The 48,166-nt window shown below is 48.6% G+C and carries 37 protein-coding genes (1 of these 37 running past the window's edge); 23 read left to right on the forward strand and 14 right to left on the reverse strand.

What is annotated here, in order from left to right; genetic code table 11:
• On the reverse strand, positions 1 to 147 hold the beginning of the coding sequence (locus V5J35_RS23535) for an MOSC domain-containing protein (RefSeq protein WP_354009459.1). 690 nt of this gene lie to the left of the window's left edge; the window shows 147 of its 837 coding nt (coding positions 1-147); it begins with the start codon at positions 145 to 147; its stop codon lies off the left edge, out of view.
• A 144-nt stretch (positions 148 to 291) separates the two neighbouring features.
• Here V5J35_RS23535 and V5J35_RS23540 point away from each other — a divergent pair, with 144 nt between their 5' ends.
• Positions 292 to 1,083, forward strand: coding sequence for a TatD family hydrolase (locus V5J35_RS23540; RefSeq protein WP_354011342.1), 792 nt, complete (start codon positions 292 to 294; stop codon positions 1,081 to 1,083).
• Here V5J35_RS23540 and V5J35_RS23545 read toward each other — a convergent pair.
• Positions 1,061 to 1,930: a cation diffusion facilitator family transporter gene (locus V5J35_RS23545; RefSeq protein ID WP_354009460.1), complete on the reverse strand. Its 870-nt coding sequence runs from the start codon at positions 1,928 to 1,930 to the stop codon at positions 1,061 to 1,063. The two genes, V5J35_RS23540 and V5J35_RS23545, sit on opposite strands and share 23 nt — an antisense overlap.
• Positions 1,931 to 2,017: 87 nt before the next feature.
• Positions 2,018 to 2,272 (reverse strand): glutaredoxin family protein, encoded by a 255-nt coding sequence (locus V5J35_RS23550; protein ID WP_354009461.1) that lies wholly within the window; start codon positions 2,270 to 2,272, stop codon positions 2,018 to 2,020.
• Positions 2,273 to 2,420: 148 nt separating this feature from the next.
• On the opposite strand from V5J35_RS23550, the gene V5J35_RS23555 reads away from it, so the two are divergent.
• From V5J35_RS23555 to V5J35_RS23600, 10 genes are all read left to right on the forward strand, one after another.
• Positions 2,421 to 4,382, forward strand: coding sequence for a cation:proton antiporter domain-containing protein (locus V5J35_RS23555; RefSeq protein WP_354009462.1), 1,962 nt, complete (start codon positions 2,421 to 2,423; stop codon positions 4,380 to 4,382).
• A 207-nt stretch (positions 4,383 to 4,589) separates the two neighbouring features.
• Entirely contained in the window at positions 4,590 to 6,314 is a 1,725-nt protein-coding gene (locus V5J35_RS23560) for a hypothetical protein (protein ID WP_354009463.1), read from the forward strand.
• Between the two features lie 182 nt (positions 6,315 to 6,496).
• Positions 6,497 to 7,588: a S10 family serine carboxypeptidase-like protein gene (locus V5J35_RS23565; RefSeq protein WP_354016522.1), complete on the forward strand. Its 1,092-nt coding sequence runs from the start codon at positions 6,497 to 6,499 to the stop codon at positions 7,586 to 7,588.
• Complete coding sequence (locus V5J35_RS23570; RefSeq protein ID WP_354016523.1) at positions 7,563 to 7,946, forward strand: S10 family serine carboxypeptidase-like protein; 384 nt, start codon at positions 7,563 to 7,565, stop codon at positions 7,944 to 7,946. Before V5J35_RS23565 ends, V5J35_RS23570 begins: the two co-directional genes overlap by 26 nt.
• Positions 7,947 to 8,058: 112 nt before the next feature.
• Positions 8,059 to 8,418 (forward strand): hypothetical protein, encoded by a 360-nt coding sequence (locus V5J35_RS23575; RefSeq protein WP_354009465.1) that lies wholly within the window; start codon positions 8,059 to 8,061, stop codon positions 8,416 to 8,418.
• Positions 8,419 to 8,509: 91 nt separating this feature from the next.
• Complete coding sequence (locus V5J35_RS23580) at positions 8,510 to 8,743, forward strand: DUF2970 domain-containing protein (RefSeq protein WP_354009466.1); 234 nt, start codon at positions 8,510 to 8,512, stop codon at positions 8,741 to 8,743.
• 412 nt (positions 8,744 to 9,155) lie between these two features.
• On the forward strand, positions 9,156 to 10,814 hold the full coding sequence (locus tag V5J35_RS23585; RefSeq protein ID WP_354009467.1) for a nitrite/sulfite reductase: 1,659 nt from the start codon (positions 9,156 to 9,158) through the stop codon (positions 10,812 to 10,814).
• Positions 10,795 to 11,295 (forward strand): DUF934 domain-containing protein, encoded by a 501-nt coding sequence (locus V5J35_RS23590; protein ID WP_354009468.1) that lies wholly within the window; start codon positions 10,795 to 10,797, stop codon positions 11,293 to 11,295. Before V5J35_RS23585 ends, V5J35_RS23590 begins: the two co-directional genes overlap by 20 nt.
• A gap of 177 nt (positions 11,296 to 11,472) precedes the next feature.
• On the forward strand, positions 11,473 to 11,991 hold the full coding sequence (locus tag V5J35_RS23595) for a PLC family EF-hand domain-containing protein (protein ID WP_354009469.1): 519 nt from the start codon (positions 11,473 to 11,475) through the stop codon (positions 11,989 to 11,991).
• Between the two features lie 246 nt (positions 11,992 to 12,237).
• Positions 12,238 to 13,410 (forward strand): cation:proton antiporter, encoded by a 1,173-nt coding sequence (locus tag V5J35_RS23600; RefSeq protein ID WP_354009470.1) that lies wholly within the window; start codon positions 12,238 to 12,240, stop codon positions 13,408 to 13,410.
• A gap of 79 nt (positions 13,411 to 13,489) precedes the next feature.
• Here V5J35_RS23600 and V5J35_RS23605 read toward each other — a convergent pair whose 3' ends face one another.
• From V5J35_RS23605 to nudC, 3 genes are all read right to left on the reverse strand, one after another.
• Positions 13,490 to 14,803 (reverse strand): hypothetical protein, encoded by a 1,314-nt coding sequence (locus V5J35_RS23605; protein ID WP_354009471.1) that lies wholly within the window; start codon positions 14,801 to 14,803, stop codon positions 13,490 to 13,492.
• A 340-nt stretch (positions 14,804 to 15,143) separates the two neighbouring features.
• Positions 15,144 to 16,202, reverse strand: a complete 1,059-nt coding sequence (gene sohB / locus V5J35_RS23610) for a protease SohB (protein WP_354009472.1) — start codon at positions 16,200 to 16,202, stop codon at positions 15,144 to 15,146.
• A 197-nt stretch (positions 16,203 to 16,399) separates the two neighbouring features.
• A complete protein-coding gene (nudC, locus tag V5J35_RS23615; protein ID WP_354009473.1) occupies positions 16,400 to 17,179 on the reverse strand; it encodes an NAD(+) diphosphatase in 780 nt (259 codons plus the stop codon).
• A 153-nt stretch (positions 17,180 to 17,332) separates the two neighbouring features.
• Here nudC and nhaB point away from each other — a divergent pair, with 153 nt between their 5' ends.
• A complete protein-coding gene (gene nhaB / locus V5J35_RS23620; protein WP_354009474.1) occupies positions 17,333 to 18,856 on the forward strand; it encodes a sodium/proton antiporter NhaB in 1,524 nt (507 codons plus the stop codon).
• A 90-nt stretch (positions 18,857 to 18,946) separates the two neighbouring features.
• Here the strand turns inward: nhaB and dnaQ are convergent, their stop codons facing one another.
• The 5 genes from dnaQ to V5J35_RS23645 form a co-directional block, all read right to left on the reverse strand.
• Entirely contained in the window at positions 18,947 to 19,639 is a 693-nt protein-coding gene (dnaQ, locus tag V5J35_RS23625) for a DNA polymerase III subunit epsilon (RefSeq protein WP_354009475.1), read from the reverse strand.
• Positions 19,640 to 19,798: 159 nt separating this feature from the next.
• On the reverse strand, positions 19,799 to 20,509 hold the full coding sequence (locus V5J35_RS23630; RefSeq protein ID WP_354016524.1) for a hypothetical protein: 711 nt from the start codon (positions 20,507 to 20,509) through the stop codon (positions 19,799 to 19,801).
• A gap of 55 nt (positions 20,510 to 20,564) precedes the next feature.
• Positions 20,565 to 22,343 (reverse strand): hypothetical protein, encoded by a 1,779-nt coding sequence (locus V5J35_RS23635; protein ID WP_354016525.1) that lies wholly within the window; start codon positions 22,341 to 22,343, stop codon positions 20,565 to 20,567.
• Positions 22,344 to 22,452: 109 nt separating this feature from the next.
• Positions 22,453 to 22,905: a ribonuclease HI gene (gene rnhA / locus V5J35_RS23640; protein ID WP_354009477.1), complete on the reverse strand. Its 453-nt coding sequence runs from the start codon at positions 22,903 to 22,905 to the stop codon at positions 22,453 to 22,455.
• 45 nt (positions 22,906 to 22,950) lie between these two features.
• Entirely contained in the window at positions 22,951 to 23,784 is an 834-nt protein-coding gene (locus tag V5J35_RS23645) for a class I SAM-dependent methyltransferase (RefSeq protein WP_354009478.1), read from the reverse strand.
• Between the two features lie 180 nt (positions 23,785 to 23,964).
• On the opposite strand from V5J35_RS23645, the gene gloB reads away from it, so the two are divergent.
• The 5 genes from gloB (at position 23,965) to V5J35_RS23670 (ending at position 32,068) form a co-directional block, all read left to right on the forward strand.
• Positions 23,965 to 24,762 (forward strand): hydroxyacylglutathione hydrolase, encoded by a 798-nt coding sequence (gene gloB / locus V5J35_RS23650; protein ID WP_354009479.1) that lies wholly within the window; start codon positions 23,965 to 23,967, stop codon positions 24,760 to 24,762.
• Positions 24,763 to 24,904: 142 nt separating this feature from the next.
• Positions 24,905 to 26,440: a lytic transglycosylase gene (locus tag V5J35_RS23655; RefSeq protein ID WP_354009480.1), complete on the forward strand. Its 1,536-nt coding sequence runs from the start codon at positions 24,905 to 24,907 to the stop codon at positions 26,438 to 26,440.
• Positions 26,441 to 26,521: 81 nt separating this feature from the next.
• Positions 26,522 to 28,426: an extracellular solute-binding protein gene (locus V5J35_RS23660; RefSeq protein WP_354009481.1), complete on the forward strand. Its 1,905-nt coding sequence runs from the start codon at positions 26,522 to 26,524 to the stop codon at positions 28,424 to 28,426.
• Positions 28,423 to 30,264: an extracellular solute-binding protein gene (locus V5J35_RS23665; RefSeq protein ID WP_354009482.1), complete on the forward strand. Its 1,842-nt coding sequence runs from the start codon at positions 28,423 to 28,425 to the stop codon at positions 30,262 to 30,264. The genes V5J35_RS23660 and V5J35_RS23665 overlap by 4 nt, the downstream gene beginning before the upstream one ends.
• Positions 30,254 to 32,068, forward strand: coding sequence for an extracellular solute-binding protein (locus V5J35_RS23670; protein WP_354009483.1), 1,815 nt, complete (start codon positions 30,254 to 30,256; stop codon positions 32,066 to 32,068). Before V5J35_RS23665 ends, V5J35_RS23670 begins: the two co-directional genes overlap by 11 nt.
• Before the next feature lie 12 nt (positions 32,069 to 32,080).
• On the opposite strand, the gene V5J35_RS23675 is transcribed toward V5J35_RS23670, so the two are convergent.
• Together V5J35_RS23675 and V5J35_RS23680 are read right to left on the reverse strand one after the other, a co-directional pair.
• Complete coding sequence (locus tag V5J35_RS23675; RefSeq protein WP_354009484.1) at positions 32,081 to 33,670, reverse strand: hypothetical protein; 1,590 nt, start codon at positions 33,668 to 33,670, stop codon at positions 32,081 to 32,083.
• A 187-nt stretch (positions 33,671 to 33,857) separates the two neighbouring features.
• Positions 33,858 to 35,030, reverse strand: coding sequence for a porin (locus tag V5J35_RS23680; protein ID WP_354016526.1), 1,173 nt, complete (start codon positions 35,028 to 35,030; stop codon positions 33,858 to 33,860).
• A 364-nt stretch (positions 35,031 to 35,394) separates the two neighbouring features.
• On the opposite strand from V5J35_RS23680, the gene V5J35_RS23685 reads away from it, so the two are divergent.
• The 5 genes from V5J35_RS23685 (at position 35,395) to V5J35_RS23705 (ending at position 43,207) form a co-directional block, all read left to right on the forward strand.
• Positions 35,395 to 37,197 carry an extracellular solute-binding protein gene (locus tag V5J35_RS23685; RefSeq protein WP_354009487.1) on the forward strand — a complete coding sequence of 601 codons (1,803 nt, stop codon included), beginning with the start codon at positions 35,395 to 35,397 and terminating at the stop codon, positions 37,195 to 37,197.
• A 194-nt stretch (positions 37,198 to 37,391) separates the two neighbouring features.
• Positions 37,392 to 39,416: an extracellular solute-binding protein gene (locus V5J35_RS23690; RefSeq protein ID WP_354009488.1), complete on the forward strand. Its 2,025-nt coding sequence runs from the start codon at positions 37,392 to 37,394 to the stop codon at positions 39,414 to 39,416.
• A gap of 14 nt (positions 39,417 to 39,430) precedes the next feature.
• A complete protein-coding gene (locus tag V5J35_RS23695) occupies positions 39,431 to 40,519 on the forward strand; it encodes a microcin C ABC transporter permease YejB (RefSeq protein WP_354009489.1) in 1,089 nt (362 codons plus the stop codon).
• A gap of 18 nt (positions 40,520 to 40,537) precedes the next feature.
• Entirely contained in the window at positions 40,538 to 41,557 is a 1,020-nt protein-coding gene (locus V5J35_RS23700; protein WP_472924766.1) for an ABC transporter permease, read from the forward strand.
• Positions 41,558 to 41,560: 3 nt separating this feature from the next.
• Positions 41,561 to 43,207 carry an ABC transporter ATP-binding protein gene (locus V5J35_RS23705; RefSeq protein ID WP_354009490.1) on the forward strand — a complete coding sequence of 549 codons (1,647 nt, stop codon included), beginning with the start codon at positions 41,561 to 41,563 and terminating at the stop codon, positions 43,205 to 43,207.
• Between the two features lie 65 nt (positions 43,208 to 43,272).
• Here the strand turns inward: V5J35_RS23705 and V5J35_RS23710 are convergent, their stop codons facing one another.
• Complete coding sequence (locus V5J35_RS23710) at positions 43,273 to 44,604, reverse strand: helix-loop-helix domain-containing protein (protein WP_354016527.1); 1,332 nt, start codon at positions 44,602 to 44,604, stop codon at positions 43,273 to 43,275.
• A gap of 1,383 nt (positions 44,605 to 45,987) precedes the next feature.
• On the opposite strand from V5J35_RS23710, the gene V5J35_RS23715 reads away from it, so the two are divergent.
• Positions 45,988 to 48,166, forward strand: a 2,179-nt coding sequence (locus V5J35_RS23715) for a hypothetical protein (RefSeq protein WP_354016528.1), incomplete at its 3' end; no start/stop codon positions are given.

The following is a 48,166-nucleotide window of genomic DNA, read 5'->3' on the forward strand; positions in this document are numbered from 1 at the left end:
CCCTTCCGGGTCAACCAGCATCCAGCGGCGGTCATGAGCAAAACCGGTAGTGACTACGTTTGCCTGTTGCACCGTGAGCCTGCGAGTCGATTTGACCGGGTAGATAGCCAGCTCTGTGACAAAAAGAGAGTGTTGATCAGAGGTCACGCTTGTTCCTTACAGAAATGTTCCTGGTAAAGGTTTCTTAGTGCCGCTTGCCTGAAGGTCGCTTGCACCATTTGGTTAGCCATCGCAGAATACCATAATATTCTTACCTTACAGAAACTTATAAACCTTTGGTAAACCAGTTTGATGATTGATATTGGTGTTAACCTGACCGATAAACAGTTTAACCGTGACCGTGAAGCGGTTGTTGAACGAGCCATTGAAGCGGGGGTCAACACACTGATTCTCACCGGCACCGACATTGAAGAATCGGTAGCAGCAGTGCAGATGGCACAGGAATTTGCCCCCCACTGCTATTCAACAGCAGGGATTCACCCGCACAGTGCGAAGGATGCCACAGAGGCCAGTTTTAAAGAGCTTTCCGATCTGTTTCAGGAAGATAAAGTCGTGGCTGCCGGAGAGATGGGGCTGGACTTTAACCGTGATTTTTCTCCCCGTCCTATCCAGGAAAGTGTCTTTGAACAGCAGCTGGAACTGGCTATACAGCATAATATGCCTGCCTTCTGCCATGAACGGGACGCATCTCAGCGATTTTACGACATTGTCCGGGAAGTTCGGGATGATCTCAGCGGGCTGCTGGTTCACTGCTTTACTGCCGACAAAGAGGCACTGTACCGTTATCTGGACCTGGATTTGCACATTGGCATCACTGGCTGGGTCTGCGATGAACGACGGGGAACACATTTACATCCGTTGCTGAAAGATATTCCTCAAAACCGGCTGATGATCGAAACCGACTCGCCCTGGCTGTTGCCAAGAACCATGGATAAAAAACCTAAAAATCGCCGTAATGAACCTGCCTTCCTGCCCTGGATCGCCAGAACAATTGCAGAGCATACCGGTAAAACCCCTGAGCAGGTGGTCAAAGAAACCAGCAACACAGCCAGAGCCTTCTTTAATCTGGATCAAGGTGAATAATAATGTCGGCGTCTGGCAGCCATTCCAGCACAGACTGTTTTGCCTGATAACCGATTTCATGGGCTTCCCTGAGTGTCAGATCACCGCTCAGATCCAGATGCATCTGAATAAAGGGAATCTGTCCGGATACACGGGTGCGGATTTCATGGACACTGATCACCCCCTCCACGGACAGACATCGACGTTCAATTTCCTGTAACTGCTCCACCGGCAGGGAATGGTCCATCAGGTGTTGTATCGCTTCCCACACCAGCCGTACAACACCGGTCAGCATATAAACAGCAATGGCAATGGTCAGGAAGCTGTCCATGGAAGAGTAACCATAAGCCGATGTCACCAAAGCAACAATAACCGCAGTGTTGGTCAGAAGGTCAACCTTATAGTGCATGGCATCGGCTGCAATGGCAGTCGAACCGGTACATCGGACGACATAACGCTGAAATATCAATAATGCGGTAGTGGCTGAAATAGAGATCACCATCACGGCTATGCCAATGTTTTCATTTACCAGCGGTGTATTGTCTGATACCAGTCGTTTAATGGCCTGTAAAAACAGCACAATCGCTGAGCCGGAAATAAAGGCCGCCTGCATCAACACCGACAGGTATTCTGCTTTGCCGTGACCAAAGCGATGTTCATCGTCGGCAGGTGTCAGGGAAATTCGAACCGCAACGAGGGTGATGAGTGACGCAAAGGCATCCATCACCGAGTCGACCAGTGTGGCGAGGAGACTGAGTGAACCCGTCATAGTCCAGGCAATGATCTTGACAACAATCAGCAAAACAGCCGTCGCTACAGAAGCAATGCTTGCATAAGTCATCAATCGACTACGTAGCGCCAGATCCATGGCAATAGCGTCCCTGACTAATCATTTTTATTCGTTCATGGCTGTTAATGAAGCTTTTATGAACGGTTATACAGCCTGTTTACAACGCTAACTAATAATAAAACCCTTTCTTACCCAGCAACGCAACTCCTCAAGGGTAAATGGCCAGCCGATTTCCCGGTCACTGCCCTGCTCTTTCACAACGGGAATACGAATGCCATAACGGTCAATCAGTTCATCGCTGTCACTGATTTCAACCGGCTGCCACTGAGTCCGTTCAGACTCTTGCAGCGTATTCAGCAATTTTTCTGCTTCTTCACACAAATGGCAACCGGAAGTGGTGTATAAATAGAGTATATTCACGTAACAAACCTGGCACATCTATCAAACTAAGGTGCAATTGTACCGATAAAACAGCCATGGGCGAAAAAATGTGGTCTTTACCATCATCGGTGGCGGAAATTGCATTTTCATAGTAAAAAATTAATAGATATTTCGGGATGCCTCCTGCATGGACTTTACGTTTTTTAACCAGTTAATGATGATACTGGGACTGTCTGTCTGCGCCATATCACTGTTTCATCGCTTTAACCTTCCGGAAAGCCTTGGTTATCTGAGTGTCGGCATTGTTCTGGGGCCTACCGCAACCGGATTGATCCATACAGATTTCGATATCAGCCTGCTGGCAGAAATCGGTGTCGTCTTCCTGCTGTTTACCCTCGGGCTGGAATTTTCCATCAGCCGCATGAAAACCATGAAACAGGAAGTATTCGGGCTGGGAGGCTTGCAGGTGCTGCTGTGTGCCTCTGGTATTTTTGGCATCCTTAATATGCTGGGAGTACCCGTCAGGGAGAGCCTGATCATAGCTGCGGCGCTGGCACTCTCTTCAACGGCCATCGTTTCCAAAGAGCTGACCCAGAGTAATGAAATTCGCGCCCGTCAGGGACAGTTAAGCATTGGCGTATTACTGTTTCAGGATATTGCTGCCGTTCTGTTCCTGATTCTGGTACCAGCCATTGCCGGAGCGGGCGGTCAGGCGGTTCTGCCAGCCATCAGCATCGCCCTGCTAAAAGGCGCCCTGTTCGTAGCCGTTATGCTGGCTGCCGGAAAATGGGTATTACCGGTTATCTTTAATGAAATTGCCAGGGCTCGTTCAGATGAGCTGTTTGTTCTGGTCGCGTTGATGACGGCCCTGATGGCGGCCTGGTTGACACACATGCTGGGTCTGTCCATGGCACTCGGTGGTTTTATCGCTGGCATGATGCTGGGTGATTCAAATTATAAGCATCAGGTGGAAGCTGATATCCGACCTTTCAGGGATATTCTGCTCGGACTGTTTTTTGTCTCAGTCGGCCTGATGCTGGACCTGAATATTCTCAGGGATCACTGGCCCGTTATATTAGCGGCTACCGCTGCCCTGCTGGTTTTCAAGCTGTCCGTCATTTCAGTGCTTGCCAGAACCTTTGGAGAAGACCGGCGCATAGCCCTGAAAACCGGTCTGGTTTTGTGCCAGGGGGGAGAATTCTGTTTTGCTCTGATCGCCCTGGCCACCCAGTATGGTGAGACCGGCGGTGAAAAAGCCTCGCTGGTATTGTCTGCCACCATTCTCTCCATGCTGGTGGCACCACTGCTGATTCGTAACAGTTCAAAAATAGTGGAACTTTTTTTCAGGGAAGCCGAGACCAGTGTCGACTCTCAACACAGTGTTGATATCAAGCAACAGACAGCTCATATATCAGGCCATACGCTAATTTGTGGTTATGGTCGTGTTGGTCAGACCATCAGTCGTTTCCTGTCCCGGGAAAATCTGCTCTATGTGGCGCTTGATGATGATGCCCTGCATGTCCATGAAGCCGGTCTGGCTGGGGAACCCGTGTTTTATGGAGACTGCCGCAGGCTTGAGCTCCTTGAGGCCGCAGGCCTGGACCGTGCCAGACAAATCATTATCTGCATTGACAATACCGATAATGCCCTGTCTGTGGTTAAAACCATCCGCTCGGAGTACCGCCATCTGCCTATTCTGGTTCGAACCCGTGACCTGTCGCAATGTGATGAGCTGAAGCAGGCGGGGGCAACTGCGGTTGTGCCCGAGGTGCTGGAATCCAGCCTGCTGATTGTGAAGCAGGTATTCCTGATGCTGGGCATGGACAGAGACGTTGTCAGGCATAAAATTCATCAAGCCCGTGAGCAGCAGTACGATATTCTCAGTGGTTACTACCCCGGAGTAACCGATATACAGGCCGAAACGGATGATGTGCCAGTTCGTCATGCAGTCACCCTTTGCAAAGGGTCGCCCTGCGAAGGGTTGCGTCCTGCCGATCTGCCTGTTGAGGACGATGTATCAGTTATGGGGGTCAAACGCGGCGGAATTACTTATGAGCCTGGTCAGGTTACCCGAATGGCAGCGGATGATATTGTTATTCTGGCAGGTCCCATGGCAAGCCTGAAACAGAGCGAAAAGAATCTTATTTAGCACTTTATCGAGTTAGCAGGAAATTTTTATTTTCTGCTAACTGTTTGTTTTTCATGTATTTTTATCTAACCGATCGAATTCGAGAATTAATTTCTACATCAGAGTTTTAAAACCCTTTCTATACTACATCTCTACGTGTCGGAAGAACAAAAGAGTCAGGACGCTTGCACACAACAAACAATTAACCTGTTCGGCGGTATAGAAATAATGATTACTCGATCGGTTCCGTATAGTTTACGATATATCAGTTATGGTTTTTTGTTCCTGTTTATTCTGCTAATTGCCGTACTGCTCTTTTGTGCTCAACCTGTCTATGCACAGACATGCCAGTTACAAACTCATGCTGATCCGTCAAAATCCACACAGAGCTTTTTTGATTGCGTCGATAAAAGTGAATTTGTTGATTCAGGAATTCTGAGTTTTAAATACACTTATGATGGCAGGCATAAATATCAGGATAACTATAAAACCCCAGCTATTCCCACCCCACCGGAACAGCCAGAACTCAATTACTATCTTGACAAATACAATGCTAACTACGATTACTACAACAATCAGGTCTGGTTTCATTATCTCAAGAAAGTAGTTCCTTTTGGATTCAGCTTCCACTTGTATGGCCTGTTTCAGACAGTAAGCCTGTTAAGCCTGAATCAACTTGAGATGCTTGCAGTATCTTCCACAATTGGCGCTGCATTCAACCTTGGTGAAGATGCAAGCCTTGAATTTTCCCGTTTATACGGAACAAGCCCATCAACTGCCATTGGTACTTCTACCTCCCCTGTTACCCAACCCAACGCACGGGGCAGGCTGGCTGGTGGCCTGACCATGATGGCCGTTGATATGGGCCTGGAAACCTTTTTAAATCATAAAATTCCGGATATTGAAGCCCTCACTTTCAGCGAAACTCTATCAAAATTTACAAAGTCAGTCGCGATTACCGGACAATTAACAAAATCCCTGATAAATCTGACTGAAAAAAAATGTCTCGATGTTGGTTATGAGCAAGATAGCTGTGAAGCCTTTGCTCAGGGTTCAGCGGCAGCAACCCTGGGTGCATTAATCAGCCTGGGCGCGCTGACAGGCTTGACGAGCAAGAAGGTAACAGATGGCATTAAAGCTGCCCAGCTAAAATCCGTAACTGACAAAGTAGCCACGACTTATCTTGAAGAGCTTAAAAAGGCAGACTATAAGTACCCCGAAATGACAGCCAGCCAAAAGGCTTCACGATATGCGCGCGAGCAAATTCCCCACGCAGCGACGGTCACAACAGCTTATACTACCAAAGGTCTGTTAGTTAGCACCTGTAAGAAGCTGGTAAAAGAGCTTGATCTGGGCGAAAACGCTATGAAATATCGAGACCCTTTGTGTCTGGCTGTCGTATCCAGTATCAGTCTCACGGCTGCGTGGCTTGGCCTGAATAGTGACAAGTGGGTGACTGGAGACTTTTCCGGTGTCTTTATCGATAATATTCACGAATCAGACGGCATGCACCTGACGGATGCTGCCAAGATTGCCGCAGAATCATATGTTGAGAGCCCAATGGCCAAAGACCTTTTAAAAATGGGAGCTGGCACCCTGTCATTCTCGGTTTTTTATGCCATCAACCGTGCTTTACCAAATAACCCTGTTGCGATGAACGCCAGAAATGGGGCTCACCTTTCACTGATACTGGATGGTACACAGATCGTCATGTCTCACTCGATTCCGTTTGCAATCATTGCCCCTGAGTTAGCCTATGATATTGCTTACCAGACACTGTATAGCCTGAGCTACCCGTCCCACGTGTTGTCAGACAAAGACAACAAACAACTGAATCTGCAATCTGACCTGGACAATGGCAACTACAAAATACCCATACTCAATAGATGCATAATGACGAATGCTGTTGGTCAAACAACAGAGTCCTATCAGATGAACCACAACTGCTATTAATAGTTCCTTTATTAATAGTTCTTTAAAAATAGCCTGAAGCTTTATCGTGTTTTTCCGGAAGCTGCTAAGCACAGCAGCTTCCGGAAAATTAAGGCCGTCTGCCACCAGTAAAAAAAAATCCTTCCCGTCAGACACAACTATACTCTGTGCTCGGTTAAAGCTATCTCTGAGTACTGTTTCTTATGAAAACACTGTGTCACTGCCTTCTGTCGTTTTGTTTCTGGGCTGCCAGCGTCGTCTGGATAACACCGTTAAGAGCTGCACCATTACCAACCCCTCCTCCCATTAAAATCCCAACCCCCGGAGAAGTGATCGGTTTGCCGGGTCTGAGCCAGATAATGTCAAAGCAATACGCTGGTCAGGTAAAAGTCAGTGACTGCGGCAACTATATATTCTTCTGGTTTTTTGAATCACAATCCTTACCCACTGATCCGGTCGTCGTCTGGCTGAATGGTGGTCCGGGCGCATCCAGCATGATCGGGCTGTTCACGGAAAACGGGCCAATCATGCTGGAAAACAGCGACACGGGAGGGCTGGCCGTAAAAGCCCGTGAGGCCAGCTGGAATAAGAATGCTCATTATCTGGTCATTGACCAGCCCGCAGGCACAGGGCTTTCATTCTCAGCTAAACCAGATAGCTGCCAGCCCACCAATGAAACCGAATCCACCAAACAGCTCTATACGGCATTGCAGCAAATCTTCACTGTGCTGCCCCAGTTCCAGAAAAATCCGCTCTATATCTTTGGTGAATCATTTGCTGGTCACTATATTCCCCACCTGGGCAAATACATCATTGATGCCAATGCCCACATCAGCCTCGACAAGAAACGTCGCACTGTCAATAACGCTATTCATTTGAATTTAAAAGGACTGGGAATTGGTGACGGATGGATTGACCCGGAGTTCCAGACAAAAGGTATGGCAGACTTTGCTTATTTTCAGGGACTCGTAACAGAACCCGGTCGGGATCAATTAAAACAGGTTGAAGATCGATGCACCACTCAGCTCGCCAAATATAATACGCCCGCTTATATGAATGGCACTCAGTCCGTTCCCGCCTCTGTCGCTGACCTGTGTGATGCCGTCATCAACCAGCTGGTTGCCATGACCGGTAAAAATGAATACAACCTTAACCTTGTCCATAAGTACCGGTACGACGACATTTACAAATATCTGAATACGGAATCGGTGCGAGAAGCATTGCATGTATCCACGTCAACCCCTCCCTGGACGATAGTAAACAATAAAATTGGCAGCAGCTTTAAAAACAGGTGAAATGAACTCCACGATTAAGTTCATCGCTGACATCTTAAAAAGTGATTCAGTCAGAATTCTGATTTATGAAGGTGAGAGAGATGGCTGCTGCGGCCCTGCCGGAACCAACCAATGGCTGAATAAAATGCATAAAATGTACTGGCCCGCAGGCAAGTCATTCTTTTATGACTATGAGCCATGGATGATCAATTCAGTCCATCAGGGTGAGTTCCGGACTTTTCCTAAGGGCTCGTCGCTTGGCAAAGCCACATTATCAGAAGTTGTGGTCTATGGCGCAGGGCACTTACTACCCATGGATGAACCCGAAGCAGCTCTTAAGATGCTGAATGACTTTATAGGGGTAGAGCCAAGCATTTAACAGTGCTCCCAATGACTGGCCTGTAGCCAGCTGATACGGTACCAGTGTTGCCCTACTTCTTGGTCTTACCCGAACAATAGAGATTGTGCATAACTTTGGTGCCTATCCATATATGAAGGACAGCTTAAGAAGAGGGCTGATTGTACGAACGGCTCAGGCAGTCATTGAGTTAAAGTTGCTGGCTTGTGCCAGTCTGTTCAAATTTATCGTCAGCAAGACGATTGAACCACTTATTGATATGAACTACCTGAGTCATAGCCATCACCAGTACAGCTATCCCTCTCCTTATGTCCAGACATTTGCTCTCAGCGAAGAATGTAGCATGGTTCCTGTTCCAGGCACTGGAACCGAACTGCACAGAATGGAGTGCTCACCTCAGCAAGAAAGCGAGAATCCTAATGAGTTGTCTGGCAGCACGATTGCCGTGATCGTCATCTACATGCTGCAAAAACTGCGTAGCAGCAATGATTGAATCTGACATTGAAATATCCGACGATAGTGGGCAGGGGAGTAAGCTGAAGAGTGACCTGAAGAGTATCCTGATCAGACCAGGTGTTTAACTCATGTCTAAAAAAACTGTGTCGAAAAATACACTACCGGAAGGAACTGGCTTCAGAGCCATCCTGCAAAGTGCCCTTGCATCAGCCTTCGGAGTGCAGAGCAAAAAAAACCGGGACAGGGATTTTCAAAAAGGAAGACCGGCTGACTTCATTATTGCCGGTATTGTAGGAACTCTGTTGTTTATCACAGCGCTGGTGGTTGTCGTAAACCTTGTGCTGGGTGTATCAGGTTACTGATGGCTGACCCAGAAAATCGCTGTGACCACTACGACCATAATAATGGCAACCGCCGCGATGGCGTCAACGGTACTGTCTTTCATTGTTTTATGACTCGCCATAATTTCTGCTCCCGATTATGTTTTATCCATTCAAGCTAGCCTATCTCAACAAACGAAGCAACAGCAGATGCAATCGTTCAGAGTGATAGCTCAGGTCAATAGTTCAGGTCAATAGCTCAGGGCGCTAGTTCAGAGCGAAGGTTGCGCACCACTACACAGTTATAGCCGTTTAAATATAGTTATATAAATAAATGTTTTTATTACTTCTTCAGGAAAACTGATAAGGTAGCCTCTCCCGCAGCATACTCTCTGGCTACTGAACTCTGGCTACTGAACTCTGAGTACTGCATCAGAATTAAAAAAATAACATCATGTATATATACGACGACTACGACCAGCGTATAGTGGATGAGCGAGTCGATCAGTTCCGGGATCAGACCCGTCGCTATCTCGCCGGTGAAATCACTGAAGATGAATTCCTGCCACTGAGATTACAGAACGGCCTGTATATTCAGCGCTTTGCTCCCATGATGCGGATTGCTATCCCCTATGGGTTGCTCAGTACCCGGCAGGTACGAAAACTGTCTGACATTTCCCGTCGCTATGACAAAGGTTATGTGCATTTCACGACCCGGCAGAATGTCCAGCTGAACTGGCCCAGGCTTGAGGAAGTGCCTGATATTCTTGCTGAGCTGGCTACTGTTCAAATGCATGCAATCCAGACCAGTGGTGCCTGCATACGCAATACCACAACGGACCATTTTGCCGGAATCGCAGCCGATGAAGTGGTTGATCCTCGTCCATGGTGTGAACTTATCCGACAGTGGTCAACTTTCCATCCGGAGTTCGCATTCTTGCCCAGAAAGTTCAAAATTGCCGTTTGTGGTGCTGACGAAGATCGTGCAGCTACGCTGGTACATGACATAGGCGTGCATCTGAGAAAAGACCATCAGGGTAAAGTTAGAATTAATATTCTCGCTGGTGGCGGGCTGGGACGTACGCCGGTCATTGGTGCTTTGATTAAGGAAGACCTTGAACCAGAACAGCTGCTCAATTATCTGGATGCGGCTCTGCGAATCTATAACCGCTATGGCAGGCGTGATAATAAATACAAGGCTCGAATCAAGATTCTTGTTAAAGCGATGACGCCAGAAGTGTTTGCCCGTGAAGTTGAACAAGAGTGGGACCGGATCAAAAAGATAAGTCAGCCACTGAGTCTGAGTGAGATTGAACGAATTGCCAGACACTTTACCAGACCTGACTATGAAGCACTGGCTGATCTCGATTTTAATGACCTTGCCCTGCAGGGTTCACCCGGATTCCAGCGCTGGCTGAAACAAAATGTCTCGGCACACCAGCAGACGGGTTACAGCGCTGTAACGTTAACACTCAAAGCCACTGCTGACGCCCCTGGCGATGTTTCTGCCGAACAGCTGGATGACATTGCCGACCTTGCCGACCGGTTTAGTTTTGGTGAACTGCGTGTCAGCCATGAGCAGAACCTGATTTTTGCTGATGTTCCTCAAACGAAGCTCCCTGAACTCTGGCAGGCACTGGACCGTATTGGGCTGGCAACCCCCAATCGAGGTTTGCTGACAGACGTTATCTGTTGTCCGGGTGGCGATTACTGTGCTTTAGCCAATGCCCGCTCTATTCCTCTGGCGGAAGAAATTCAGCGATATTTTGAAGACCTGGATTACCTGCATGATATCGGTGAACTCGATTTGAATATATCTGGCTGTATGAATGCCTGCGCCCATCACCATGTCGGACACATTGGTATTCTGGGGGTTGATCGCAAAGGTGAAGAGTACTACCAGATCCAGATAGGAGGTTCCGCTACCAGAACAGCCACCCTGGGTAAAATCATAGGCCCTTCATTCAAACGGGAAAAAGTACCTGATGTCATCAGGCAGCTTATGTCCGTTTATCTTGAACAGAGATATGACGGTGAACGTTTTATTGATACCAGCCTGAGGCTGGGGCTGGAACCCTTTAAGGAGAAGGTGTATGGACAGAAAGCTGCTTAAAGATGGCGAGTTTTACCCTGATAACAGCATTGTGTGGCAGCCAGATCTGGTGATAGCTGACGATGTTCAGGACATTCTGGTACCACAAGCTCTCTGGCAGTCACACAAAGAAGACATCCGTCCTCTACGTCCACGAAAGCTGCTGCATATATTACCGGATGACGAGTTAGCAGAAATAGAAGCGGATTTAAGTGAGCTCGACGGGATAGCCATCGAATTTCCCAGCTTTCTAGATGGTCGGGGGTATTCCCATGCCAGAACCCTGCGAGACCATTTGAATTACCGTAAAGAAATCAGGGCTGTCGGTGATGTGCTGGTGGATCAGCTGTTTTTTATGAAGCGCTGTGGTTTCAGCAGCTTTGTATTGAAACCCGGGCAGAATCCGGATGCCGCTGTGAAAGCGCTTAACACCTTCCGGTTCAGCTACCAGCAAGGCAGTGATTCACAGAAGCCGTTGCATCGTATCCGGAAGGGTCTTTAAAGGTTTCTGAAACTCACTACTGGCTACTATGCTCAATACTCAAGCAACGAAAATTAACTCCCTCTAAACTCTCTCTATCTGGTAATGGCGTTTACTGAGCCATTGCCAGAGTCGATATTGGTCCCCACCTCCGGGCTTGTCTCAAGTTGCGCTACTGTTGTATGAGGCGGAAATATCATGGGGAAACTGTACAACTATCGAACAGAAGATCAGGTAGTTCTTGAACTGGATGCAAGCCCCTCAAGGGGGGCCTGCGCAGGAGCGGTATGCCTGTGGCTGCAACAACGTGTACAGGGACAACCGTTGATGACCCCGCCCGATCTGGCAGAAGCTACAGCATTACAGCAAACACTGACGAATCTGGCTCCTGCACTATACGACCAGAGAAATGCTTCGGTGTATATCGCCTACAAATTACATGCCGTAGGTTTGCAAACTGGTGAAGAGATTGGCACCAAAGACTTTATTGACTTGTTTTCCTATGTCTGCCACCGACCCGGACTGTATTACCTGTCTCTGTCTGTTTCCAGCGGAGGGCTTCATGCTGTTGGCTTGCAGGTTCTTGAAAATGACCGGTATTATTTATTTGATCCTGATGACGGACTCAGTGAGTTGTCTTTTGCGGAACTCGTGGAGCACTTCCTTCTTGAGTGTGAAGATGAAGATCAGTTTGCAGCCGTAAAGGTGCTAGCCTGACTCATCACAACCGTCATAGAGTGCAAGGTTGGATGCGGACATAACTAGCCAAGCCTTCTGCAACCCATATCTTCTGCAACAAGTATCCATTAATTGCCGATAAAGATGTTACAAAGATGATTTTTATCTCACGTATGTCCACCTACGTGTATACTGCAAATTATTTCGGCTTACTCGTAGCGGTCATTTATCCGACACTGCTTGTTTAAGTAACCGTTTGATCAAAATTTTTGTGGGCAAGTATAGATGGAAAGTGGTTCTCTGCTCTTTTCCTTTTTTCTGATTTTCAGTGGGGCTGCTGTCCTTGCCTCGGCTGCGTTGTTCACACGGCAGCCACTGATTGTTGCTTACATCGTGCTCGGTGCAGTTTTTGGCCCATATGGTGCCAAACTGGTTACCGATACAGGCCTGCTGAATGATATCGCTCATGTTGGCATTATCTTTCTGCTGTTCCTGCTGGGACTGGATATGCAACCGAGCCATCTCGGACACTTATTGAAAAAGACCGCCACCGTTGGCTTGATCAGTTCGGTGCTTTTTGCTGCCGCCGGGTATTTTATGGGATGTCTGTTTGGCTTTAATCAGACAGAAGCGATTATCTGTGGTGCCACCATGATGTTTTCCAGCACCATTATTGGTATCAAACTGTTACCCACCACTGTGCTACACCATAAACATACCGGTGAGCTGCTGGTCAGCCTGTTACTGTTGCAGGACTTAATGGCGATTCTGGTGTTACTGCTGCTTTATAACTTTGATGGTGGATTCAGTAACAGCCGACTCGATATTTTAATGGCACTGGCAGCCCTGCCCCTTCTGATTGTTTCAGCATTTCTTGCAGTGAAGCTGCTGCTGTTACCTTTGATGGCAAAGTTTGACCGCTTTCACGAATACCTGTTTTTGTTGGCGATTGGCTGGTGTCTTGGTTTTGCAGAACTGGCTCATGCCCTTAATCTCTCTTATGAAATTGGAGCATTTATTGCGGGAATCAGTATTGCAACCAGCCCTATTGCTCAATACATTGCCATTAACCTGAAACCGCTGCGGGACTTCTTTCTGGTCCTGTTCTTTTTCTCCATCGGTGCGAGCTTCAATCTGAGCCTTCTGCCTGATGTGTTTATCCCCGCACTGGCGATGAGTGTTGTCTGCATGCTGATGAAACCGGGGGTCTTCGGCCTGCTTCTCAAGCGGGTCAGTGAAAAGAAATCCACGGCCTGGGAAGTGGGCTTCCGACTGGGTCAAACCAGTGAATTTTCGATCCTGATTGCTGTGCTGGCTACAGGACAACTGCTACTGGGGGAAATAGCTTCTCATGTTATCCAGGCTACTGCCATCATGACGTTGATCTTATCTTCTTATGTCGTTGTGTTCCGGTTTGAGTCGCCCATAGCGATCAATGAAAAGTTGAGAAGAGACTGAAGAAGGGCTGGACTGATATGGATGGGAGAACCGCTTGTCCATCAGCAATACTGAAGCCAGTATTGCTGATGGCTGTTAATCACCAGCTGAAATTTTTGCAAGCTTCATCTACTGTCTTGCCAGACCAGTCTTTAAACAGCCTGTGAGCCACGGAAGCTTCTTTAGTCAGAATCATTGGGCGATTATTGGCCTCCTCGTTAGTACCAAGAGCAATGTCTCCATTACCGTGAGCCAGATTGATCACCAGGTCATTATCGCCTTCCGGGAAGTCAATAGTCAGAATGCCGTCGTTGATGGCCCACGGAAGAGTCATCGTTTCACCGCACTCTTCTATTTCAACATTATGCTCAATACTGTCAAATGTCAGGGTGGCAAACATTGGTACAGGGATAGAGCTGGTGCTGTCGTCGTCAATGACGTGCCAGGTTTTACCGAGCAGCTTATCTTCACTCCAACCCTGCTTTTCAGTGCCAAAATCAGTGATAGACCAGACTGACATATCGCCATTGGAAGGCACGGTAAACATAAATTCAGGGGAGGTATAGATGACCTGATCCCAGTTTTTCAAATTACCATCTGCATCAAATTCGTAAGGTCTTTCGCCGTCTTTTTCGTTGAAGTAGGTACGAGTCGCCGGATCAAACTCAAACAGCTCAATGCCTTCATCTTTAAAGAAAGAACCATTCAGGCTAGCCAGATAACGGCTTTTCTTTTCGTCGTCATAACCTTCGATAAAGTCACGAGGCGTAGCGATTCGTGGATAATCCAGAACATCGCCATCTTTAACTTCGAGATGTATCTGATCCAAATCCAGTTCGGAATCAATATGATCAATTTGCTCATTAATCAGTGTCGCCAGCTCTAACAGCTCGTTGTTACCCTCAAAGTCAGAAGACAGCTGGTTAGCCATGGTTCTGGCTACCAGATGTACACGACTACTCTGTTCATTGACGGAAGCAACATAGTCGCCGCGTACCAGCTCCTGATCCAGATTAATGGCACTGGCAACATCTTCCAGAGAGAGTTCCTCACTGGCTGCCATTGTTGTGAACGGTGTAATAACACTGGCACCTTCCGCTGAACGCATTTCATAACTGCGGCCAACAAAACCAACGGTATCACTATCAAAAGTTTCACCAGCAATTACCCTGGCAATAATCGTATTCTCGCTGAACTTATCTGGAATAGAGATAAAACCATTTTTGTCAGTTTGGCCAATGACAACACATTCATCATCAGTTTGAGCGCACACTTCTGCATTGTGGAGATAACCATCAATAACACGAATTCTGTTTGCCGTATTCCCACTATCACTGCTGGAACTACTACCACTATTACAACCTGCAATAGCTCCGGCAATCATTGTTGCTAGAGCAATTTTTTTCAGTTCCATATATTTTCACAAATTCTGAGAGGGGCAAAAACAAAATCTACGGAGTAAGTAAAATCAGTCTGCGACTGCTTTATCTTACACAGTAATCACAGCTGGCATAGCTTACAAAATACAAACAACCAGCCACTTGATACAGATCAATTCCTGAATAGAAATCTGGGAATCTTACTGATAATTCAGACAGTTACACTACCCTAAGCTGCCGTGTAGATGCGATTGTTAGATATTTTGATTTCTGCAATATAAACAGTAAGTTTTCAAATCGTCCTGGTGATCGTTAAAATTTTCTGAAAAGGAAAACGAGCCATTGCTGAAATGGCTCGAAATGAACGACACGGGATCAGTGGAACCGTTCAGAAGAGAGGCGTTCCCACCATTTCAACAGGGTATTGTCCAGCGCATGATGAGCAGCGAGTCCAAGCTTTTCCGGTAAGCCTTTCTTCATGCTGTATGCAACATGGATGATATCTGCGCTATCGACCTGATCATAGATATACTGGTCACTGGTTTTGATTTCATCGACCAGATTTTTATCAATGGCTTTCTGGCCATACCAGATTTCACCGGTTGCCACGTCTTCAATAGTGACCTCATCCCGGGAAGATTTAACAAAATCCTTAAACAGTTCATGGGTATCTTCCATATCCTGTTTGAACTTCTCCCTGCCTTTTTCTGTGTTTTCACCCAGAACGGTTAGTGTGCGTTTGTACTCGCCGGCAGTATGGAGTTCAATATCGACATCGTGCTTTTTGAGAAGCCGGTGGACATTGGGCAGTTGAGCCATTACACCGATGGAGCCAATAACAGCGAACGGGGCAGCCAGAATTTTATCGGCAGTGCATGCCATCATATAGCCACCACTGGCGGCAACTTTATCGACAGCAATGGTCAGCCTGATCCCTTTATCGCGAATACGCTGAAGCTGAGAAGCAGCCAGGCCATAGGAATGGACAAGCCCTCCTCCGCTTTCAAGACGGATCAATACTTCATCTTCGGCTCTGGCAATGCCAAGCACAGCGGTGATTTCTTCACGCAGTGAAGAGGTTGCGCTAGCCTTGATATCCCCATGGAAATCCAGAACAAACAGTCGTGGTTTAGCCACTTCTTCTTTCTGACTGGATTTCTTTTTAGCGGCTTTTTCAGCTTTGGCTTTCTTCTTTTTATCTTTTGCCTGCTGTTTCAGCTGCTCGGCAGTTAGCAGAGAGTGTTCAAGCCCCTCTCTGAGTTCCTTGTAGTGATCGTTCAGCTTATCAATTTCAAGATGTCCCTTTCTGGCCTTTTTGGCCTTTGAGCCAACAGCCGTGACAACCACAATCATAATCACCAGTGCCGCAATCACCGTTAATGCTTTGGCCAGAAACAAACCGTACTCTGCCAGATACTCCAAGTGAGCCTCCATTCAATAAAATCTGTTACAGGGGGATAGCATAACTGATTTAAACGCAGCCTTCCTGATAAATACCGACGATGTAAGGAATGATGCATGCAACCCTCAATTGCCTGAAAAGCTGAAAGCGGCTGCGCTAGCAGCCAACAATATTTCAGGACTGTCGATTCACTCAAAAGTGGGTTTGTGGGATTTCCTAAATCTAACAATTATGATTGTATAAATTTATTGATCAGTTTTCGGGCAATGGTAAAGCCTGGCGGGACAGGAGGCAGATTGTCGAGCTCAAACCAGTCACCCTCGCACAACTCTTTACTATCCAGCTGAAGCTCACCCGACTCATACTCGGCATGGAATCCCAGCATCAGGGAGTGTGGAAATGGCCAGTTCTGGCTGAAACAGTATTCGGGATTCTTAACCTTGATTCCCGTTTCTTCCAGAACCTCTCTGATCACCCCTTCTTCTGCACTCTCTCCGGGCTCAATAAAACCAGCAACGGTGGTAAATACAGGGTTATCACGAACATGGCGATTATGCATGACCAGCAGGACTTCTGGCCCACGATGGACAAGCACAATAATGCAGGGGGAGATTCTGGGATAGTAATGGGCTCTGCAACGACTGCAAACCATCGCCCACTCCCCTGTCTTGCCTTCGCAATCGCTTCCACAGCGACCACAATAACGATGATCCCTTTCGGCGGTAAGAATCTGCAGGCCATGACTGAGCAAAAGTGTCAGCCCCTCATTCTGCAGAGCAAGTACCGACCTGACCGGTGTCTGGTCGGCTTCGGGAACATCTTTCTGGAATGTTACTGCCACCGGCTTACCGTCAAAATGCCCGATCACGACATCATTACATTCACTGAACAGCTGGTTATCGCGCCAGAGCCACTGGTCAGGTTCGGGATGAAACACGCAGCCTTTGCCCACCACCAGCCACAGTTCAGGTTGCAGGTCAGGGTTGCGGCCCATAAGAGGTTTATACATTTGCGTCATAACTAGCCATGATTCATCAAACTGGTTTGTCTGGTTCGATGATAAACCAGTTTTTACTGAAAGCAGGAATCTTCGTCTCCTCATTTCAAAGGTTCGCCTTCCCAGCCGATGACTTCTGTTAGTTATCCACCATGGATCAGAAACATGGATAAAGGCACTCCTCTGTCATTCAGCCATCGCTATTTTTCCGCCACCAGTCGGGTGTTTCTTGGTAATACCGCACTCTGGTATAAACAGGCCATTCTTTTCTTTCTTCTGATCAACCCGATACTGATCTTTACGGTCGGCCCTGCCATTACCGCCTGGATACTGGTGCTCGAATTTATCTTTACGCTGGCCATGGCACTGAAATGCTACCCTTTGCAGCCGGGCGGGCTTCTGGTGCTGGAAGCATTACTGCTTGGTTTAACCGATGTAGAAACGGTCAGGGCTGAAGTTTTTAACAACTTCTCAGTGATCATGTTGCTGATGTTTATGGTGGCAGGCATTTACTACATGAAACATCTGTTGATGTTCGTGTTCACCCGCATTCTGTTATCGGTTCAGTCGAAAACCCTTTTGTCCCTGCTTTTCACTGTGGTCGCTGCCCTGCTTTCTGCTTTTCTGGACGCTTTAACGGTGACCGCAGTACTGATCAGTGTCGGTGTGGGCTTTTATACGGTCTACCACCGGGTCGCTTCCGGCAAAAAGCTTCATGGAAAACACGATCACCATACTGATGAACAGATTAAAGCGCATCATCTGGAAGACCTGATTCAGTTTCGTGCCTTCCTGCGTAGCCTGCTGATGCACAGTGCCGTAGGCACAGCACTTGGCGGAGCCTGCACAATGGTTGGGGAGCCCCAGAATTTATTGATTGCCGAACAGGCTGGCTGGTCGTTTAACGAATTTGTCATGATGATGGCGCCGGTCACCTTCCCGGTGTTTATCGCCGGTCTGTTCACCTGCGTTTTTGTTGAGAAAACCCGTATCTGTGGTTACGGTGCAACCCTTCCGGACAATGTCCGTCTGGTTCTCAACGATTTCCATGACCATGAAAACAAAAAACGTACCGATAAAGACCGGGTCAAGCTGTGGATACAGGCTCTTGTTGCCCTGATACTGGTCATTTCCCTGTCGCTGCATCTTGCCGAAGTGGGCCTGATCGGTTTAATGGTGATTATCCTGGTCACCAGCGGCACCGGCATTATTGAAGAACACCAACTGGGCAAAGCCTTTGAAGAAGCCATGCCATTTACCGCCCTGCTGGTCGTTTTCTTCGGCATTGTCGCCGTTATTGAGAGCCAGCACCTGTTTACACCGCTTATTCACCGGGTGCTGCAGATGGAGGAAAGCGCCCAGACGGGGATGTTCTTCATTGCCAATGGCCTGTTGTCGGTGATCAGCGACAACGTCTTTGTGGCAACGATTTACATTAACGAAGTGAAAGAGGCGTTTGATAACGGACTGATGAGCCGGGCTCATTTTGAAAAGCTGGCCATCGCCATCAATACAGGCACCAACCTTCCCAGTGTGGCAACCCCTAATGGTCAGGCCGCCTTTCTGTTCCTGCTCACCTCTACCCTTGCCCCGCTGTTAAGGCTGTCTTATGGAAAAATGGTCGTGATGGCCCTGCCCTATACCATTGTGCTGAGCATTGTCGGTTATTTCACTGTTATCCGGGTTTAAAAATAGTCATTTGTCGTTCCCGCGTGCGAACAGTGTATCCCCGCCTGCGCGGGGATGACGATAAGGGCGGGGATGACGGTAAGCTGGAAATTAAAGAAGAGAGGTGTCCTGACCAATCTTTTCCTGCTTCTCTCGATGCAACTGCATCTCTTCAGCCGTTGGTTGGATCACCCGGGTCAGAGGGCGCCCTTCAGGCAGGCGGCGAATGGTTGACCCGTCCACATCGTCACCACCAATTCCTCCGAGTAACAGCGATGTCTGTCCACCGGTCATGGCAAGATAGACTTCCGCCAGAATCTCGGAGTCAAGCAATGCCCCGTGAAACACCCGGGAAGAGTTATCAATAAAATACCGTTTGCACAGGGCATCCAGGTTATTTTTCTGTCCCGGATGCTTTTTACGCGCCAGTTCCAGGCTGTCGGTGATGGCGCAGTAGTCTTCAACCTTACCCAGACCCCGCCTGAGCAGTTTGAGTTCATGGTTGAGGAAGTTTACGTCAAAGGTGGCGTTATGGGCGATCATCTCTGAGTCTTTGATGAAGGTCAGAAAATCATCCGCTACTTCATTAAACAGTGGTTTGTCTTTTACAAACTCATTGGTGATACCGTGTACGGCAATAACCTCCGCATCCATCTCTCTTTCAGGGTTGATGTAAACATGGAACGTATTGCCCGTCAGTTTACGGTCGATCATTTCGACACAACCGATTTCAACGATCCGGTGACCACTTTTGGGATCAATACCCGTGGTTTCCGTATCCATAACAATCTGTCTTGCTGCCACTATATTGTCCTGTGAGAAAGTAGTCCTGTGAGAAAGCCCTGTGAGCTATAGCTCCCTTAATATAAGCTTCCTGATTATATCAACCAACGTCAGAGAATTCGCCAGTGTTTGTCTCAGGTTTGCTGCGGGTGGTGGCAAGACCCTTTATGAGTTCTGCATCTATGCAGGATTCCCTCTGGACCGAATCGAAATTTTCTGCCCATAGGAAGCCCGGGTTAATGCCTGAACGGCAGAACGCCCTCCCCGACTGACAAACTCTTCTCTCTGATAACGAACATGACCGAGTGACTGCATAATGCAGCTGAACCCGGTCAGATAACTGGTTCGGTTTTTCTCATTTTCAAAAAGAGCGGCGCGCTGATCAGCCAGTGTCGTACAGGCTGCAGGGTCTTTCGGAAGTTCTGATAAACCGACGCCCAGCTTCCTGCACAACGCCTGGTTTAAAAACATCTCAGCTTCATCCAGTATATTCAGGGATGCCCGGGCATAGTTATCATGCCCCGTGTAGTCCCGGGCCAGATCGGGTTGTTTCTGTACCCGAATCAATGTCCATGCACACTCTTCATAAATTCGCTCAATCCCGGGCTTTTTATCGTACTTAGTTTGGAGTTTTTCCAATATCTCCAGCTCTTCAAAAGGATCATAGAGAGACATTGCAATATTTTTCATCTCTCTGTGAATTTCTTCAGGCCAGTATTGAGGCAGCAATGCAGTCTCACGATTTGATGCCCTGCCAGTGGTTTCTTCTGCCTGTTTCCGGGATTCAGACGACGGTCGTCCGGATGATGATGACGACGGAGTTGTTGCAGCCGCTTCCGCAAAGGAAGGAGTGGATGGTTCTGCAATACTTGAAGGCTCTTTAGTTGTCACAGCAGGAGTAGTTGCAGCAGGAGCCTGTTTACTTCGATGACTTCTCTGAGACTTTTTACTGGTTTTCTTTTTTTGTTTTTGCCGGTTTTAACTGCCTTTCCGGCAGCCAGTCAGGGTCAATCCCCTGTGCATTCAGTCTGGCTGCAACCTCTGGGGGAAGTAAAGACAGGTTCTGTAAATTCTTTATATCTTCACTTTTGGCCTGATAGGCGCGCTGGGATGCTTCTACGATGTCCAGAGCAGGGTTCGGCAGAAAAGTACGGAAAAAATCAACCGCATGGGAAATTGCATCAGCGGCTGCAGCATAGTTACCCCTTGAACAATAAATGTCAGCAGCAACTTTAAAGAGCGAATAAAAATCGCCTGTTGACCGGTTGGCAGCTTCCAGATAGCAATCGGTTGCCTTATCCCTTGGGAAAATATCAGAAAAGGGCTGCATCTGGTGCATAAGTCCTTTGTAGTACCACAGCAACCCCTGATAATAAGGCGAGAAGGATGTTTCAGAAGCGAACCGCTCAGACAACAACTTGTTTAACGCTCTAACTTGTTTTATCCGCTCATTATCATAAACAGTTTCACTTTCATTAATGCGTTTTCTTATAGCCGCTATTTTCCCTTTGGTTCGTAGCTCATGAACTCTTACGGAGACATTGTTTGGCTTAACTCTGGCATCTTTCTCAATAGCCGTTGTAGCGTGTTCGATTGAACTGCGCCTAACAATGGATGACATGATCTCCAGCACGAGTACTTCATAGACTCCCCATAACGGTTTAATCAGGTCAGTGGCAGTACAATCTCCTCCCAGCCGACTGACAAAGAAAGGGAAAGAAGTATCATGACCGGGAAAGTCGGATAACGCACTGCTGCACTTTGTAAGAAACCAGGGCAGCAGGAGGTACCGAAACTGGTCATCACTGTCGCTGTTTATATTTCTGGCTATCCGGATAAGTTCAGGTGTTGGCTCTTTCAGTTTCGGAAGCAGATCCAGCAACCCGAAAGAAAGCGGATCACACATCATCAGCAATATAGTGTCTACAGGCTTTCTATCAATTTTTGTTTTCTCTTCATTCAGATAAGCTCCCCGGTACACTCTGTTGATAAGAGTATACTGGCTGTCACTATCCTGCAGCTCGCCCGGGTACACCGAACACTGGAACCCTTTTACGAAACCCTGTTTTATAAGATGCAATAACCAGACACCCATATAATCATCCAGACTTGCAAGTTTCATACAGCCTCCAAAAATGCGAAGCATATCGACATCTTCATCGCTCCCGGCATTAACCACCCCCTGTATGGTCTGCCAGCGGAATAATAATTCGCTGATCGCTTCAGGAGCAGACTGAGCCACTCTTGTCACCAGCCGGAAGGCTTTTTCCTCATCATCAGGCAACATCGTAGTCGCCAGAAAGAGCAGAGCCCTGGCGTGCTCCGGGCTCTGCTGAATAAAACTGTCAAGCGCCGAATCGGCAAGATCGTCATGAATGGTAAGCTCAGGCTTAAACCACTTAAACAGGCGGTTCATCAGTGCATCTACATCGGATCTTAAACAGTGCCTTCCCTTTTCACGAATAAAATCCATGAACTGTGTGACAGGCTCTTGCTCTGTCGCGGAAGCAGATGGATAAGTTGCAACCAGACGCGCCTCAATGACAGGGGAGTCTGGGCGGACGGAGTCCGATGGGGGAAGGCTCGTTGAAGCCGTTGTTTCCGATGTCTTTTCAAGCTGACGGTTCAGGCCAGTAGCCGTTTCTTTAGTCGTCGATGAAGGTTTGGAAGTGTCGGAACGTGGTGGCTGAAGAGGGGTCGGCTGATCTTTAGGGTCGATATCCATAAGGAGTTTCCATTATTTAATGAACTATCGTGTAATGAGCGAGTCTCAACAGCCTTAAATATCTATATCGCTCATCATGACAATTCTGAAACTCCTCAGGCATCTTTGCTCAGGAACCTGACTGGTTCTTTATTTCCTCAGCACCTCGACACGCCAGCTCATCAGCCATTTCGTTTTCACGGTGACCGGCGTGTCCTTTGACCCACTGCCAGTCCACATCGTGACGCTGGTTCTGGATATCAAGCCGCTGCCACAGATCCTGGTTTTTTACCGGCTTACCCGCAGCGGTTTTCCAGTTCTTGCGTTTCCAGCCCTCTATCCATTTGGTAATACCGTCCCGGACATAAATCGAGTCGGTGGTAATACGCACTTTACAGGGACGGGTCAGGGTTTCCAGACCTACAATGGCGGCCATTAACTCCATACGGTTATTGGTGGTATTGTCTTCACCACCGTATAAACCTTTTTCTGCACTGCCATAACGCAAAACCACTCCCCAGCCACCCGGGCCGGGATTACCTTTACAGGCACCATCGGTAAACAGCTCAACGAGCTTACTCAAACTATCTCTCCAGATTATTTAACAGATTATGACCAGCGCAAAAGCTCAGGATTCTCTACCTGCACTCCCGCCAACACAGGAACTGGTACCGGCAATCGGGTTACTGGCAAAACGACGCCTTACTTCTGACCAGGCCGGACGAATCGGCGTCATGCCAGGCGTTTCACGGGTCGCCACCATCATGTAAAACCCACCCATAGGCAGGTTCCACTGTCGGCAGCGCTGTTCCACCAGCTCCCGGGTCAACCCTTTGGAATGCCGGTCCAGTGGGTGCATATAAGCACCGTAGTTGATTTTCTCAACATTGAAACCCAGCAGGGTCAACCAGTCCCGCATGCGTCCGGGGCTGATAAGGTGTACCCCCTGAAACAGCTGACGATGCTTTGGTGAAACCCAGCGCCAGTAGTTAAGCAGGCTTTTGGGGTTGAAACCGATAACCAGCAGTTTTCCACCGGGAATAATGGTGCGTGCCGCTTCACTGAGCAACCGGTGCGGCCGTTCAGAAAACTCCACAACATGATGCAATAACACCAGATCCAGAGTTCCGGGACTGACAGGCCAGTGAATCGGATCAGCAAGCACAAGGCTGTCACAGTCCGGACAGCTGGCATCGTCCAGAACCCGGGCTAATTCCATGGAAGAGGCCATGGAAGGGTTCAACAGGCTGATATGATTAATCTGACTGGTAGTCAGCAGGCCTGCGCCGGGAGCGATGGTCATCTGGCAGGCATGATACCCGAAGATATAGTGGAGTTCCTGTTCAAGTTGTCGTCTTTCTGCCTTAAGCAGATAGTCTCCTTCGCCACTTTGCAGCCAACGATGCAGTGCCAGTAACCGTTCATTAAAGCTTGTTTTTTCTGCACGTTTAAACCTAAGCATCAGGCATTATCCACTATCCATTATCCATACAGAGAAGTGTTCCATTATCGCTTATGCGCCCGGAGACCATCATATCGATCAGAGCACAGAAATTACATTATTACAGCAAAAAAGAAATGCTCCCTGTCATGGTCAAGGGTAAACTTGAAATCTACCAACACACATAAAGCATGGTTGTAAATGACAGATTCTTCACTTCAGATAGAAGCCATAAAAGCATTTTCAGACAATTATATCTGGTTAATTACCGCCGCCGGGACTCAGGACTGTTTTGTCGTTGACCCCGGTGACGCCAGGCCTGTACTGGAAACCCTTGAAGCCAGAAACCTGAACCTTACCGGCATTCTTGTCACGCATCACCACGCCGACCATACTGGCGGTATTCCTGAACTGCTCCAGCACTTCGAAGCCAGAATCTATGGACCTGCCAACGCTTCAATCCGTTCTCTTACGGACATTCTGAATGACGGTGACACTGCCGACGTACTCGGTCATCCGTTCCAGGTATTTCGTGTTCCCGGCCACACTCTGGATCACATTGCCTACTACAGTTCGCAGCAGCTTACCCTGTTTTGTGGTGACACACTGTTTTCGGGCGGGTGCGGCCGACTGTTTGAAGGTACACCTCAGCAGATGTACGAGTCACTGAACAAGTTCAGGCAGTTACCTGATTCTACCCGGGTGTTCTGTGCTCATGAATACACGGCCAGTAACCTCAGGTTTGCTATTGCAGTAGAACCCGGGAATCAGGATATTGCCGATTATATCGTCCGTGTTGAACAACTCAGGCATCAGGACATCCCAACGATCCCGACTTCCATTGGACTGGAAAAACGCATTAACCCTTTCCTGAGAACCAGCGATAATACAGTTATCCTCAGTGCTGGAAACCGACTTAACGTTAATGCAGTTGACCAGAAAATACCCGAACCCGAAGTACTAAGGGTAATCCGTGAATGGAAGGATAATTTCCAGTAATGGTACAATAGTAAGCTACCCGGATTTCAGAACCTGATTTATGTCTCTATCGCAACCGAGCTGCAACAAAAATACGTCTGTTAACCCGACAGATTTCAAGTCAGAAAAAAAATCGATCGCCAGGCTGGCGGGCACTGCAGCTATGATGCTCGTATTAACCGGCTGTCAGACCGTTAATGATTTGGATACGGGCAGCACTGAGGCTGTACAGAAAAAAACGGTTCATCAGCCCGTTGCCAGGGCAAAAAAGACCAAAGCCCCCACCGCTAAACCCGTGGTAGAAAAGCGTCCGCAGGATCTGTGGGAACGCATCCGCCGTGGGCTGGGCATGAATCTGGACAATAATCACCCCTGGGTGATGACAGAGTTGCGCTGGTATGCCAAAAATCAGGGTTACTTCAACCGGGTAGCTGACCGCTCAGCACCTTACCTCTATTTCATTATCAAGGAAGCGGAAGAGCGTGGCGTACCGCTGGAGCTGGCTTTGATGCCAGTGGTTGAAAGTGCGTATGACCCTTTTGCCTATTCCCATGCAGGGGCATCCGGTTTGTGGCAGTTCATGCCCGCTACCGGGACTGACTACGGCCTTGAGCAAAACTGGTGGTACGACGGTCGTCGTGATGTTGTTGCCGCTACCCGTGCCGCACTGGATTACATGGTTCGCCTGCACAATGCGTTCGGCGACTGGGAGCTGGCACTGGCTGCCTTTAACTCCGGCCCGGGCCGGGTACAGAGAGCGATAAACAGAAACCGCAGTAAAGGCAAGCCTACAACCTTCTGGGATCTGGGACTCCCACGGGAAACCACTGCCTATGTTCCCAAGCTGATCGCACTGGGCAAGATCGTCCGTGATCCTGAAAAATACGGTATCAGCCTGAAACCCGTTCCCAACAAACCCTATTTCGCCAAGGTAAAGACCGGTGGTCAGCTGGATATGGCAAAAGCCGCAGAACTGTCCGGGATTTCCCTGAACGAACTCTATCGTCTGAATCCCGGGCTTAACCGCTGGTCCACCCCACCGGAAGGTCCGGATCATTTGCTGGTACCGGTTGATAAAGCCAAATCGTTCCAGAAAGAGCTGGCCGGTCTGCCCGCAGAAGACCGGTTGCGCTGGAAACGCTATACCGTCAAGTCCGGCGACAGCCTCAGTACCATTGCCAGACGCTACGAAACCCGCAGCCAGCTGATCCGGGAAGTCAACAAAATGGACGGCGATATGATTCGCGTTGGCCAGAGCCTGCTGATTCCGGTACCTGCCAATGGCAAGGAAAACTACACCCTGACGGCAAGCCAGCGCCGCAAGGCTCAGCAGAACAGCAACGTGTCAGGCCGCTATAAGGTCGATTACACCGTTAAGTCCGGCGACAGTTTCTGGACCATCTCCCGCCAGTTCAGCGTCGGCATCAATGAACTGGCCCGCTGGAACAATATGGCACCACGGGACACTTTGCGAGTCGGCCAGAAACTGGCCATATGGAGCAAAGGCTCCGGCAGCAGCGACAGCATCATTCGCAGGGTGAACTATACCGTTCGTTCCGGTGACTCCCTGTCCCGAATTGCTGACCGCTTTAATGTACAGGTGCAGCAGATTGAAAACTGGAACAGCTTTGACAGCAAATACATCCATCCCGGTCAACTGCTGACTCTCTATGTGGATGTTACCCGTGCTTATGATTAAGGCATAATTGTCCTCGCTCTTTTCCCACTCTTCGCAGAATCAGTGCTATAACTATTTTCACTGGTTCTGCGGATTCCTCCCTTGTTTTATAAACAGAACATTTATAAAAAGAACAATAACGGCTGTTCGTTTACCCTTGCTCTGCTACTGACCTTTGCGACTCAGTTCATTCAGGCGCAGAATTCTGTTACTTCTCAGGAGCCGGACTGGCAACATGCCCTCAGCCTTGGCGACAAACCGGTCTATTCAAAAGACTTTCCCTGGTTTAAATCCATCAATCCTGATGCCCCGAAAGGCGGTCATGTAAACTTTCCGGTCCATGGTAGCTTTGACAGCCTGAACCCTTACATCATCAAAGGTTCTACACCCTCTGCTGCGCCGAATGTCTATCGATATGGTGCGCTGGAGCTGAATGAGCCACTGATGGTTGGAATGAATGTCTATGCCCCTGCCCAGGACGAGCTGGGGACTCTCTACGGCCTGATCGCCCACTCCGTTGCCCTGTCAAAAGACAGGCAAACCCTTGAATTCAAACTGCGCCCTGAAGCCCGTTTCCATGACCGGCAACCAATCACCAGCGACGATGTCCTGTATACCTTCAAACTGTTAAAAGAACACGGCGCACCTCAATACCAGATGTTGCTGGAACAGGTAGACAATCTGGAAGCCCCAGGTCCACACCATGTACGTTATACACTGAAACCCCCTGTATCCAGAACCCTGCCCCTGCATATCGCTGAACTGCCCGTATTGCCCAAACACTACTGGGAGAAACATGATTTCTCACAGACAACGCTGGAGCCACCCCTGCTCAGTGGCCCCTACCGAATCACAAAAGTTAATCCCGGCACCTCAGTCACTTTTGAACGGGTAAACGATTACTGGGGTAAAGACCTGCCCGTCAACCGTGGCTTTTATAACTTCGACAGAATCACCCTGAACTTTTTTCGGGACCGCCGGGTTGCTTTTGAGTCTTTCCGCTCAAAAGACGCCGATGTCTTTATTGAGACAGAAGCCAAGAACTGGGCAAAGGGTTACGACCTGCCAGCCTTCCATTCCGGCGAGATGATTAAACGTGAAGTGCCTTACACTCTGCCGGGGCGCAGGCTGTTCTATGCCTTTAACCAGCGCAACCCTTTGTTTAAGGACCGGAAAACACGACAGGCGATCAGCATGCTGTTCGACTGGAAGTGGACCAACCGGATTATCTTCCACAGCGCCTACGCCAGAAACCGGAGTTTCTTTCCGGCTGCGGGTTCTGAATCAGGTAGAATCATTACATCCGCCGAGAAAAAACTTCTCGAACCTTTCTCAAAAAACCTTCCCAGTGACTTGTTTTATAAGCCATTTACGCATAGCGAACCGGAAGGTAGTGGTTCCGTTGAGAGAGAACGGCGGATGGCACTGCCCCTGCTGAAACAGGCTGGCTGGAAATACCATAAAGGCCAGCTGGTAAACGACAAAGGTGAGCCCTTCCGGTTTGAGTTCCTGCATTATTCCAGGGTCATCGAACGCTTTATTATGCCCTTTGCCAAAAACCTGTCGACGGTGGGTATTCAAATGGACTTCAAGGCCATTGATATGAGCCAGTACCAGCGCCGTATCAAGCAACACCAGTTCGATATGATTCTGACATCCGTTCCCCTGATGGCGTTTCCTGATGACCGGCTGTACAACTATTTCCACTCCGAAAGCGCAAACCGCGAAGGCAGTCATAATCTGGCTGGTATTCAGGACCCGGCTGTCGATAAACTGATAGAAACCATTGCCACCAGCGACGATCCTGATCAGATCCGCACCCATATCAGCGCACTTGACCGGGTTCTGCTCTGGCAGCATTACACCATTCCCACCTGGCACAGCAGCGTTACCCGCGTGGCACACTGGAAACATCTGGTACCACCGGCTACCCCGAGTTACGGATTTCGGCTGAGCAGCTGGTGGTATGACCCGGACTCATTGATAAAAAGGAAAAAGGACCTGTGAGTCGCCCCTTCAATCGTATTGCCCACTGGCTGTTAGCCTGGGGCTTGTTACTGACGGCTTTTCAGTCTCATGCTGTTGACTCGCCAGCCCCTGACGGGAAGATAACCAGAAGCCATGCCCGCGCACTTTATGGTCAGCCCTTCTACCCGGCTGACTTCCGATACTTTAACTACATCAACCCAAACGCGCCCGCCAGTGGTACGCTTCGACTGGGAGCGCAGGGAACTTTCGATACATTCAATGCCTTTACCACGAAAGGCGTACCAGCCAGTATCAGCGGTCATCTTTACGACAGCCTGATGGTACGGAGCAGGGATGAACCTTACACTCTGTATGGGCTGATTGCTGAAGCCGTTGAGTACCCCGCCAGCAACCGCTGGGTCCGGTTTTACCTCAACCCCAAAGCACAGTTCGCTGATGGTAAGCCCATTACAGCGGCAGATGTCAAATTCACATTCGATCAGTTCAACAGCAAGGATGCCCCCATCTACCGCTCAGCGCTGGCCAATGTTGAATCGGTTAAAGTGGAATCTGTACAGCAGATTATCTTTTACCTGAATGACAGCGATGAAGATAATCGCCTGCTGCCGTTCCAGATTGCCCAGCTGCCCATTCTGCCAGCCCATGACCGGGAACGGTACGACTTCACCCGGGCTGATTTTACCCTGCCATTAAGCTCGGGGGCTTACACCATCAAAAGCTATGAACCGGGCAAACAGATCATTCTCAGGGAAGTGGAAAATTACTGGGCAAAAAATCATCCGGTCAGACTGGGGCATAATAATTTTCGCCAGATCCAGTACGACTATTTTCGTAACGCCACGGTTTCCCTGCAGGCATTCCTTGCCGGCCGTTACGATATACGGCTGGAAACCATCGCTAAAAACTGGAGCCACGGTTACACCGGCAAAGCCGTTGAATCCGGTCAAATCATCCAGACCCTTTTGCCAAGAAAAACCAATCAGATTCAGGCATTTGTATTCAATACTTCAAGTACAGTCTTCAAAGACAGGCGGGTTCGTCAGGCCGTCAGTCAGGGCTATGATTTCCAGTGGACGAACCGGACACTGATGTATAACAACTACCAGCAACCCCACAGTCTGTTTGCGAATTCAGAGTTCGGACAACGTTCAGCCCCGGACTCCGGGGAACTCAAACTGCTGCAACCTTTTCGTCAGAAGCTTCCTGTTGAACTGTTCACGCAGCAGTGGCAACCGGTTAAAACGTCAGGCGACGGAAATATCCGGGCAAAACTGCAACTGGCACATTCACTCCTGCAGCAGTCTGGCTGGGTCGTGAAAAAGCAGCAGCGCGTCAACAGAGAAAATGGTCAGGTGCTGAGCTTCGAACTGCTGCTCACCACACCCGAGCAGGAACGTATCGTACTGCCTTTCCAGCAAAACCTGGAACAGCTGGGGATACAGATGCGGGTAAAAACGGTCGATCTTGCCCAGTATATCCAGCGGGTCAGAAACAAGGATTACGATATGCTGCTGCGCACCATCAGTCATGGAACAACCCCCGGTAATGAGCTGCAACAGTACTGGCACAGTCAGTATGCCAATGAACAGGGGTCACAGAATATTGCCAATGTCAGCAACCCGGTCGTTGATGCCATGCTGACGCACGTCCGCACCGCCAAAACACTCGAAGAGCTGACAACCGCCACACGAGCCCTTGATCGTATTCTGTTATGGGAATACTACCTTATTCCACAGCTGCAGGCCGGACAATGGCGCGTTGCACACAGAAGTCGACTAGGCTATCCCTCCGGAACCGCATTAAACGGTTATCTGGATTTCACCACATGGTGGGAGAAGGCAAAGAATGATGAGTAACCCTACAACACCGACACTGCTGCTTCTGTTCATTCTGACTGCTTTCTCCGCTATCACTTCTGCAGCCCCTCTTGAACACGCCGTCAGTCTGTTTGGCAAACCCGCCTACCCGGAAGGTTTCAGCCATTTTAACTACGTTAATCCCAACGCCCCCAAAGGCGGAACACTCAGGCAATCAGCACTCGGACAGTTTGACAGTCTCAACCCTTATGTGGACCGGGGCGTGGCGGCTGCAGGAGCCGATTTGCAATACGACACGCTGCTGGCCCGTTCATGGGATGAACCACTCACCAAATACGGGCTCATCGCAGAGAAAATTGAACGTGACCCGGATAACAACTGGGTCGCCTTCTACGTCAACCCCAAAGCACGATTCAATGATGGTAAACCGGTAACAGCCGAAGATATCAAGTTTTCATTTGACCTGCTGAGGGAAAAAGGCTCCACCTTCTATCGTAACTTTTATCTGGATGTTGACCAGGTGACAGTGACCTCACCGGAGAGAGCGTTATTCAAATTCAAACACAATAAAAACCGCGAGCTGGTGACCAATCTCGGGCAGATGCCAATATTTCCGAAACACTACTGGAAAGACCGTGATTTCAGTTCTCCCGGGTTGACGATCCCGGTCACCAGCGGCCCTTATAAAGTCAAAGAAATGCAACCGGGTCGCAGCATTACCTACCAGCGTGATCCGAATTACTGGGCAAAAGACCTGCCCGTCTGCCGGGGACGGTTCAATTTCGACCAGCTTCACTATATCTACTTTCTGGATACCGGCGTTGCCCTTCAGGCTCTGCTGGTCGGTGAATACGACTGGCTAATGGTATCCGACCCAAAACACTGGCAAAAACTGTTTTCCAGTAAAAATCAGGCGCTTTTGAAAAAAACAGGACTGGTGACTGAAACCCTGCCTAACAGTAACCCACAGACTGTCATGCTCACTTACAACACCCGTAAGTCATTTCTGAAAGACCGCCGGGTCAGGGAGGCCCTGGGCTCAGCATTGGACTTTGACAGACTCAATCAAAACTATTTTCATGACTTGCTTCGCCGGGCAAACAGCTATTTCTCCGGTACCGACCTGGGCGCAAAAGGCCTGCCCACTCCAGAGGAACTCAAGTGGCTCGAACCCTGGCGCAACCAGCTGCCCAAACCATTATTTACCCGGACTTATATCCCGCCCGGTCATAACGATAGCAATAAGCGGGCTCAGCGGGCTAAAGCACTGGAACTGTTGAAAGAGGCAGGCTGGCGCATCAGGGATAACCAGCAGGTCAACAGTAAAGGCGAGCCCCTGACGCTGACACTGCTCCTTACCAACCCGGAGAATGAGCGTTATACCCTTGGTTATCGGAAGAGTTTAAAAGCACTGGGGATAGAACTGTCTATACGTACAGTAGACAGGGCTCAGTACATAGAACGGATTCGTAATCTTGACTTTGATATGGTCACAAACGTGTTCCGGCACACACCCTCACCCGGCACCGAACAAAAAGATCACTTCAGTTCAGCCGTTGCCGACCTGCATGGTAGCCGCAACCTTGCAGGTGTAAAGAACCCGGCGGTGGATGATATTGTCGGGCGTATACCTACAGCCACCAGCCGTGAACAGCTTCTGTCTCTGCTGCATGCGCTGGACCGGGTACTATTGTGGGAACATTACAGCCTGTCATTGTGGTACCAGCCCGACTGGCCACTGGTACACCGGGCCTACCTGAAGCACCCGCAACAGACAGCGCCCTATGCACTGGATATCAGCACCTGGTGGTTTGATGGTTCACAGAAAAAGACTGCTAAGTAAGCAGCAATCCTGTCACTCACATTGAACAGGTTGCAGACAACCAGAAGGAGGTTCAGATCCTGCAGGATAAACGACGTAAGGAACCTGTGAAATAAACTCATCTGAAGAGGATACCGGCTTAAGCCAGCAATAGCCGTTCTTTATGACTTGCTGGTATACCTTGTACAGATCCGGTTGCTCAAGGTAGCTACAGACTGCGGCGCGGGTCATCTTCAGGGTGAGAGGGTCAGAAGGCAGAAACTCCCCCCATAAATGATTCGGATCCTGATTCATCAAACCTTCAAAGCTTTTGTCATCAGACCGTTCTGTCCGTGCTATCGATTCTGCGATACCATCTCCCAGTTCAAAGGTTGCCCCGGCCAGAGCATACTCTAATGCCCGCAAATTAATGATATGCTGGCGGACACATTCCTCCGGGCTTTGTCCTTCCATTTCAGGTAGTGACAGGGTCGTTATGATCTTTTCAGCACCGCCCGGCTCCAGCAATGCCTGCTTCAGCATGGCAGACATTAATCCGAAGCACAGCTGGCTTTGTATGCAATCGGGAAAACGACCGTTCATCAATGTTTCATGGTTCACTAGCATTAGTGCTTTATTTTCATGTTTCTGAGCCACAGAACCAAAATAATTTTCATTAGGTTCAGGATCAATAGCGGCACTCCAGTAACCATGGTCAATCAGTCGTTGAATGTGTTCGCGGCTGAACCCTGTCAGTCTGGCAGCAATAACCATCTGTAATATGTGGGAGATAAAACCATGAGTCATATTGCCAGAAGCAGGGTGATCCATAAACAAAGTGGCTTTAGCGATCTGGTTGGCGATAGGGCTTTTCACATAACCAATAAAAAAAGGGGTTTCCGAGAAATCCATTTGCAGGCCTGCACTGGCAGAAAACGACGTCAAAGCCGTAAGCAACGCCTCAAGCCACCGGCTATCCGGAAAAGAAGACTCTCTCTGTGGAACTGGATCCTGATAACGGGTGACTTCTGAAAGTACGGTTTTACTAAGGTATTTTCCGTGCCACTTAAACTTTTCCAGCTCGTTTCTGATCACACTTTCCTGACAGCTGGATTTGCTGGAATGAATGAGTGCCGACCGGGGGATAACAGGAACGGGAGTGTTAAGAAAAGCAGTATCAACATGCCGGGATGTCAGCACTTGAATAACCTGCTTACCAATACTTGAACAAACCGAATAAAATGGTCTTATATCGGTCATGGCTGCAGCCAGTTCCCTGACCTCCATGTCGGCCATATTTTCTACCGAAGACACCTCTGCCTCTTTGACCTTGTCAGTCAGGGTTTTGTAATAGTGCCGCATAAGACGAAACAGAGCAGGCGTAAGAAGGCTATTTTCTCCGGCAGGCTCAGAGCATATTGAATCTTTCAAATTGAGAAGGTAAAGCCGGGTATTTTTGCCTGCTTTTTCACCCGCCAGAACACTTCGCCCAAAAAGGCATTTCCGGTAGTGGTCGCCCATTGGTGGCGGTTCATTATTCCTGATTTTCGATTGTATTCCAGAGTCCTTCTCCGCTGAATGAACGACTGGTAAAGGGGGCGTGATTGTCTGAGATAGAGTACTGCTTGCAGATGGTGCGTCCATTTCTGTTGATTTCCAAATTAAAACTAACTATTAGATCACAACAACGCGTCAGGGTTTCACTGAGCAGAAACAGGATGGTTAGCAGAGCTAACAACAGAAAGAAGCACTTGATTTAGAAACTGAATAGTCTGAATAAAGCCGCCGGAGACACCGGCGGCGGGTTTCAGCAAGGATTGACGGGGAAATATCAGAACCAGTATTCGATACCGACAGAAGCTTCTTTGAAGCTGTCAGACTTCCAACGGGGATCTACATCGGACGCTCTCATCTTATAAGCATCTCCCATCTTCACATCACGGTATCTGGCGTAAACAACAGCATTAGAGTCAACCTGATATAACAACTGGGCAGACCAGACCTTATCATCAGTATTGTTCTGCTTGGTGCTACCCACTTTCAGCTCATTATTCTTGGCATAAGCAACTTTTGCCTGCCACTTGTTGTTAGCGCCAAAGTTATACATCAAACCTGTTGTATAAGAGTCCTGCTTTTCTTTAACCGTCGAGCTATTAGCTTCTTCGGTTTCAGCTTCAGCACGGCGATATTGTGCGAAGTAACCAACGGGGCCGAGCCCACCCTGAACACCCACCAGCCAGGCTTTGTTATCCCAGTAATTGGTGATACCAGGGTCATCGTCATCAGCACCAACCTGTTTGGCAACAGAGCGTGTGTTGTAATTCATTTCATAGGCAAGGTCCAGTTGAATCCAGTTACCAGAACCCAGGTCAAACCTCTGATGCGCTGCACCGCCATGCCAGTAATTATTTTTTGATTTTTCACTGCCTGTTGAATCAGACCGGTCATTACCGGCACCGGCTGCCAGGTCCAGCGTGAAACCAGTCCACAACTCCATAGTATCCCAGCGAATGGTGTCGGACTGTCGATCATTGTGCTTAACACCACCAATAGTGCCACCCCAATCCCAGACATCGCCCAGTCCCGGGTTAGATCCCGGCCAGTCCACCAGCTCATACAGAGGAGTCAACACTCTACCGGCACGTACCAGGCCGAATCTTTCACTGTCGAAACCAACAAAGGTGTCACGCTCGCCGAAATAGGAACCGGATCGATTGCTAAAGCTCGGATCTACATAGCCTGTCTCAACCTGCCAGATAAACTTTGTATGCTCTGGCAAAGAGTCAAATCGGGCATGACCGCGCCAACCTAGACGGGTTTCATTATTAATCTGGAAGCCGCTATTTTTGTTATCCTCTTTATAGTCTCGGTTCGCAAGCTGCACCGCAATCACACCATAAAGGTCATGACCGTACTTATCGTCCGCGCTGCTCTCATTGGCTACTGCTGGAATAGCGGCAATCGCTGCAAAAACACTGCTGGCCAGAAGAGTTTTCTTAAACATTATATTTCCCCGTGTTGTTTGGCAGTCTCTAGTGAACTGTTATTCCACTCTGCGGTGGACTTGACCGATGTAACCGGTTACATCGCGTTGCCAAAAAGAAGGAGCAACACTCCTTCGAAAATCTGTAACCGTCCCAACATCAAAATGTAACCGGTTACATTTAGTCTCTAAAAAAAGAAAACCTTGGTTCTCCGTTTTCTTGAGCTCAATAATACCCACGCCACAAATTAATTATTTGTCACAGATCAACAAACTGCGCCATATACCAACACCCCTTGGCAAGACACGTATACCTGCGCATCACAAGATTCACTGCAAAAAGCCGATGTAATGCCTGAACGCCCCCAAGTCAGGACTCTCTCGAATGAAAACGGCCCTCTATTACCTGTGTATCTGCTGTGCCAGCACCCTGCTACTATTCAGCAGCCCAATACGAGCGGATGACAATGTGACCCGCTCCCATGCGCTGAGTGTTTATGACCAGTTCAAGCACCCTGAACGCTTTACTCATTTTGACTATGCCAACCCACAGGCCCCCAAAGGCGGCATCCTCCGCAAGGCCGCTACCGGTTCGTTCGACACCTTCAATACCTTTGCACCCAAAGGCAACTGGGCAGCAGACAGCTACACCCTTTACGATTCCCTGATGGTCAGGGCGGGCGATGAACCCTACACCGTTTACGGACTGATCGCCCAGTCCATTGAATACCCAAAGGATCTGACATGGGTGGCCTACAACATTCACCCGGATGCCCGATTTCACGACGATGCCCCAATAACAGCAGAAGATGTTGTTTACACCTTTGAGACCCTGAAAGAAAAAGGGCCTCCTCATTACCGTCATCTGTATGCTGATATCAGCTCTGTCAAAGCCACCAGCCGCCTGAGAGTCGAATTCCGTTTTTCTCGTCCCCAGGGCAAACATCTGTTCCTGAGACTGTCTCAGTTAAGAGTGTTGCCCAAACATTTCTGGACTAGACCAGAGAACGATATTGCCAACGCCGACCTGAGCATTCCTCTTGCCAGTGGTCCCTTTAAAATCAAAGACTTTGAAGCAGGACATCATGTGACTTATGAGCGCGTGAAACATTACTGGGCAAAGGATTTACCCGTCAACAAAGGGCGACACAACTTCGATGAAGTGCGTATTGATTATTACCGTGATGACCAGATAGCCCTGGAAGCTTTCAAGCAGGGCGCCTATGACCTGAGGGTGGATGGCAACCCGAAAAACTGGGCAGAAGGCTATAAGGGCAATCGTCTGAAAAGCGGAGATATCATTCAGGAAGCGGTGCCTAACAAAACGCTGGGGCTGCGTGCCTTTGTCTTCAACCTGCGTAAAGCCCGGTTTGCAGACAGGCGGTTGCGTCAGGCCATCAGTCTGGCACTGGATTTTAAGTGGATTAACAAACACCTGTTCTTTGATATTTACAAACAGGCCTACAGTCTGTTCTCTAACTCTGAACTGGCTGCTGATGCCCTGCCCTCTGCAAAAGAAATCGAGCTGCTGTCCCCCTGGCGAAAAGATCTGCCTGAAGAAGTGTTCACGCGGGTCTACCAGCCCCCTACCACAGACGGCAGCGGCAACTGGCGCAATAATCAGCGCCAGGCACTGAAACTGTTAAAAGAAGCTGGCTGGCAGCTACGAAACGGCAAGCTGGTTAACCAGAAGACAGGCGAACCGATGGAGTTTGAAATTCTGCTGTCCCAACCTGAATTCGAACGCTTTGTGCTTCCCTTTGCTAACAATCTGAAAGCTCTGGGTATCCATGCCCGGGTCAACACTATTGACACCTCTCAGTACATCAACCGTCTGAGAGAGTTTGATTTCGACATGGTCATCCACGGCTTCTGGCCCGGCATCTCACCCAGTACCGAATTAAAAAATTACTGGGGCAGCGAAAGCGCCAAGGCCCAGGCCGGTAAAAACATTTCCGGAATCAGCCTGCCGGTACTGGATGCGCTCATAGAGAAATCTGTGAAGACCGAGTCCAGATCTGAACTGGTGGATATTGCCCGCGCCCTTGACCGAGTGGTGTTGTGGCACCATGCCGTTATTCCCCAGTGGTATCTGCCTTACTGGCCCTTTATCTATAAGAAGGGATTAAAGCATCCGGAGACTGCACCGGATTACGCCAGCGGTCTGGATACCTGGTGGTGGGAGTAGGAAAACAGCCTTTTTTTCCGTAAAAAAACCTACACAGCTTGCACCATTACTCATTCTAAAGCATTCTTAGAGCTGCGCTGTATACACGACTATCAGTGAGGTTACCTGGCTGCAACGATCCGGCCAGAGCGTCCAGTCGTAACCCGACCTCTATATAAAGACAAAACTTCTCTGACCATTTATTCAGGACCCTTATGACTCATCGGTACAGTTTTCCAACCCGGTTCCTGCCCGTCAAAAATGCCCTTATGCACACTTGCCTGACCCTGGCTCTGGGACTTACAGCCCTGACCGCTGACGCCACTCAGACGTTGCAACGCCCCGAAGGCAGCCAGACCAGCATGACGATGCATGGTTCCCCCAAATACCCTGAAGGATTCCGGCATTATGATTATGTCAATCCTGAAGCGCCCAAAGGCGGCGCGCTTCGTATGACATCGATGGGGACTTTTGACAGCCTCAATCCCTTTATTGAAAAAGGCACCTCTGTCGCTGCTACCGCCTATATGTACGACACGTTGATGGCATCCAGTTACGACGAGCCTTTCACCATGTATCCACTACTGGCGCAGTATGTGGAGCGGGCTCCGGATAACAGCAGCATTACCTTTCACCTTAATCCCAGGGCACGTTTTCACGATGGTCACCCGGTGACCGCTGAAGATGTTGTCTTTTCACTGAATACCCTGCTGGAAAAAGGCACACCGTTTTATCGTGCCTATTATGGCGATATTGAAAAAGTCGAAGCACTGTCCCGATACAGTGTTCGCTTTGTTTTCAAACACAACCAGAATCGGGAGCTGCCGCTGATTATCAGTCAGATGACGGTTCTGCCCAAACACTTCTGGGAAAAAGAAGAGAATGACTTTCAGGCCGCCAACATGAGCATTCCCCTTGGCAGCGGTCCCTATAAAATCAAATCCGTCGATTCCGGCCGCAGCATTGAGTACCAGAGAGTCGAGGACTACTGGGGAAAAGACCTGCCCGTCAACGTGGGACGCTATAACTTCGATACCATCCAGTTAGATTATTTCCGTGATGAAAACGTTGCCCTGCAGGCCATGAAGGCAGGCAAATACAACGTTCGTTTCGAGTACTCGGCACTGAACTGGGCCACAGCTTACGACATTCCCGCCACCCGGAACGGTGAGCTGAAACTGGAAAGCATCAGAACCCTGTCGCCACAGGGTATGCAGGGTTTCGCCTACAACACTCGCCGGGAGCTCTTTGAGGACCCGAAGGTAAGAAAGGCGCTGATGGCTGCATTTGATTTTGAGTGGTTGAACAAAAATCTGTTTTTCGATTCCTATTACCGTACCAACAGCTACTTTGCCAACTCCACCATGACCGCTACCGGCATCCCTGAAGGTAAAGAGCTGGAATTGCTGAAGCCTTTCCGTAACCAACTGCCCAAAGAACTGTTCACAGAACCCTACAAGCTGCCGGTTTATGATGGTTCCGGCCAGATACGCAGCCAGATACGTAACTCCCTCAGGCTATTGTCAGAAGCTGGTTGGAAACTTGAGAACGGTGTCCTGAGAAATGGCAAAGGCGAACCCTTCAAGTTTGAAATCCTGTTGATCCAGTCCTCCATGGAACGGGTTGCACTGGCCTTTAAAAAGAACCTTGAACAGTTAGGTGTCGATGCCACCATTCGTGTTGTGGACGCCTCCCAGTACATTAATCGCCTGCGCAAATTTGATTACGACATGATTGTTTCCCGCTATGGTCAGTCCAGCTCACCGGGCAATGAGCAACGGGATTTCTGGGGCAGTGCAGCTGCCGACGTACCCGGTTCCCGTAACTATATGGGCATTAAAAACCCTGTCGTCGACCAGCTGGTCGATAATCTGATCCATGCCGACTCCCGTGAAGACCTGGAAACAGCGGCCAAAGCTCTGGACCGGGTATTGCTGTGGGGGGAATACATGATTCCACAATACTATTACCCCAATGTCCGGGTCGCGTACTGGCAACCACTGGAACACCCTTTCAAGCCCACCCCGGAAGGTTCAAAGGCACCACAGCTGTATAACTTTGATCTGGACAGTTGGTGGATGGGAACAGAATCCACTCCCGTTGTAACGGCAATAGATAGTTCTCAGGCACCATCTGAGAACGAACTATCTGACAAAACCGCTTTGTGGGTAGGACTGCTGATTGTTCTGGGACTGCTGGGAAGATTTTTGAACAAAAGACGTAGCAGGAAGGACGCTTAACAAGAGTTTCTTTTATGTACAGTTACATACTGCGCCGGCTGGCGCTGATGATCCCAACCCTGTTCGGCATCATGCTGCTCAACTTTGTCATTATACAGGCCGCCCCCGGCGGCCCTGTAGAGCAAATGATTGCCAAGCTGGAAGGTTTTGATACCAATGCTATCAGTCGTATTGGCGGCTCAAGCAGTGCGGAAGTGCAACAGTTTTCCCTGGATGAATCCGGTGAATACCGTGGACGACGGGGGCTTGATCCCGAGCTGATCAAGGATATAGAGAAACTCTATGGTTTTGACAAGCCTGCCCCTGAACGCTTTATTCAGATGGTGGGCAACTATCTGCGTTTCGACTTTGGCGACTCGTTTTTCCGGGACGCTAAAGTCGTCGACCTGATCATAGAAAAGCTGCCTGTCTCCATTTCCCTGGGATTGTGGAGTACGCTCATTATCTACCTCATCTCCATTCCTATGGGCATTCGCAAGGCGGTTCGTCACGGCTCAAAGTTTGATATCTGGACCAGTGCCGTCATTACCACCGGTTACGCCATTCCCAGCTTTTTGCTGGCTATCCTGCTGATTGTCCTGTTTGCCGGAGGCAGTTACTGGAATATTTTCCCTCTGCGGGGGCTGACCTCGGACAACTTTGATGAACTGACCACCATGGGTCAGATCATGGACTATGCCTGGCACATGGTACTGCCAGTCTTCTGTATGGTGATTGGCGGCTTTGCCACGCTGACCATGCTGACCAAAAACTCTTTCCTGGATGAAATCCACCGTCAGTATGTGCAGACCGCAAGGGCAAAAGGACTGGACGAAGGGCGGGTTCTGTACGGACACATTTTCCGTAATGCCATGCTGCTGGTGATTTCCGGTTTCCCTGCCGCCCTGATCGGCATCCTGTTTACCAACTCGCTGCTGATTGAAATTATATTCTCCCTCGATGGTCTGGGACTGCTGGGCTATGAAGCTGCCATTAACCGGGACTATCCGGTGGTGTTTGGCTCCCTCTTTATCTTTACCCTGATTGGCATGGTGATCAAACTGATTGGCGATCTGACCTACGTCATGGTGGACCCACGAATCGATTTCGAAGCGCGGGGTTAGCACACGATGGCATTGAAAATGACCCCACTCAACCAGCGACGCTGGGAAAATTTTAAACAAAACCGCAGAGGCTACATCTCTCTATGGTTGTTCGGCATTCTGTTTTTCACCACTCTGGTTGCCGAATTTATTGCCAATGACAAACCCCTGCTGATCCGTTTTCAGGGTGATTACTACACCCCGGTGTTTCATACCTATCCTGAAACCACTTTTGGCGGCGAGTTCGAACTGGAAATTGACTACCGGCAGGAGTATGCAAAAGAGTTGATTGAACCTCATGGCTGGATGCTGTGGCCGCCCATTCGTTACAGTTACGACACCATCAACTATGCCCGGATCGCCCCTGCCCCTCCCTCTCTGGACAATCTTCTGGGAACGGATGACCAGGGTCGGGATGTACTGGCCCGGGTGATATACGGTTTCCGGATATCGGTTCTGTTCGGCCTTGCCCTGACCTTTTTCAGCACCATTATCGGTGTGGGGGTCGGTGCCATACAGGGTTTTTATGGTGGCAGGATCGACCTCTTCGGGCAGCGCTTTATTGAAATCTGGTCGGGTATGCCCAGCCTGTACCTGCTGATCATTATGTCGAGTTTTGTCGAACCCGGTTTCTGGTGGCTGCTGGGCATTATGCTGCTGTTTCAGTGGATGACACTGGTCGATGTGGTTCGGGCTGAGTTCCTGCGCGGCAGAAACCTTGAATATGTCCGGGCAGCAAGAGCCCTTGGAATGAGCGACAGCCGCCTGATGTACCGGCATATTCTGCCCAATGCCATGATCGCCACCGTCACCTTTATGCCCTTTATTCTCACCGGTGCCATTACCACCCTGACCTCACTGGATTTTCTCGGCTTTGGCCTGCCTGCCGGGTCGCCCTCGCTGGGTGAGCTGATTGCCCAAGGCAAGAACAACCTGCAGGCACCCTGGCTGGGGATTACTGCCTTTATGGTGATGTCGGTGATGCTGACCCTGCTGGTCTTTATTGGAGAAGCCTCTCGTGATGCACTGGACCCACGCAAATACCATACAGGAGTGTAAGCGATGAGCGACCATCCAACTGCCGCGCAGAAACCGCTTCTGAGTGTAAAAGACCTGCAGGTTCAGTTTCTGCAGGGCGAACAGACATTTAATGCCGTTAACCAGATCAGTTTTGATATTCGTCCTGGTGAAACCCTGGGACTGGTTGGCGAATCCGGCTCCGGAAAATCCGTGTCGGCGTTGAGTATTTTAAAACTGCTGCCGGATAACGCCCGTTATCAGGGCGAAATTTTGTTCAACGGTGAAAACCTGACCCATGCCGACAGCAACAAGATTCGCCAGATTCGTGGTCACCAGATCAGCATGATCTTCCAGGAACCCATGACCGCACTGAACCCTTTGCACACCATTGGTAAACAGATTACTGAAGTGCTGACCCTGCACCTGGGACTGAACAATGGTGAGGCCAGAGTCAGAGCGCTGGAATTGCTGGAACTGGTGGGTATTCCTCAACCCACCAGCAAGATCAATGCTTATCCCCATGAGCTGTCCGGAGGCCAGCGACAGCGGGTGATGATCGCCATGTCTCTGGCCTGTGAACCGAAACTGCTGATCGCTGATGAGCCAACAACGGCTCTGGATGTTACGGTACAGCGGCAGATCCTGAAACTGCTGGCAGAGTTACAGGAAAAACTGGGGATGGCTATTCTGTTTATCAGTCACGACCTGAATCTGATCCGTCATGTATCTGACCGCATCTGTGTGATGAAAGACGGCTGTCTGGTTGAACAGGAAGCGACTGAAACCCTGTTCACCCGTCCACAGCACCCCTACACCATTGACCTGCTGAATGCCGAACCCGGTGGCGCGCCGGAGTCTGTCCCGAATCCGGATAAGACCCTGATTGAATGTAAGAACCTGAAAGTCTGGTTTCCCATCAAACAGGGTTTTTTTCGTAAAACGGTAGACCATGTCAAAGCCGTGACGAACCTCAGTATGTCACTGCAACAGGGAGAGACACTGGGTATTGTCGGTGAGTCTGGCTCAGGAAAAACCACACTGGGCATGGCCCTGATGCGACTGCAGTCCAGTGAAGGTGAAATCTATTTTATGGGCAAAGGCCTTCATGGCCTGAGCCAGAAAGCCTGTCAGCCCTATCGCCGGGAAAAGCAGGTGGTGTTCCAGGACCCTTATGGCAGCCTGAGTCCGCGTATGACCATAGCGGACATTATTGCCGAAGGTCTGGATATCCACGGTGTCAGCAGCAGGGAAGAACGCGAGCAGGAAGTTATTCGAGCCATGGCCGATGTGGGTCTTGATTCTGACTTCAGACACCGTTATCCACATGAGTTCTCAGGTGGCCAGCGCCAGCGGATTGCCATTGCCAGGGCTTTGATCCTTAAGCCAAAGCTGATCATTCTCGACGAACCCACCTCTGCACTGGACCGGACGGTTCAGTCTCAGGTCATCGAACTGTTGCGAAACCTGCAAACGAAATACAACCTGAGTTATATATTTATCAGCCATGACCTCGCCGTGGTGAAAGCCATGAGCCACCGGATTATGGTGATGAAAGAAGGCCAGGTCGTTGAACAGGGTGATACCGGTGATATCTTTCACAACCCTAAGCAACCTTACACCCGGGAGCTGCTGGCGGCTGCTTTTGAAACGCAGCTGGCAGGTAACAGCTCCAGTGCTCACAGCCGCTAAGTGTCCCTGATTCAGTGGTTCGCCCTGTTATTGAGTGTTTCTTCTATTCAATAACAGGGCTGCTCTTATTGCGGGTTCTGTTTTTTCAGCCACTCAATGTACTTTATCTTTTCATCTCGCTCCTCCTTTAACTTTTGCATTTGTTTTTCTTCTTCTTTCAACTCGTCAATCCTCTCTTTGGCACGTATCAGAATATTATTTTTTGTACGCTCTTTTTTTGTGTTTCCAACTTCAGCTGCATTAGCCAGCTTTTCAAAGCTTTCTTTTAAGATTGCTCGACGATTCCGCTCAAGTACATTGTGGTTAACTCTTTGCGGTACTGCTTCACCAGAATACTCAGTGTCACTCATTACCGGACTGCCAGAATTAGAAGCGGCTGGAAGTGGCTGCATTTCACCACCAGAATAAAAACCAGAATCTCCGGAGTCTGTCGATTGATATGAATCAACTGATTGAAGCGAATGGAATGCCTCTTCGTCATCCGAAACTGTAGTTGATACCAGATAGGGATGGTCTGCACCATGTAAAGGACGGCCTTGCTCATCTAAACGAAGGTAATCTGTTTTATCTCCAAAAAAAGAAAAATAGGTTGGATCTTCCTGTGAATCAGAATTGCTGTCTCTCCTCAAGAGTCCAAAGTTGCCCTCATTTACATACACTGAATGCTGGCTTAACAGATCATCTCTGGGAGGAAAGTATTGCCCATAAATGTTTTCGTATGCTTCTATGCATCGATTACCTTTGCAATCATGGTGATGGCAGATGTTGCCTCTGGTGTGGCGATAGTTGCCATCTTCCGGAGGCCTTCCATCGTTACTATCCTGATCAGTCTTTATTAAGAGAAAGGCCTGTTGTTCTGGACTATTTTCTGAGAATTGCGATGTGTAATACATCATTTGACAGGAATGTTCTGCTTCAGACCCGCCCTCTCGTTTGGGTTTGCCAGGAGAGTTGATAACATCCCGAGCCATCAAGCAATTGTGGCTCTTTACTCCCGTAAACAGAAACGATGCAGCACTCAGCCCGGCTACCAGCCAGGAAGGGATTGCACTGCTTAAACGATCACTTATTTCTATCAGAAATTTATAGCCTACATACAGATCATCAACATTAAAGGCCTGATACCATGCAAAGTACTCCACCTGGGCAGAGAAGTTGATAAATTGTGCCCGGGGGCCTGCATCATCCGGCCAGACGGGTGCAGACGAGGCTTCAGTTTTTGTTATAGCGGGCAGTAATCGGTCAAAATTATTGATTCCGGCTGAGTCACCCTTGGGGGAAATAAGGACATGCTGTGGATTCCTTAGATTCTGTATAGCTGTCAACTCAAAAGATTGAGCAAAGGCCAGTTCCGATAACTGATAAGAAAAAAAAACAAGGAACAGCAGCTTATTCATACGCAATGAAAGTCCTCTGATAGTCACTTCCCTGAATGGGTACAACTCATACTCCAGTTTGCTGTTTACCTGCTGAAACAAACCGGGTTGACAGATTGGTCAGTTAATTTTTTTTTGCCAAAAAAGCAGCTAAGTTCAATAAAATTGAACGTTCAACATTTTTGATCGATTGTCAGAGACTGAGCAGTAGCGCTTTTCTTTTCGTTAATTACCATTACGTCAACTGATGCAAAAGATTCTTAATTAAACAACACACAAAGCCTCCCTCTTAACGATGGTTACGCCTGCTGGAAGTGTATAGCACTACACCGGGATATACGCCATCAATTGCATAACAGAAAGTCCAATTTTTTGCCTGTCTATACGACAAAGGTTAACGCTGACAGCAGGTCGCAACATTATTTTCCAGACTAAGTTGAAGTTTTCTTTTCCGGAGCCTTTACTTATCTGCCTTTAACGGGAATAAGTACATTACTGTTTTCAATCAAAGCAAATAGATAAGGTACGTTCTTTTATCGTGTCTTTTAGCTTTTTGCCGTGGTTGAGAGCAGCCGATGGGAGAAGAGCTTGAGCACTCTTTCCAGTGCTACATCGCCACACGCACTGTACAGTGGTTGTAGAATAGCCTGCTGTAGAATGGCCCTGTTTCTGCTGCTATTCCTTCCAGCACTGTATCTGAACGCATCCATTCACGACTTATTCCATGAACAGCCAGATCGCCAGCCAGTTTTAGCGCCTTTACTGACTTTGCCAGCCAGGGCCTTTTTCTCCACCGCCTATCAGTCAGAACAAATACCGTTTAAGACATTTTTGCAATCCCGTTTGACTCCTCCCACGGTTTCTCCTGAACGTCAGGGTGACCTGCATCGACAACTCAACCAGCTGATAAACAAAAACAATAAAAACACGTATTTTGACGAGACAGAAAACAGATCAAAATCGCTGATTCTTTATTTATCGGTCATATCCGGAGAATATCGTATTGTTCTACCCAGAATCGATGTGGAACTTTTGTCCATTGCACCACAGATCGTAGAATTAATTCTGGATCATGAACTGCTGCTTATACTGTCGACATTAAGCTTGGAAAAAATTTTAACGCTTCTTTATCACTACCCAGCTTCCTCGACGGCTGCCGCAGGCGGTAGTGGCGGCGGAGACGGAGATGACGGTGATAATAATGAAAACTTCAGACGGTATTCCCAATCTCCAACTTTTTTATTCTTTTTCTACCCACTGAAACAACGAGCTGTTTTCCGCCTTACCCCGATGGAGATATTGAAAACTCGTTTACAGCACAAACTATGGCTTCTAACCGACATTCGACGAAAATTAAAATTCGCTGTCGATGACAATCTTAAAAAGATCTACAGGGACCGGATTATGATCATTCAGGCTGACTATGATGACCTGAAATCAGAACTGCAGAAAAGGCTGGAATCTTACAACAGTGATACAGAGACTGGGTTATTCTCATCTTATGAAGAGCTTCATGAGCTTTTGATTTATTATTTTGCCCACCTTCCCGACGGTCTGTCCATTTTTCCTGACCAACTGGCCGGGGGTCTCCAGGATATGGCACAAAAAGCACTTGGGCAACAACAAGATCATCCACCACCGAGCCCGGAGGATAGGCTCAGTCAAAAACCAGACGAACAAAGTGAACATCAGCCAGGTGGCGAGGGTGACCATGGTGATGATAAAAATGACCCTCCGGAAAAAGACAGTGTACCTGCAGCTCACATTATTGAAATGAGTTATAGCCAGAAAGTAGAGGCCTTTCTTGCTATTCCCGAAGAAGACTTTCTGAGATTGGACAATCAACTAAAAGTAGAACTGCTTCAAAAGCTTCTTGAGCAGTCACGGCAATCATCAAACGCCAAAACCCTTATGGCTAAGGCAATCTTTACATGGCAAAAGAGTCACAATAAAGAAGAAGCCCGTAAACTTTTTATGCAGGCTTATGAATTGAGCCAGAAAGAAACGGCTAATGATTTTGATCCGGATGATCAGATACTGGCCTGGCTGATGATACACAAATACAAAAAGCTGCTTGACGGCACCAGCGAGGATGCTGACGCCGATGCACTGGAGTTGCATAGCTACTTTCACAGACCCGCAAAACAGGCCAACTCTGAAATTCTGCCATTACTGATTATGTATTACTCAGGCGCGCTGCCGGGGATTCGAAGCACTACGGATATTGAAATGTATCTGCAGCTATTGGATAAATTTGAAAACTGCATCGCACAATATCAACTGCATTACTTTTTTCCAGTCAGCTTTACAGCCCTTGACCGCATTCGCTGGGTACCCATGGCTGACACAGTCTACGAAAGTCTGGATCTGTCCTCCATGAGTACGCTGCAATCCTGCCTTCACTACATACTCCTGCGTTACATGACTGAGTGGAACGGTCACAAGGTAAATGAAAACAGCTATCTCTCCGCTGTTCCAGAAAAACAGTTTAATGACGACATTTTTGTCTTTATTAACAAACTCCGCACAGGGAATATGAAAAATCTGAATCATGGAGAAGTGGGCTATAACGAAACCATTAACCATTTTAAATCGATAGCCGAAGGTCTGACTAATGAAAGACCTTTTGGCGATGACAACTGGATTCTCACAAGCATCCTCTATCAATACTGCGCGGTTATGGAGCGCAAAAAGAATAAGCTATTCCATAAACAAAAAATTTTCCACAAAAAGAAAGTATTAAACTGGTACAAACTGGCTGCTGGACACTCCCCTGAATTGTGGCATCGTATTTTTCAGGATGCACTAAACATTGGGATGACCGATTTGGCCATCGAAGCTGGCCAGCAGTTGCACACTTTCTGGGAATCACGAAGTCCACTCATAGCCGATTACTGGCAGGAACGTCTGGAATCACTCAGTAGTCAATACAGAAAAACAACAGATACGTTACCCGGGCCCACCCAGGAAGCTGAAAGTCCCATTCCTGACTGGGTTTTAGCAGAAACGCCTGCCTCTGGTAAAAGTGAACCCCGCCCAGGCAGTAAGAAAACCCGAAAAGGTAAGAAAAAGAGGTCGTACAAAGCTGCCAAAACCTCTCCCATAGCTCTGGTTCACGAACAGACTGCAAAGCATGACCCGGATGTTGATGCGCTTGCAGAAGGGTTATCACCTATGGATATAGCCGCCTTACCCGGAGCTGCTATTAAAGTCGGTAAAAAACAAAGTAATATTGCCGACAGCAGCCGAAGCGATGATCAGTGGAGGGTCAGGGCATCGAAAAGAACAATCAGGCCATTTGAAAGAATCTACCAGAAAAACTGGAATGAACAGGTTCATTCAATAATAAAGCAAGCACACGCATCCCGTAAAACGAACAACCCAAAAGAGGAGTATGATCTGTATCTGAAATTACTGAAAGGGACATCAAACAGCATGGTGGGTATCGAACGCATCTGGGAAGAAATGGGCTGGCTACTGTTGCATCAGTATGATGGTTTCTACGCAACACAGACAATACCAGAAGACTTGAGAAAAACTGTTCTTGATACCGCTTTTAAGGCGAAAGACCAGTATTTTTTAC

The organism is Endozoicomonas sp. NE40, from assembly GCF_040549045.1.
Lineage (GTDB): Bacteria > Pseudomonadota > Gammaproteobacteria > Pseudomonadales > Endozoicomonadaceae > Endozoicomonas_A > Endozoicomonas_A lisbonensis.

Bases quoted from the DNA above. Each gene is read 5' to 3' on its own strand.
- V5J35_RS23685 (WP_354009487.1), top strand. From the start codon at position 35,395: ATGAAAACGGCCCTCTATTACCTGTGTATCTGCTGTGCCAGCACCCTG.
- V5J35_RS23580 (WP_354009466.1), top strand. From the start codon at position 8,510: ATGTCTAAAAAAACTGTGTCGAAAAATACACTACCGGAAGGAACTGGC.
- V5J35_RS23560 (WP_354009463.1), top strand. From the start codon at position 4,590: ATGATTACTCGATCGGTTCCGTATAGTTTACGATATATCAGTTATGGT.
- V5J35_RS23605 (WP_354009471.1), bottom strand. From the start codon at position 14,803: ATGGAACTGAAAAAAATTGCTCTAGCAACAATGATTGCCGGAGCTATT.
- V5J35_RS23635 (WP_354016525.1), bottom strand. From the start codon at position 22,343: ATGGATATCGACCCTAAAGATCAGCCGACCCCTCTTCAGCCACCACGT.
- V5J35_RS23555 (WP_354009462.1), top strand. From the start codon at position 2,421: ATGGACTTTACGTTTTTTAACCAGTTAATGATGATACTGGGACTGTCT.
- V5J35_RS23575 (WP_354009465.1), top strand. From the start codon at position 8,059: ATGAAGGACAGCTTAAGAAGAGGGCTGATTGTACGAACGGCTCAGGCA.
- V5J35_RS23670 (WP_354009483.1), top strand. From the start codon at position 30,254: ATGATGAGTAACCCTACAACACCGACACTGCTGCTTCTGTTCATTCTG.
- nhaB (WP_354009474.1), top strand. From the start codon at position 17,333: ATGGATAAAGGCACTCCTCTGTCATTCAGCCATCGCTATTTTTCCGCC.
- nudC (WP_354009473.1), bottom strand. From the start codon at position 17,179: ATGTATAAACCTCTTATGGGCCGCAACCCTGACCTGCAACCTGAACTG.
- V5J35_RS23700 (WP_472924766.1), top strand. From the start codon at position 40,538: ATGACCCCACTCAACCAGCGACGCTGGGAAAATTTTAAACAAAACCGC.
- sohB (WP_354009472.1), bottom strand. From the start codon at position 16,202: ATGGAGGCTCACTTGGAGTATCTGGCAGAGTACGGTTTGTTTCTGGCC.
- V5J35_RS23540 (WP_354011342.1), top strand. From the start codon at position 292: ATGATTGATATTGGTGTTAACCTGACCGATAAACAGTTTAACCGTGAC.
- V5J35_RS23545 (WP_354009460.1), bottom strand. From the start codon at position 1,930: ATGGATCTGGCGCTACGTAGTCGATTGATGACTTATGCAAGCATTGCT.
- V5J35_RS23690 (WP_354009488.1), top strand. From the start codon at position 37,392: ATGACTCATCGGTACAGTTTTCCAACCCGGTTCCTGCCCGTCAAAAAT.
- V5J35_RS23680 (WP_354016526.1), bottom strand. From the start codon at position 35,030: ATGTTTAAGAAAACTCTTCTGGCCAGCAGTGTTTTTGCAGCGATTGCC.
- V5J35_RS23595 (WP_354009469.1), top strand. From the start codon at position 11,473: ATGGGGAAACTGTACAACTATCGAACAGAAGATCAGGTAGTTCTTGAA.
- V5J35_RS23565 (WP_354016522.1), top strand. From the start codon at position 6,497: ATGAAAACACTGTGTCACTGCCTTCTGTCGTTTTGTTTCTGGGCTGCC.
- gloB (WP_354009479.1), top strand. From the start codon at position 23,965: ATGACAGATTCTTCACTTCAGATAGAAGCCATAAAAGCATTTTCAGAC.
- V5J35_RS23590 (WP_354009468.1), top strand. From the start codon at position 10,795: ATGGACAGAAAGCTGCTTAAAGATGGCGAGTTTTACCCTGATAACAGC.
- V5J35_RS23695 (WP_354009489.1), top strand. From the start codon at position 39,431: ATGTACAGTTACATACTGCGCCGGCTGGCGCTGATGATCCCAACCCTG.
- V5J35_RS23585 (WP_354009467.1), top strand. From the start codon at position 9,156: ATGTATATATACGACGACTACGACCAGCGTATAGTGGATGAGCGAGTC.
- V5J35_RS23655 (WP_354009480.1), top strand. From the start codon at position 24,905: ATGATGCTCGTATTAACCGGCTGTCAGACCGTTAATGATTTGGATACG.
- V5J35_RS23645 (WP_354009478.1), bottom strand. From the start codon at position 23,784: ATGCTTAGGTTTAAACGTGCAGAAAAAACAAGCTTTAATGAACGGTTA.
- V5J35_RS23600 (WP_354009470.1), top strand. From the start codon at position 12,238: ATGGAAAGTGGTTCTCTGCTCTTTTCCTTTTTTCTGATTTTCAGTGGG.
- V5J35_RS23710 (WP_354016527.1), bottom strand. From the start codon at position 44,604: ATGAATAAGCTGCTGTTCCTTGTTTTTTTTTCTTATCAGTTATCGGAA.
- V5J35_RS23675 (WP_354009484.1), bottom strand. From the start codon at position 33,670: ATGGACGCACCATCTGCAAGCAGTACTCTATCTCAGACAATCACGCCC.
- V5J35_RS23705 (WP_354009490.1), top strand. From the start codon at position 41,561: ATGAGCGACCATCCAACTGCCGCGCAGAAACCGCTTCTGAGTGTAAAA.